The organism is Brevundimonas sp. GW456-12-10-14-LB3 (assembly GCF_059424365.1).
The window spans coordinates 1-55,015 of the sequence record NZ_JBWKZJ010000005.1 but is presented as its reverse complement, the minus strand read 5'-3'; the positions used below and the strand labels follow the sequence as shown (position 1 = coordinate 55,015).

Here is a 55,015-nt window from a genome sequence, read left to right as displayed (position 1 = left end):
CTGTACGACACGTTGAAGAAGACCGGCTTCGCGACCGGCGCCTATGAGCCGAACGGCGACGACGATCTGACCTTGGTCGACTGCATGATCACCAACGCCGTCCGCTGCGCCCCGCCCGGCAACAAGCCCCTTCCGGTCGAAGAGACGACCTGTCGTCCTTTCCTGATCGACCGACTGGCGCTTCTGCCCAATCTCAAGGTCATCATCACCCTGGGCGACGTATCCCGCCGCAACATCCTCAAGGCGTTCGGCCGCCCCGCCTCGGCCATGCCGGCGGGGCATGGGGCCGAGGGCGAGGCCGGGGGCTATGTGATCCTGAACTCCTATCACTGCTCCCGATTAAACACGAACACGGGTCGCCTGACCCCGGACATGTTCGAAGCGGTGTTCAATCGCGCCCGGTCGATCATAGAAGCGTGAACGTGCTGTCGCGGAGGTGTCGCACCAATCCGGCAGGATCCAATTGAGGCGGAACTGAGGCCCCGCCGCTGCGTTCTCGCACGGAGGGAGGCTGAACCATGAAACGCACGACCGATCGACTCTTCACCCCAGCCGAGCGCAGGCTGGCCTTGATCGCAGCCGTGGTCGTGGTCGCCTTCACGGTGCTGACGCTGTTGACCGGGGGTCTGGTCGCCCCCTCCGCCGGCGGCCAGATGAGCCGAGGAGTCTCCGACCTGCCCGGCGTGACGGACGCCCGCCCTCTCAGCTAGGAGAGGGCGACGGGGCTCAGCCCTTGTCCCGCATCAGCCGCGCCTTGTCGCGTTGCCAGTCCCGTTCGGCCGAGGCCTCGCGCTTGTCGTGCAGCTTCTTGCCCTTGGCCAGGGCGATCTCCAGCTTCGCCTTGCCCGCCTCGTTCAGATAGAGCCTCAGCGGGATGATGGTCTGACCGTCGCGTTGCACCGCCCCCATCAGCTTGTCGATCTGCTTGCGATGCAGCAACAATTTGCGCGGCCGGCGGGGCTCGTGATTGAAGCGGTTGGCCTGTTTGTAGGGCGGAATGTCGGCGTTGATCAGGACGATCTCTCGCCCCTCAACCGCCGCATAGCTTTCGGCGATATTGGCCCGACCGTCGCGCAGAGCCTTGATCTCGGTGCCCAGCAGCTGAATCCCCGCCTCTATATTGTCCTCCAGGAAATAGTCGAAGCGCGCGCGGCGGTTCTCGGCGATGACCTTGGACTTGGGCTGCGGCTTGGGCGCCATCAGATCACGCCCGCCTCGACCATGGCCTTGTCGATGGCCGGCTTGACCGCGTCGGAGGTCGGCGACAGCGGCAAGCGCGCCTCTTCACGGCACAGGCCCAGCCGGGCCAGGGCGTATTTGGTCGGGGCGGGAGAATTATCGAGGAACAGCGCCTTACACAGACCGATCAGACGGTCCTGCCAATCCCGCGCTGCGGCATAGTCGCCAGCCGCCGCCGCATTGTGCAAAGCGACCATGGCTTCGGGCGCCACATTCGACGCCACCGAAATAAGTCCCACCCCGCCATGGGCGTGATAGCCCAAATAGCTGGAGTCATCGCCGGAGATCAGGTCGAACGGCTCTTGGATCTCGGCCCGCATCCAACTGACCCGGCTCATGTCGCCGGTGGCGTCCTTGATGCCGACGATGTTCGGATGAGCCGCCAATCGCGCCACCGTCTCATTCGCCAGGTCCGCGCCGGTTCGCGCGGGCACGTTGTAAAGCAGGATGGGCAGTTGGACGGCGTCCGCTATGGCCTCGAAATGCGCCGCCATCCCGGCTTGGGACGGGCGGATGTAATAGGGCGTCACGACCAGGGCGCCGTCCGCCCCCACCGTCTTGGCGTGACGGGTCAGGTCGATGGCTTCCTTGGTGTAGGGCGAACCGGTTCCGGCGATGACGCGAACGCGGCCGGCGACCAGCCGCACGCACAGTTCGATCACATGCTTGTGCTCGTCCAGATCCATACTGGCGCCCTCGCCTGTCGTGCCGACGGGCACCAGACCGCTGACGCCTGCGGCGATCTGACGCTCGATCAGCGTGGCGAATGCGGCTTCGTCCACGTTTCCGTCATGAAGTGGTGTGATCAGGGCGGTGATCACGCCCTTGAACAAGGGGGCGGTCATGGGACTAGCTAGCCTAATTGGGGAGGGGCGATGGACGGACGTCCAGGACCTCTGTCTTGAGAGCGCGAGACGTTAGGTCGCCAGCGGCTTCGCCGCAACCGGGATGAATGAGAACAGGAAAGATCATGATTGCGACGAGTCTGGCGGCGGTGCTCGCCTTGATTGCGCCGAGCCCTCAAGACGCGGCGCCGGCGCAGGCCGTCCCCTATGGTTCCGTCACTCAAACCGGCGTCGCCTATGGCCAAACCCGCGTCCTGAATGATCAGGACACGGCGCTGTTTCGTCAAGGACTGGCCGCCGCGCGGGCGCGCGACGTGCTGGGCGCCCAGTCGGCCCTCTCACAGATCGGCGATCCCGCAGCGCGCAAACTGGTCCAATGGGCCCTGATCGACACCTCGGGCGAACAGCTGTCCTACGCCGACCTCGCCCGCGCCCAGACGGAGCTGGCCGGCTGGCCGAGGGCCGAATCACGCCGCGAAGCGACAGAGAAGGTGCTGGCCCGATCCGGCGTCGGCCCGGACGCCGCCCTGGCCCTGTTCGCTCAGGAACCGCCCCGCACGGTCGAGGGCGCCATCGCCTATGCGACCGCCCTGGAACAGAGGGGGCGACGCGATGAGGCCCGCGCCCTGATCCGCGAATGGTGGCGCACGCGATCCTTCGACGAGGCGCCGCAATCGCGCATTCTGGCCGCCTGGGGCGGATGGTTGACCCCGGCCGATCATGAGACCCGCCTCAATCTGCTGCTGATGGGCCCTCACGGCCCGGCCACCCGCGCGATGATGGGCCTCGTCTCGCCGGAACGGGCGGCCGTCGCCAACGCCGTCATGAGCCTGCGCACCGCCTATAGCCCCGACGCCGTCGTCGCTTCCCTGACGCCGACCCAGGCCGTCGATCCCGTCGTGGTCCTGGAACGGGTCCGCATTCTGCGATCCCAAAACCGTCAATCCGAAGCCTTCCCGCTTCTGGCCTATCTGCCGCCGGCGCCGGGTCACACGGCGGGCGACAACACCCTGTGGACCGAGCGCCGCAACTATTATCTGGACGCCCTGCAGCAGGGAAACTGGCGCGCGGCCTATGACGCCATGAACGGCCATGGCTTCACCTCCGGAGACCGGATGGTGGACGCCGAGTTCTTCGCCGGATGGGTCGCCCTGACCAAGCTGAACCAGCCCGAAGTCGCCGCCCGTCATTTCGAGGCCCTGCGCACGGCCTCCTCCACTCCGATCACCCAGGGCCGCGCCTATTACTGGCTGGGTCGGGCCGCCGAGGCGCGGGGCGAACGTGACGCCGCCCAGGCCTATTACCGCAACGGGGCCCAGCACTGGCAGACCTTCTATGGCCAGCTCGCCGCCGAAAAGGCCGGGATGACCACCCTGACCCTGCCCGGCGATCCGGCGCCCACCCCTGCGGACATCGCCCGATTTGAAGCCGACGAGCGGGTTCGCGCCACTCGGATTCTCGGCGAGACCGGGGAGACCAGCCTGCTGCGGGTCTTCGCCTATCAACTCGACAACGACCTCCCCACGATCGAGGATCTGGCCCTGCTGATGGATCTGAGCCGCAGCTACGGCGACGGTTTCGCAGCCATGATGGTCGGCCGTGCGGCCAGCCAGAGGGGCTTTGTCCTGCCGGAGCGGATGTATCCGGTCCGCATACCACCCCAGGTCGCCGGCGCGGCGCCGCTGGAGTTCACCCAGGCGATCACGCGTCAGGAATCCAGTTTCGACCCTCGGGCCCGCTCCGGCGCCGATGCGCGCGGAATGATGCAGTTCCTGCCCTCCACCGGCTCCGGCGTGGCCCGTCGCCTGGGCATGAGCTTCTCGGCCGAACAGCTGTGGGACCCGGACTACAACATGACCCTGGGCAGCTATCACCTGGGCGAGCTGATGGCGGCCAACAACGGCTCCATGCTGCTGGCCACGGTCGGCTACAACGCCGGCCCAGCGCGGCCGAGCCAGTGGATCGCCCGCTGCGGCGACCCGCGCGGCGACGCCAACGCCGCCATCGACTTCATCGAATGCGCCCCCTTCACCGAGACGCGCAACTATATGATGCGGGTGATGGAGAATATGGCGGTCTACAAGGCCCGGCTGAACGGCGGCTCGGCGCCCCTGACGCCTTCGGCCGACATTGCGCGCGGCGCGGCTGCGGGTCCCCGTCCCTACGTCGCCTACTGAGCCCGGCGGGCCGCCAGCAGCGGCCCGTCCGGTGTTTCGACCCAGCGCCCGTCCAAGCCGAAGACGCTTCTGAGCACACCCGGCTCCAGCGCCTCCATCGGCGGGGCGGCGGCGGCGACCTGTCCCTGATGCATGACCACCACCTGGTCGGCGAAGGCCGCCGCCAAGGTCAGGTCGTGCAGGCTGACCAGCACGGCGGCGCCGCCGTCCGCGCGGACGCGCAGCCGCTCCAGCACCAGCCGCTGCGCGTCCGGATCGAGCCCCGCGATCGGTTCATCCGCCAGCAGCATGGGGGCGTCGGTCGTCAAAGCGCGCGCCAGCAGCACCCGCGCCCGCTCGCCGCCGGACATTTCGGCTACGCCGCGATCGACCAGATGGGCGCCGCCCACTTCAGCCAGAGCCCGCTTGGCCCGCGCCAAGGCTTCGGGACCGGCCAGGAAGGGCGCGCCCAGGGCCGCCACCTCCACCGCCGGCAGATTCCAGGCGATCCGCCGCTCCTGGGGCAGATAGGCGACGCGCCGGGCCCGTTCTCGAGGAGACAGGGTCGTGACGTCGTCGCCGTCCAGGCGGGCGACGCCGCCGTCCAGCGCCAGCAGTCCGACGAACGCCTTGATCAGGCTGGACTTGCCCGCCCCGTTGGGACCGACCAGGGCGACCAACCGGCCGCGCTCGACCTGTACGTGCGCACCGTCCAGCACCTTGCGCCCGCCCAGGGTCGCCTGGGCGTCCCACATCGTCAGCGGCGCGATCACAGCCGCCACTCCCGCGCCGCCCGCCAGGCGATCAGGGCGAACAGGGGCGCCCCGATCAAGGCCGTGAACACCCCCAGTTTCAGCTCCTGATCCGTCGGCGTCAGCCGCGCCGCTAAGTCCGCGACCACCAGGATCAGTCCGCCCGCCAGGGCCGAGGGCGCCAGGATTCGCCCCGCGTCCCCGCGCACCGCCGCCCGCACCAGATGGGGCGCCGCCAGACCGACGAAGCCGATCACGCCCGCGACCGCCACCGCCGCCCCCGTCGCCAGCGCCGCCGCGATCAGGGCGAAGCCTCTCAACCGCCCCATGGAGAGCCCCGAGATTGCGGCCGTTTCATCGCCTAGGGTGAGCATCCGCAGTCCCCGCGCCGACAGGCCCGCGAAAACGGCGGCCATAGCCAGGGCCGGCGCCACCCAGGCGACATCCACCCAGCTCCGGTTCTGTACCGATCCCAAGAGCCAGGCCATGACCTCGGCCTGGGCGATGGGAGACGGCGACAGGTTGAAGATCAGGGCCGTCGCCGCCCCCGCGAAACTCGACAAAGCCACCCCGAAAAGGATCAGGGCCTCCGGCGCCCGCATCAGTCCGGCTGCCGCGACCAGCACCCCACCGGCCACAGCAGCGCCGGCCAGGGCCGACATCTCCACCAGGCCCGCAACGCCCGCGCCGCCCAGGACGATCGCCAGGGCCGCGCCCAGGGCCGCCGTCGCCGAAACCCCCAGAACGCCAGGATCGGCCAGGGGATTGCGGAGCAGCCCCTGCATCACCGCCCCCGCCAGCCCCAGAGCCGTCCCCACGACCAGGGCGCAGACGGCGCGGGGCGCCCGCACCTGCCACAAGACGTCCCAGGGACCTGAAGACGGATCGCCGAAGGCCGCCGCATACTGGGCGCGGTCGAACCCCGTCTCCCCGAACAGTACGGCGGTCGCCACGGCCGCCGTACAGAGCAGGCCCAGCATCACGCACAGACGAACCGTCCGACTCATGGCCGCGCCTTCATCATCTCCACCCCGTCGGCGGCGAACCAGGCGGGACAGGTCAGGACGGCCGCCGGCAGCTTCGCCGCCGTTCGTCGCTTGGCGGCGCGGCGCACCACCGGATGGCGGCCTGCTCCCCGCCAGTCGGCCCGCAACTGGTCGAAAAGGCCCAGCACGAACCGGAGGGGCGGCTGAAGCGCGATCTGCTCGACACTGACGGCCCCGAAGCCCGGCGCGGTCGTCAGATTGCGAAAGCCGGCCGCTCGCATCATCGCATCCATCAGCGTGCCGGGACCGGACGTATAGCCGCCCGAGGTCAGATAAAGGGCGCCGGGCGTCGGGCTTCCGGCGGACGGCGCAGCGTGATCCAGCTTGGCCTGCATGGTCCGCTCCAGTCGAGCCCCCCGCTCGACCTGCCCGAGACCCTGCGCTGCGGCGCGAATATTGGCGCGCACCCCGTCGAAGTCCGTCGCGTCCGCGATCGTGACCACCTTGGTCCCGCGCTGCTCCAGGGCCGCCAGCAGCCGGGGTTCGCCGCCCCAGTAGCGTACGACCACATCCGGTTTGAACCCCACCGCCGCCTCCAGGGTCGGACGCAGCCGCCGGTGTCCGGCCGCTTCGCGCCTCAGCCAGGCGTCAGGGTCGTCGGCGCGCGGCGACAGGGCCAGTTCGGCGTCCGGCGCCAGGGCCAGGACATATTGATCGGCGCACTGATCCAGGGCCATGACCCGCAAGGGCCGAGCCTGGGCGGGGACCGGCGTCAGCCCCACAAGGAGCAGACAGAGAAGGAGCGACCGGGGGCGTGGGGTCACGGCTTAAGCAGGCCGTCGAACACGGCGTCCAGGGTCGTCTTGACCAACCGGTCCCGCTCCACCCACGGAAAATAGGGTTTGGTGATCATCAGCGACACGACGCCGTGCGCAGCCGCCCAAATCGACTGAGCGATCGCCCTGGCGTCGCCCTCCATCCGCCCTGCGGCCACGGTCTCCTCAACCAAGTCTCCAAAGGCGGAAAAGACGACGGCGCCCAGTTCCTGAGACAAGGTCTGAGCGCCCTCTCGAGCCTCCACGGGACGGGTCAGATAGATCAGGCGATAGGCGTTGGGCTGATCGAACCCGAACTGGGCGTAGGCCTCGATCATGGCCCTCAGTCGCACCTCCGGCGGCGCGGAGCCCGTCGACAGGGAGGCCGCAGCCGCCGTCAGGACGCTGAAGGCGTTGCGGCAGATTTCCTGCAGGATCGCGCCCTTATCGGGGAAATGCATATAGAGGGCGGTCGAGGACAGGCCGACCTCATCCGCGATCTTGCGAATGGTCGCTCCTTCATAGCCGTGCTCGACGAAAATCCGCTCGGCGGCGGCCAGGATTTCGCCGCGCCGTGAATGGCCTTCCCCCTTGGGCTTGCGGTGGGAACGAGACGATTGCGACGCGAGGGGCAAAGGCGACTCCAGGTCAGGGGCGATCTGAATAGCGACAATCGATCATCGGCGCCAATCGGCGCAGAAAAATCCAGTTGCAACAAACAAGTATTTCCAGTTGTATTCGGCTCGGGCCGGGGCTGGAACGATGATGATCAAGACGAATGCGCTCAGCGGCGCAGGGCGTCGAACGCCGACGACCTGGCAGGCGGCGGTTGTCGGCGGGCTGGCGACATGTGTGGCGCTCGCCCTTGTCCTCTGGCCGCGGGCGACGCTGGAGGCCCTGATCTTGGGGCTTCAGGCTTGTTTCGTCGCCACGGCCATTTGGCGGGCCGTCCTGGCGGCAGCCAGTCTTTCTCCGCCGCCCCCGCCGCCCAAGCCGGGCCGCTGGCCGCGCTATACCGTCCTGGCGGCCTTGTATGACGAGGCGGCGGTGGTGGAGCAGTTGGTGCAGAACCTGTCTCGGCTGGACTACCCCCGCCGACAGTTGCAGGGGTTCCTCATCCTGGAAGCGCACGATCAGTCAACCATTGCGGCGGCGACGGCCGCAGCCAGGCCTGACTGGCTGCAGATCCTGATTGTGCCGCCTGGCGCGCCCCAGACCAAGCCGCGCGCCCTCAACCACGCCCTTCCCTTCATCAAGGGCGAACTGGTCACCGTCTATGACGCCGAAGATGCGCCGGACCCGGGGCAACTGCGTGAAGCGGCGGCGCACTTCGCCCAGAGCCCTGATCTCGCCTGCGTTCAGGCGCCGTTGCGCGTTCGCAGAGGCGCCGGCCTGAAGGGGTTTCTCGATCGACAGTTCGCCCTGGAGTACGCCGCCCTTTTCGAGGTCAATCTTCAGGGCATGGCGAAGCTGAACCTGCCCTTCCCCCTCGGCGGCACCAGCAATCATCTTCGGACGGCCATCCTCCGGGATCTGGGCGGTTGGGACGCCTATAATGTGACGGAAGACGCCGACCTGGGCTTTCGGCTCTGGTCGGCGGGGTGGCGTCTGGGGGTCATCCACCGACCGACCTGGGAAACGCCGCCCGGCCCTTTCGAGCGCTGGCTGCCCCAGAGAACGCGATGGTTGAAGGGCTATATGCAGACCTGGGGCGTCCATACGCGCTCGCCCGCCGCCCTGGGCGAGCGCGGACTGCTGTCGCTTGTCATGACCTTGGGGGCCGCCGTCATATCCGCCGCCTGCCACGCTCCCGCCTTGGCCTGGATCGGCTCGGCCCTTCTCCTGGGTCTTCACGCGGGCGCGGCGCCATCCTTGCCGGTCGGATCGCTCGCCGTCCTGGCTCTGGGCGTCGTCGCCGCATGGATGAGTTGCGCCGTCGGGGCGCGGCGCGCCGGTCTGGACTATCGTCTCAGCGACATGCTGCTGGCGCCGGCCTACTGGTCCCTGCTCAGCGTCGCGTTTGTACAGGCTCTGTGGCGACTGATCGTATCGCCCTATGTCTGGGACAAGACGATTCATGAGCCGGACCATGACGCCGAATGCGACGCCTCGACCCATGTCGATGCTGGACGGAAGGCCGCCTGACCGCCTATCAGCCGCAGGATGGCGCCCCTGCTCTCCCCAACCCCCGAAACCCTGGTGACCCGCGGCTGGTCCGACTACGCCCTGTTGGACTCCGGCGACGGTCGGAAGCTGGAACGCTACGGTCCCTACACGGTGGTCCGGCCCGAGCCCCAGTGCTTCTGGTCCCCGCGCGACCCGGCCGCCTTCGACCAGGCCACGGCCGCCTTCGATCCGCAGCAGGAGGAGGAAGACTCCGGTCGCTGGCGCTTCGACCGGCACGGCCCCGTCGACGCCTTTCCCCTGAAATGGCGCGAGGTGAAGTTCACCGGCCGTTTCACGCCTTTCCGCCACCTGGCCTTCTTCCCGGAACAGGCCGCCAACTGGGACTGGCTGGACGGCCGCGTGCGCGCCTTCACGCGCGACGCCGGCCGAGCGCCGAAGATCCTGAACCTGTTCGGCTACACCGGCGTCGCCAGCCTGGCCTGCGCCGCCGCCGGCGCCGAGGTGACCCACGTCGACGCCTCGAAGAAATCAGTCAACTACGCCCGAGGAAACGCCGAACAGTCCGGTCTTTCGGACCGCCCGATCCGCTGGATCGTCGAGGACGCCCGAAAATACGTGGCCCGCGAGGTCCGGCGCGGCTCCAAATACGACGGAATCATCCTGGACCCGCCCAAGTACGGACGCGGCCCGACCGGCGAGGTCTGGCGCCTGTTCGAGGACATGCCGGCCCTGCTGAAGGATTGCGCCGCCCTGTTGTCCCACGAGGCCGATTTCCTGTTGCTGAACGCCTACGCCGCCCGCATCTCCGGCCTGTCCCTGGCCCATCTGATGGCCGAGGCCCTGCCGGATCGTAGCGGTCGCATCGACTGGGGCGAACTGGCCCTGTCCGAAGACGGCCCGAACGCCCGCGCCATCGGCCTGTCCTTCTTCGCCCGGTGGAGCCGATGACGGACCGCGTGATCACATCCCTGACCAATGACACGGTCAAGGCCGTCCGCGCCCTGCATATGCGCAAGGAGCGGGACAGCACCGGGACCTTCCTGGCCGAGGGGCTGAAATTCATCGGCGAGGCCCTGGACCTGGGCCGGGCGCCGCGCCTGCTGCTGGTCGGCGAGGACGCCCGCCCGCACCCCCTGCTGGACCGGGCAAAGGCCGAGACGCGCAAGGCCGGCGGCGAGATCGTCGTCGTCACCCACGCCATCCTCGAAAAGATCAGCCGCCGCGACAATCCGCAGACCGTCCTGGGCGTGTTCGATCAGGTCTATACCCCTCTGGACAGGCTGGACCCCGCCTCGGCCCCCTGCTGGGTGGCCCTGGAGCAGGTGCGTGATCCCGGCAATCTGGGCACCATCATCCGCACCGCCGACGCGGCCGGCTGCGGCGGCGTCATCCTGATCGGCGACTGCGTCGATCCCTATTCGGTCGAGGCGGTGCGCGCGACCATGGGTTCGGTCTTCGCCGTCTCCATCACCAAAGCCGACCCCGAGTCCTTCCTGGCCTGGCGCCAGACCTGGCCCGGCAGCGTCGTCGGCACCCGGCTGGACGCCAAGGTCAGCCACCGCTCGGCGGTGATGCAGAAGCCGTCGCTGATCCTGATGGGCAACGAACAGGCCGGGTTGACCGACCAGCTGGCCGCCGCCTGCGACGTCAACGTCAAGATCCCGATGCGCGGCCGGGCCGACAGCCTGAACCTGGCCATCGCGACCGGGATCATGGTCTATGCGGCGACGGACGAAGCCTAGAGTTCGGTATCAGAGTTCCGTCTCCGGGCTGACCCGCCCCATGCCCCACAGGGCCAGTATGGTCACCACCGCCGACAGGGCCAGATAGCCGCCTACCGCCGCCAGCCCATAGGTCTTGGCCAGCCAGGTCGCCAGATAGGGCGCCAGCGACGCCCCCACGATTCCGGCCAGATTGAAGGCCATGGACGCCCCCGTATAGCGCACGGCCGTTGGGAAGGGCCGCGCCATGGCCGCGCCGATAGGGCCATAGGTGCAACCCATCAGGGCAAAGCCCAGGGCGAAAAAGATTAGCAGCCCCGTCAGCCCCGCGCCGAACAGGGGGGCGAACAGGCCCCCGAACAGGGCGATGCCGACCGACGAGGCGATCAGCACCTTCACTTGGCCGAACCGGTCGGCCAGCAGGGCCGTCACCGGAATGAAGGCGGCGAAGAACAGCACCCCGATCAGCTGGACCGGCAGGACCTCGCCGCGCTCAAGCCCCATCCCCGTCGTCGCCCAGCCCAGGGCGAAGACGGTCATCAGATAAAAGAGGGAGAAGGTCGTCACCCCGCTGAACGTCCCCAGGAACAGGGCCATCTTGTGATGGGCGAACAGGGTCACGGCCGGCGCCTTGACCCGCTCCTTGCGATCCATCGCCGTCTGGAACTCCGGGGTCTCGGTGATCTTCAACCGCACCCACAGACCGACGAAGACCAGGACGGCGCTGGCCAGAAAGGGCAGGCGCCAGCCCCAGGCCTCGAACTGGGCCTCGCCCATCGTCGAGGTCAGGACGATGAAGGCGCCCGTCGACAGGATGAAGCCGATCGGCGCCCCCAGTTGCGGGAACATGCCGAACCAGGCCTTCTTGCCCGGCGGCGCGTTTTCGGTGGCCAGCAGCACGGCCCCGCCCCATTCGCCGCCCAGGCCGAGCCCCTGTCCGAACCGGCACAGGGCCAGCAGCAGGGGAGCGACAATACCGACCGTCGCATGGGTCGGCAGCAGGCCGATGGCCACGGTCGAAAGGCCCATGGTCATAAGGGCCGCCACCAGGGTCGCCTTGCGTCCCACCCGGTCCCCGAAATGCCCGAAAGCCAGGGCGCCGACCGGTCTTGCGAAAAAGGCGATGGAGAAGGTGGCGAAGGACGACAGCATGGCCGTCGTCGGGTCTCCGCCCGGGAAGAACAGCTGCGGAAACACCAGCACCGCCGCCGTGGCGTAGATGTAGAAGTCGTAGAATTCGATCGTGGTGCCGATCAGGCTGGCGAAAAGAACCCGCGCCTTGCCGGCTGTGGGCGATATGATCCTGGCGTTCGACACGATTTCGTCCCCGGTTGGCGCACCGCAGGTGCGCCTGACCATATCGCGTCATCTTCCCCCGCTGAAAAGCCTCAACCTGCGGGCGACGGCCGTCCCATGGTCCAGTTCGCCTGCATCCGCACGACCGGGTTGGGCGCGCACCAGATTTCTCCGGTCTCGGTAATGGCCGTCACCCAGATCAGATTGTGCTCCTGACCATAGTCGATGACGGCGAAGGCGAACCCCTTGCCGCGATCCTGCACTGTGACAGGCAGCGGGGGGTCGAGTTGGGTGAAGGCCATGGGCGTCCTCTGCGAGATTGGCTCAACGCAGCGCTTGCCGCCCGGTTGCAGCGTCCCCGGACTAATGTGACGCTTCACGTCCCACGCGGCTTGGCCCGATTGGTCGCCTGGGCTTCGGCCGGGTTCTCGGGCCAGGGATGGCGCGGATAGCGGCCGCGCATCTCCGCGCGCACCGCAGCCCAGGAGCCCGCCCAGAATCCCGGCAGGTCCTGGGTGACCTGCACCGGCCGCCGCGCCGGCGACAGCAGGGCCAGGGTCAGGGGAATGCGGCCGCCGCCGACCGTCGGATGGGTCGTCACGCCGAACAGCTCCTGAACGCGGATCTCCACGCGCGGTCCTCCTTCGGCGCCATAGTCGATGCCCGCCGACCCCAGCGGCGTCGTCAGTCGCGGCGGCGCCAGTTCGTCCAGCCTGCGTTGCAGATCCCAGGGGATCAGCCCCCGCAAGGCGTCCGCCAGCCTGCCGTCGTCGATCGCCGCCAGCGAATTAGCGCCCTCCAGCACCGGCCACAGCCAAGCCTCGCGCGCCGCCATGAGACCTTCGTCCGACACATCGGGCCAGGCCGGGTCCAGCCCGTGCAGAAAGGCCAGACGCGCCCGCAGGGCCGAAGCCTGCTCGCCCCAGCGCAGGGCGCCGATCCCCTCGGCCTCGACCTCGGCCTTCAGTACGGCCGACAGCTGGCTCGCGTCAGGCGTCCCGATCACCTTCTCGTCCAGCACGATCGCCCCGATGCGACGAATCCGTTTGATCACCGCCCGGCCTGAGCGCTCGCGCGCCAGCCGTTCCTCGATTTCGATCAGCCGCGCCAGATCGGTCTCGACCGTCGCCGAATCCAACGCCGCCGCCAGCCGCACCCGGTCCCGCGCCTCGCCGCCCCCCAGCTCGGCCACCGCCAGCCAGGTCTCGCGCGCCAGGGCATCGGTCGCCTCGACCATGGCCCCGCGTCCGCCGGCCAGCAACATCTCGCCGGCCTTGCCCCGCATCCGCGCGATCCGTTCGGGGAAGGCCTCGGCCAGCAGCAGTCCCTCATCGACCGATCCGCCCGCGCCGCCGCCCGCCGCCCGAGCCCAGCGCTCAGCCAGTTTCAACGCATCCCGCGCCCGCGGCGACCGGTCCCGCTCCAGGCCGACCAGCCGTTCGTGCAGATCCACGTTCGATCCGCCCAATCCCGGCTCGCTCAGCACCGCCGCGATCCGCGCGCCCGTCATGGCGTCGTGCCCGTCCGAGGCCACGGCGACCATATGGGCCAGGCGCGGCGACAGGGGGATGCGTGTCAGCCGCCGCCCGTGATCGGTCAACCCGCCCTCCGCATCCAGCGCCCCCAGCCGCGTCAGCACCTTGCGCGCCTCGCCCAGGGCTCCGGCCGGCGGCGGGTCCAGCAGGGCCAACCCCTCGACCGACCGCGCGCCCCATCGCGCCAGATCCAACGCCAGGCCGGTCAGGTCCGCTTCCTGGATTTCCGGCCGCTGATGCGGGACCAGGCCGCGCGTCTGTTCCTCGTCCCACAGCCGATAGCAGACGCCCGGTTCGGTCCGTCCCGCCCGTCCCCGGCGCTGTTCCGCCGACGACCGGCTGACCCGAACCGTGGCCAGCCGGGTCAGGCCGCTGGACGGCTCGAACCGAGGCACGCGCGACAGGCCGCCGTCCACCACCACCCGCACCCCGTCGATCGTCAGGCTCGTCTCCGCAACCGAGGTCGCCAGCACCAGCTTGCGCCGCCCCGGCGCCGCCGGTTCGATGGCGCGGTCCTGCTCCGCCCGATCCAGTCCGCCATACAGGGGAACCACGTCGACGTTCGGCAGCCTCAGCCGTTCGTTGATCTGCCGCACGACCCGATGAATCTCGCCCTGCCCCGGCAGGAAGGCCAGAACCGACCCCGTCTCCTCGCCCAGGGCCGTCAGACAGGCCCGCGTCATCGCCTCCTCGAACCGCTCGGTCGGATTGCGGCCCAGATAGCGGGTGTCGACCGGATAGGCCCGCCCCTCCGCCTCGATCACCGGCGCGCCGTCCAGCAACCGCGACACCCCCGCCACGTCCAGGGTGGCCGACATCACCAGCAGCCGCAGATCCTCCCGCAGCGCCCCTTGCGTTTCCCGCGCCAGGGCCAGACCCAGGTCGGCGTCCAGGCTGCGCTCGTGAAACTCGTCGAACAGGACCACTCCCACCCCCTCCAGGCCGGGGTCGTCCAGGATCATCCGTGTGAAGACCCCCTCGGTGATCACCTCGATCCGCGTCTTCGGCCCGATCCGGCTCTGCAGCCGGGTGCGGTAGCCGACCGTCCCGCCCGCCTCCTGGCCCAGGGTGGCGGCCATCCGGTCGGCGGCGGCCCGTGCGGCGATACGGCGCGGCTCCAGCACCAGCACCCGTCCGTCGCCCAGCCAGGCCTGGTCCAGCAGGGCCAAGGGGACGACCGTGGTCTTCCCCGCCCCCGGCGGGGCGGCCAAAACCGCCGTATTTCCGTTTGCAAGGGCGGATTTCAGCGGGTCGAGAACGGCGTGGATCGGCAACATGATCCGCCTCTAGCCCGATGCGCCCCCGATGCGCCACGATCACGAAAGCGTCGTGAGCGCTTCACCCCGCCGTCATGCGCGTTGCGCGGCCCGCATTCCGCCGCTAGCGTCCCCGCCGACGCGGCCAGAGGGCCGCCGTAAACGTGGGGGTATTCTATGTGGCGTGTTAAGTCGCTCGACGCGATTCTGGCCACGGCCGAGAAGAAGTCGCTTCATCGGTCGCTCGGACCTGTTCAACTGACCTTGCTCGGCATCGGCGCCATCATCGGCACCGGCATCTTCGTTCTGACGGCTGCGGCCTCTCAGAAGGCCGGCCCCGGCATGATGGTCAGCTTCGTCATCGCCGGCGCGGTCTGCGCGGTGGCGGCGCTCTGCTATTCGGAACTGGCGGCCATGGCCCCGGTCTCCGGCTCGGCCTACACCTATACCTACGCCGTCCTGGGCGAGCTGCTCGCCTGGTGCGTCGGCTGGGCCCTGATCCTCGAATACGCTGTTGCGGCCTCGGCCGTGTCGGTGGGCTGGTCCGGCTATGTGCTGGGCCTGATAGAGAACGGGATAGGCTTCGACTTCCCGGACCTCCTATCCGCCGGACCGACCTGGAGCATGAACGGTTTCATCCCGACGCCGGACTTCTCGGCCGGGATCGTCAACATTCCCGCCATCATCGTGGCCCTGGCCGTGACGGGCCTGCTGATCCTGGGCACCACCGAGTCGGCCCGCGTCAACGCCATCCTTGTGGCGATCAAGGTCGCGGCCCTGACGGTCTTCATTGTCCTGACCCTGCCGGTCATCGACACCGCCAACCTGTCGCCCTTCGCGCCCAACGGCCTGTTCGGCGCCTATTCGGGCATGGGCATCGTCGGCGCCGCCGCCTCGATCTTCTTCGCCTATGTCGGCTTCGACGCCGTCTCCACCGCTGCTGAAGAGACCAAGAACCCGCAGCGCAACGTGCCGATCGGCCTGATCGGCTCCCTGGCCTTCTGCACCGTCTTCTATCTGCTGGTCGCCCTGGGCGCGGCCGGCGCCATCGGCGCCCAGCCGGTCCTCGGCGCCGCCGGTCAAGCCGTCCAGCCGGGCTCGCCTGCCTTCGTCGCCGCCTGCGCCCTGCCGGCCAACGCCGAGGCCCTGGTCTGCTCGAACGAGGCCCTGGCCCACGTCCTGCGCGTCATCGGCCATCCGCAGGTCGGCAACGCCCTGGGCACCGCCGCCCTCTTGGCCCTGCCTTCGGTCATCCTGATGATGATCTACGGCCAGACCCGCATCTTCTTCGTCATGGCGCGCGACGGCCTGCTGCCGGAAGGCCTGACCAAGATGCACAAGCGGTTCAAGACCCCCTATGTCGTGACCCTGTTCACCGGCGTCGCCGTCGCCATCGCCGCCGCCCTCTTCCCAGTGGGTCAGCTGGCCGACATCTCGAACTCGGGCACCCTGTTCGCCTTCTTCATGGTGTCGATCGCGGTCCTGATCCTGCGCAAGACCGACCCGAACCGGAAACGTCCGTTCAAGACGCCCCTGGTCTGGATCATCGCGCCGCTTTCGGCTGCCGGCTGCGCCTTCCTGTTCTGGAACCTGCCGCATGACGCCAAGATGGTCCTGCCCATCTGGGGCGCCGTGGGTCTGGTGATCTATTTCGCCTACGGCTTCCGTAAGAGCCACGTCGCCCGCGGCCTGGTCGAGGTCCCGGAACTGTCCCCCGACGCCCCGGTCGGCCCGGTCCCGCCGATGCCGGGCGCCCCGGCCCCCGGCTCCAAGGAAGAACGCGACTGATGCAAAGAAGGCCGGGGTCGACGCCCCGGCCTTTTTCTTCGCCGCAAGGGAAACAGTGGCGCGCCAACGGCGCCTCAACTAACGCCACGCGCGATGGGCCCACAAAATGGCCTCAAGCAGCGCGAAGCGCGATAAGCCTGCCCTACAAAGACAAAAAGGCCCGGGATCGATCCCGGGCCTTTTTGCTTGGTGCGGATGAGAGGACTCGAACCTCCACGCCTCGCGGCGCTGGAACCTAAATCCAGTGCGTCTACCAGTTCCGCCACATCCGCATGGGCAGGCAGTGGGCTCTAGAGGGCTGGATCGCCCCTGACAAGGGGCGCTGTAACCCCAACACCGTTCGGCCACCAGTTCATTGCGAATCGCGCCGCCCTGGGGATTGCGCGCCAGAAAGCCGCCTCCGCGCTGAATCGTCCGCGTCTTGAGGCTAGGCCGGTCGGGAAGGTTCCGGCGTCGAGCGGCCTTGGCGCGCTTCGATTCCACGCCAAGAGCCGGTCAGCGACGACGGCCTGACGCCAAGGGAGGCCCAAGGCAGGCCTTTGCTTATGGGAGAGGCGGTGGCTGGGGAACTAGGACTCGAACCTAGAATGACGGTACCAAAAACCGGAGTGTTACCATTACACCATTCCCCAGCAGGTCCGGCGTCCGCAGCACTCTCGTGCGGCGGAGGCGGTCAGATAGGCCAAACCGTTTTCGGATGCAACACCCCCGCTCAGGACAATTTTCGCCGACTGCGAAGAAGGTCGAAATGGACGCTTGCGGCCTCCGAAACCCATGGCTATAAGCCGCGTCCTCACTTCGGGGCGACGCCTTGCGGCCAGCCCCCACGGTCGGAGTGTGGCTCAGCCTGGTAGAGCACTGCGTTCGGGACGCAGGGGTCGGAGGTTCGAATCCTCTCACTCCGACCATTCTCTCTCATACCTCTAGTGATCGTCACCCTCGGGCTCGACCCGAGGGCCGGCCCGTCCGCCGCATGGCGTCGATAAGGACGCACAGGATGACGAGTCATCTCCCGCGCATCAGTCGTCGTTCGCCGCCGTCTCCCGCGCCCGCCGCGCCGCCTCGTTCAGACGCGCCCCCACCGACTCGATCGGCCGCCGCCCCAGGGCCGCGCGCCGCGCCATGAGGTCGGGCGAGCCGGCGTCATAGTCCGCCATCAGATCCCGCACGAATCCTCCGCCCTGGACCTCGGCCAGGACCTGATCCATGGCGGCGCGCGATTCGGCGCCGATCACGCGCGGACCGGTGCGATAGGCCCCGTACTCCGCCGTATTGGAGATCTTGGCGAAGGCGCCGGCTATGCCGCGCTCGTACATCAGGTCGGTGACCAGCTTGGCCTCGTAGAAACATTCGAACCAGGCCACCTCGGCCGGATAGCCGGCCTCGACCAGTTTCATGAAGGCCGAATCGATCAGTTCGGCGATCCCGCCGCACAGCACCACCTGTTCGCCGAACAGATCGCTCTCGCACTCGTCCCGCATCGTCGTCTCGAGGATGCCCTTGCGTCCGCAGCCCAGGGCCGCAGCATAGGACAGGCCGAGCGCATGGGCCCCGCCCGTCGCGTCCTGATGCACCCCGAACAGGCAGAAGACCCCCTCCCCGGCCTCGTACAGGTCGCGAATGCGCGGCCCGATCCCCTTGGGCGAGGCCAGGATCACGTCCAGGTCGGCGCGGGGCTCCACCAGGCCGAACCGCACCGACAGGCCGTGGGCGAAGACCAGGGCCGCGCCGGGCCGCACAGTCGGCGCCAGCTCGTCGCGCCACAGGTCGCGGTGCGCCTCGTCCGAGGTCATGACGGCGACCACGTCCGCCCCCGCCGCCGCCTCGCCCGCCGTCATCACCGTAAATCCGTCGGCTTCGGCGACGGCCCGCGTCTTCGAACCGGGCTTCAGGCCGACCACGATGTCGGTCACGCCCGAATCGCGCAGGTTCAGCGCATGGGTGCGTCCCTGGCTGCCGTAGCCGATCATGGCCACGCGCTTGCCGCGAATAATCGAAAGGTCGCAGTCGCGGTCATGGAAGACGGGCAGAGGATTGGCTAGGATCTGGCTCATGGCCCCCTTCATAACCGCATCCGACGTCGTCGCCTTCTGGAAAGAGGCCGGTCCCGAAAACTGGTTCGCCAAGGACGAGGCGTTCGACGCCCAGTTTCGGTCGCGCGGCCAGGATCTGCACCTGTCCGCCGCCCGGCGCGAGCGCGACGACTGGATCGAGGCTCCCGAGACCGCCCTGGCCCTGCTGATCCTGCTGGATCAGTATCCGAGGAACAGTTTCCGCGGCACGGCCCACCAGTTCGCCACCGATTCCCTGGCCCTGATGTTCGCCGAACAGGCCGTGGCGCGCGGCCATCATCTGCGGGTCGAACCCGAGCTGAAGAACTTCCTCCTGCTGCCCTTCCAACATTCCGAGCGGCTGGAGGATCAGGACCGCTACCTGGCCCTGGTCGCCGGCGACGCCGAGCTGGAGAAATGGGGTCGCCTGCACCGCGACATCATCGTCCGCTTCGGCCGTTTTCCCCATCGCAACCCCGCCCTGGGGCGCGCGACGACGCCGGAAGAACAGGCCTTCCTCGATGAGGGCGGCTTCGGCGGCTGATCTGCCGCCTTCCGGCCTCGCCCGTTCAAATCTTTGCAGAAGCGGCCTATGTGAGCGGCGCCATCACGGAGCCGTCCCTTGCTGATCCTTCTTTCGCCCGCCAAACGGCTCGACTTCTCGCCGGCCGATCCCGCCCTGCCCGGCACGGAGCGTCGCTTTCTGGAAGACACCGCCAGCCTGGCGGCGACGGCGCGGCGCCAGACCAAGGCCGACCTGCGTCGCCTGATGGGGATTTCGGATGATCTGGCGACCTTGAATCTGGAACGGTTCAGGGCGTTCGATCCGGAATCGACGGATGGCGTTCAGGCCGCCTTCGCCTTCGCCGGCGACGTCTATGAGGGGCTGAAGGCGCGTGAGCTGGACGCCGCCGCCCTGGCCTTCGCCCAGGACCATCTGCGGATCCTGTCCGGCTTCTACGGGCTGCTGCGTCCGCTCGACCGGATCCAGCCCTATCGACTGGAAATGGGCACGCGGCTGAAGACCCGCCGCGGCTCCAGCCTTTATGATTTCTGGGGCGATCGGATCTCCAAACAGCTGAACGCCGACGCCGAAGACCTCAGAGCCCAGGGATCGCCCGACCCGGTCGTCGTCAACCTGGCCAGCCAGGAATATTTCGGCGCCGTCGACGCCAAGGCTCTGAAACTGCCTGTCGTCACGCCCCAGTTCCGCGAGGAGAAGAACGGCGAAACGCGGATCGTCTCCTTCTTCGCCAAGAAGGCGCGCGGCGCCATGAGCCGCTTCGCCATCGACGAACGGCTGGAACGAGTCGAGGATCTGAAGGCTTTCGACCGGGACGGCTACGGTTTCGACAAGGCGGCCTCGACCGAGACCGAATGGATATTCATCAGGTCGGGAAATTCTTGATCTTCGCCGGGCGACCCCGCTAGTCTCTCGCGAAAGAACCCGAAAGGCGCATCCATGTCCACCTCGCCCCAGTCCTCTGACTTCCGCGACATCGGCGATCTGAAGGGTCAGGCGGCGGTGATCTCGGGCTCGACCTCAGGCATCGGCCTGGCCCTGGCGCGTGCGGTGGCCACGCGGGGCGGCGACGTGGTCCTGAACGGGCTGGGCGATCCGGCCGAGATCGAGCGCACCCGCGCCGAGCTTGAAGCGTCTTCCGGCGTGCGGGTGCGCTATCACCCCGCCGACATGACGCGCGGCGAGGAGGTGGCCGACATGGTCGCCTTCGCCGAGCGCGAGTTCGGCCGCCTGGACATTCTGGTCAACAACGCCGGCGTCCAGCATGTGGAGTCGGTCGAGAAGTTTCCCACCGACAAATGGGAACAGATCATCGCCATCAACCTGTCCTCGGCCTTCTACGCTACCCGCGCCGCCATCCCGATCATGAAGGCCCAGGGGCGTGGTCGGATCGTCAACATGGCCTCGGCCCACGGCCTGGTCGCCAGCCCCTTCAAATCGGCCTATGTCGCGGCCAAACACGGCGTCATCGGCTTCACCAAGACGGTGGCGCTGGAGCTGGCGCAGGACAACATCACCTGCAACGCCATCTGCCCCGGCTTCGTCCATACGCCGATCGTGGAAAAGCAGATCGAAGACCAGGCCCGCACCCGCGGCATCAGTCCTGAAAAGGTCATGAGCGACGTGATCCTGGCCGCCCAGCCGACCAAACAGTTCGTCACGACGGATCAGTTGGCGGGGCTGTTCCTCTATCTGGTCAGCGACCTGGGCGCCTCGGCCAACGGCGCCAGTTTCTCGATCGACGGCGGCTGGACCGCTCAATAAGATCATCCCAGCGGGGGCCGACCTATGGCGATCTTCAAACGCAAGACCGCCGAGCCGACGGACCTGGCCGCCGCCTCGACAGGACGGCGGCCCTTCTGTCTGGCGCTTCAGGGCGGCGGGGCGCACGGCGCCTTCCAATGGGGGGTGCTGGATCGACTGCTGGAAGACGATCGGCTGGACATCCGCGCCGTTTCGGGCGTGTCCGCCGGCGCCATGAACGGGGCCGCCCTGGTTTCCGGCCTGGCGAGCGGCGACGCCCGCGCCGCCCTGGACCGGCTGTGGCGCGAGATCAACCAGTCGGGGGGCCGCAACGTCTTCGGCGACAGCGCCCTGTGGAATCCGGCCCAGGCGCCCGACTGGCTGAAGGACACGCCGCTCTGGCGCGCCGGAGAAACCCTGGCTCTGTCAATGAGCCCGTATGAATTCAATCCCTTGAACCACAATCCTCTGAAGCGAGTTCTGAAGACGGCCGTGGATTTTCAGGCGGTCCAGGGCTCCGACGTCAAATTGTTCGTCGCCGCCACGGCCGTGCGCCAGGCCAGGGCCCGCATCTTCGCGTCCAGCGAGATCACCGCCGACGTCCTGATGGCCTCGGCCTGTTTGCCGCACCTGTTTCAGGCCGTTGAGATCGAGGGGGAGCCTTACTGGGACGGCGGTTATCTGACCAATCCGCCGCTCTGGCCCCTGACAGGGGACGATACGCCGGACGACGTGCTGCTGGTGACGCTGAACCCGATGGTGCGCGACGAGACGCCCCGCGCGGCGGGCGACATCGTTGATCGGTTGAATGAGATCCTCTTCAACGCGCCGCTGCTGGCCGAACTCCGCGCCATCGCCATGGCCGGAGAAATGATCAGCCAGGGACAGTTGAAACACGGCTCAGGCCCCTATCGACAATTGCGACTGCACGCCATCGAGGCCGACGGTTGGCTGTCGGACCTGTCCTTGAGGTCGAAGTTCAACACGGAATGGAGTTTCCTGACCGACCTGAAAGCCCGTGGCCGGGCGGCTGCGGACGACTGGCTGGAGACCTGTCTCGCCAGCGTCGGACGCCGCTCCAGCGTCGATCTTCAGGCGCGGTTCGGTTAGCCGACGAAGCCCGCCGCTCGCCGAAGCCTGTCGTTGATCGCCTCGCCCAGTCCGGAGGAAGGAATGGGCGCCACGGCTATGCCCGCCGGCTTGGCTCGGTCTGCTTCTCTGAACAACTTGAACAGATTAGCGGCGGCTTCTCGCAGATCGCCGGAAGGACTGAGACTCCAGCGGGGGTCGCCGACGCCCGGCCCGAACCCCAGCAGGATTTCGCCCGGACGCGGCTGGGTCGCCTCGATCCGCACAGGGGCGTCAGGCGCATAGTGGACGGCCAGCCGGCCCGGCGAGCGTCGCCCGTCGCCACCCTCGTCCAGGGGGCCGACCACGGCCTCGATCTCTGCTCGGGTGACGGCGCCGGGTCTCAGCAGGGCGACCCGTCCATCCAGGACCGAAACGACGGCGCTTTCCAGACCGACGGCGCAAGGACCGCCGTCCACGGCGGCCGAGACGGCGAAGCCGGTCTCCTCCACGGCGTCGGCGAAGGTCGTCGGACTGGGCCGGCCCGAGCGGTTGGCCGACGGCGCCACGACGGGGCCGCCGAACATCGACAGCACAGCCCGCGCCTGGGCGTGGCCGGGAACGCGCACGGCGACGCTGTCCAACCCCGCGCGCGCCAGATCGCAGACGCGGGTCCGATCCCGCACCGGGACCACCAGCGTCATCGGCCCCGGCCAGAAGGCCTGGGCCAGGGCGCGGGCGGCGGCGTCGAACAGACCGATCGCCTCAGCGGCGGCGGCGTCAGAGACGTGCGCGATCAAGGGGTTGAACCGAGGTCTTCCCTTGGCTTCGAAAATGGCGGCCACCGCTCGCGGATCGGCGGCGTCGGCGCCCAGGCCATAGACCGTCTCGGTCGGCAGCAGGATCAGTTCGCCGCGTCGCAGGGCGGCGGCGGCCTGATCCGGCGGGTCGCCCGCGTCCCTCACGGCCGCCGCGGGATCAGGGGGATCATCCGATGCAGCACATTGTCGCGGTTGATGAACTGATGCTTCAGCGCCGCGGCGACATGCAGGGCGATCAGGACATAGAGCCCCTTCATCACCGTCTCATGCACGTCCATGAACCGACCGGCGGCCTCGCGCCCGCCGCCCACTGGCAAGAGGGGCCAGTCGAACAGGCCGAACCAGGCGAAGTCGCGTCCCGCCGCCGAAGTGGCCAGCCAGCCCGACAGAGGCATGGCGATCAGGACGACGTAAAACAGGACATGGGTGGCGCGCGCCGCCACCCGCTCCCAGCGCGGCATCTGCGCGGGCAAGGGAATGGCCGGATGCGCCAGTCGCCAGCCGATGCGAGCCAGGGTCAGGATCAGGATCGACACGCCCAGCGACTTGTGCAGCATGACGAACTGCCCGGACAGCGGCCCCTCCGTGCTCTCATGGGCGGTGATCAGCAGCACCTGGACCAGGATCGCCGCAGCGATGATCCAGTGCAAAGCCAGTGACACCGACGAATAGCGATTGCGCGGCTCGGCCATGACGACTTCCCTTCCCTCGCGGCAGGGCGTCACTGTGCCCCGACTGCCCCGCCTGCGCCAAGTCTCTCTTGCGACGGGGGGCTTCGGCGAGGCACTTAAGCCGGAAAGGACATTGAGGAAACCCATGAGCTACCGCGCCCCCGTTCGTGATCTGGCCTTCACCCTGGAGGCCGTGGCCGGCATGGCGGACGTCGCCGCCACCGGCGCCTTTCCGGATTACGATTCCGACGTCGCCTCAGCCGTTCTGGAGGCGGCCGGGCAGTTTTCTCAGGAGGTGCTGGCCCCGCTGAACCGCATCGGGGACCAGAAGGGCTCGCTCTACGCCAACGGCGCCGTCACGGCCGCTCCCGGCTTCGCCGACGCCTATCGCCAGTTCGCCGCCGGCGGATGGACCGGTCTGTCGGCGCCGGTCGAGGCGGGCGGCCAGGCCCTGCCCAAGGCGCTGGAGCTGGCGGCCTATGAGACCGTCCACGCCGCCAACATGGCCTTCGGCCTGTGTCCAATGCTGTCTCTCGCCGCCATCGAGGCCTTGGAGCAGGTCGGCACGGAAGAGCAGAAGGCGACATATCTGACCAAGCTCGTCAGCGGCGAATGGACCGGCGCCATGGTGCTGACCGAGCCGGGCGCCGGGTCGGACCTGGGCTCGCTGATCACGACGGCGACGCCGAACGGCGACGGAACCTACGCCATCCACGGTCAGAAGATCTTCATCACCTGGGGCGATCACGACGCGACGGACAACATCATCCATCTGGTCCTGGCGCGCCTGCCCGACGCGCCCAAGGGACCCAAGGGGATCAGCCTGTTCCTGGCGCCGAAATTCCTCGTCAAGGACGACGGAAGCCTGGGCGAACGCAACGCCTTCCGTCCCGTCGGGGTCGAGCACAAGCTGGGCATCCACGCCTCGCCCACCTGCGTCATGGCCTATGAGGGCGCACGCGCCGAACTGGTCGGACGTCCGAACGAGGGCCTGGCCCATATGTTCGTCATGATGAACGCCGCCCGCCTGGCCGTGGGGGTCGAAGGCGTCGGCATCGCCGAACGCGCCTATCAGCACGCCCTGGCCTATGCGCTGGACCGCCGCCAGGGTCGGTCGGTCTGGACCGGAGAAGCCAACGCCCCGATCTTCGATCATCCGGACGTGCGCCGGATGCTGGGGGTGATGAAGGCCAAGACCGCAGCCGCTCGCGCCCTGTGCCTTTCGACCGGGGTCGCCGCCGATCTGGCCCGTCATGCCGAAACGGAAGAGGCGCGCCGCCGCTGGAAGGCCCGCGAGGACCTGTTCACCCCCATCGCCAAGGCCTGGTCCACCGACGTCGGATGCGAAGTCGCCTCCCTGGGCGTCCAGGTCCATGGCGGCATGGGCTTCATCGAGGAGACGGGCGCGGCTCAATACTATCGCGACGCCCGAATCGCCCCGATCTACGAGGGCACCAACGGCATCCAAGCCATGGATCTGGTCGGGCGCAAACTGTCGATGGACGGGGGCGAGGCGGCCAAGGCCCTGATCGCCGACATGAAGACGACGCTGGCCGACCTCTCTGGCCTCTATGCCGGCAAGCCGGTCGAACGGTTCGCCACGGCCGTCGAGGCGGTGGAGGACGCCACCCTCTGGCTGTTGGACCGCAAGGCCGACCCGGATGCGGCGGCCGACGTCCTGGCCGCGGCGGACGCCTATCTGAAGCTCTTGGGCGATGTGATCGGCGGCTGGATGCTGGCCAAGGGGGCGCTGGCCGCCAAGGCGCGGCTGGACGCCGCCGACGGCGATCCCGTCTGGCTGCAGGGCAAGCTGGACCTCTATGAACTCTACGCCGCCAATGTTCTGGGCCATGTCTCCAGCCGTCTGGCGGCCGTGGGCCAGGGCGGCGACCTGCTGAAACGGATGACGGTCGAGGCCCTGGCGGGCTGACGCCCGACGCGATCTTGATTTGACCTTGAGCGGCCCGAACGCCCAAGGTCGCATCCGTACGCCCGGGAGCCGACCATGAACCGACGCCAAATCCTCCTGTCCACCGCTGCGACGGCCTTGGCCGCCTCGGCCTCCCCCGCCCTCGCCCGCCAGTCTTCCGGAGCCTCGATGCCCCAACCCCCTGTCGCCAAGAAAATCCCCGTCGTCATCGAACAGCTGGGTCGGACCCGCACCGACGACTACCAGTGGATGAAGGACGACAATTGGCAGGCGGTGCTGCGCGATCCGACCCTGATCAAGGCTGAAGTCAAAGAGCATCTGACGGCCGAAAACGCCTATCGCGAAGCCATGATGGCCTCGACCCTGCCCTTGCAGGAGACGATGTTCCAGGAGATGCGCGGCCGCATCAAGGAGGACGACAGTTCCGTCCCCGCGCCTGACGGCGACTGGACCTACTATGTCGAGTACCGCACGGGCGACCAGCATCCCCGCTACATGCGCGTGGAACGCCAGGGGACCTGGATGGTCGACGGCCGACCGGTGACGAAGACCTTCGTCACGGCCCCGACGCCCCAACTGCTGCTGGACGCCAATGAATTGGCCGAAGGCAAGGCCTATTCGGAAGTCTCGGCCGCCTCCCACAGCCCCGACCACAGCCTGTTCGCCTATGCCGAGGACGCGCAAGGGTCCGAGGTGCACAAGATCTACGTCAAGGATCTGGCGACCGGCGAAGTCCTGCCCGAGGTCATCGAGAGCGCCACCGGCGACTTCACCTTCTCGCCTGACAGCCGGTGGATTTTCTGGACCAATCGCGACGACAACGGACGGCCGGACAAGATCTTCCGCCGTCCGGCGCGCGGCGGCGAAACCACCCTGGTCTATGAGGAGGAAGACGACGGCATGTTCATCGGCGTCGGCCGCACCGCCGACGACCGGTTCATCGTCATCGGCATCCAGAACCAGGAGACGTCCGAGGCCCGCTATATTCCCGCCGACGACCCGACCGCTGCGCCGGTCGTTCTGGAGCCGCGCCAGGTCGCCGTCCGCTATGACGTCGATCACTGGGACGACCGCTGGGTGATCCGCACCAACGCCGACGACGCCATCGACTTCAAGATCGTTCAGGCGCCGACCGAAACGCCCGGCAGGGCGCATTGGACGGATCTCGTCCCCCATACGCCGGGTCGTTTCATCGAGGGGATGGACCTGACCCGCCATCATCTGGCGCGCCAGGAACGGGCCGACGCCAACACCCGCATCATCATCCGCGATCGCGCCGGGGCCGAACATGCGATCGCCGTCGATGAACCGGCCTTCGCCCTGTCGCTGTCGGGCGCGTCGGAGTTCGACACCACGACGACCCGCTACAGCTACAACTCGCCGTCCACCCCGACCCAGACCTATGACTACGACATGGCGTCGCGGGAACGCACGCTGCGCAAGACCCAGGAAATCCCGTCGGGCCACAATATCGAAGACTATGTGGTCGAACGGCTGAACGCCCCCGCCGCCGACGGTCAACTGGTGCCTGTCACCGTCCTGCGCCGCCGCACCACGCCGATCGACGGCTCGGCCCCGCTGCTGCTGTACGGCTACGGCTCCTACGGCATCCCTATGCCGGCGGGCTTCTCGACCAATCGTCTGTCGCTGGTGGATCGCGGCTGGATCTACGCCATCGCCCACATCCGGGGTGGATCGGACAAGGGCTGGGGCTGGTTTCTCAGCGCCCGCCGGATGACCAAGAAGAACACCTTCACCGATTTCATCGCCGCCGCCGAACATCTGATCGCGCAGAACTACGCCACGGCCGGAAACATCGTGGCCCAGGGCGGATCGGCCGGCGGCATGCTGATGGGCGCCGTCAACAATATGCGGCCGGACCTCTGGGCCGGGATCATCGGCCAGGTGCCCTTCGTCGATGTGATCAACACGATGAGCGACACCTCCCTGCCGCTGACCCCGCCGGAATGGCCCGAATGGGGCAATCCGATCGAGGACCCGGACGCCTACGACTATATGATGAGCTACAGCCCCTATGATCAGGTGAAGCCCCAGGCCTATCCCGCCGTCCTGGCGACGGGCGGCCTGTCCGATCCACGGGTGACCTATTGGGAGCCGGAGAAGTGGGTCGCCAAGCTGCGGCCCGCCACCACCTCGGGCAAGCCGGTCCTGCTGAAGATCAATATGGAGGCCGGCCACGGCGGCGCCGCCGGCCGGTTCGACTATCTGAAGGAGGTCGCCCACGACTACGCCTTCGCAGTCTGGGCGATCGAAAAGGGCTGGGAGACGGCTTAACCCGCCGCACCGGCGGCTTCAGCTCTTGGGCTGAAGCCGCGCCGCCAGGCTGGAGGTGTCCCAGCGATTGCCGCCCATGGCCTGGACCTCGGCGTAGAACTGATCGACCAGGGCCGTCAGGGCCAGGCGCGCCCCGTTCGACCGCGCCTCGTCCAGAACCAGGCCCAGATCCTTTCGCATCCAATCGACGGCGAAGCCGAAGTCGAACCGGCCCTGGGCGGCGGTCTTCCAGCGATTGTCCATCTGCCAGCTCTGGGCCGCCCCCTTGGACACGGCGTCGAAGACGGCGTCCGTATCCAGGCCGGCGACTTGAGCGAAATGGACCGCTTCGGCCAGTCCCTGGACCACGCCGGCGATGGCGATCTGATTGACCATCTTTGTCAGCTGGCCCGAGCCCGCCGGTCCCATATGTTTGATCGCCTTGGAATAGGCCTTCAGCGCCGGTTCCGCCCGAGCCAGAGCCTCGGCGTCGCCGCCGGCCATGACGCTGAGCTGGCCGTTTTCGGCGCCCGCCTGACCGCCTGAGACCGGAGCGTCGATAAAGGCGCGCCCGACCTCGGCCGCCGCCTCGGCCATTTCCCGCGCCAGCCGGGCCGAGGTCGTGGTGTGATCCACGATGACCGCCCCTTCGGCCAGGTGCGGCAGGGCCTCGGTCACGACCGCACGCACGTCATCGTCATTGCCGACGCACAGGATGAAAAGCTCTGCTCCCTGCGCCGCCTCCGACACGGTCGCGGCCGCCCGCGCGCCCACGGCCTCGGCCCAGGCCTGCGCCTTGGCCTGGGTGCGGTTGAAGCCGACGACCTCATGGCCGGCGTTCACCAGGTGACGCGCCATCGGGGCGCCCATGACCCCCAGGCCGGCGAAAGCGATCTTCATGGCAGGCTCCCGTGCTTCATCCTGGACTAGGCTGGGTCGGACAAGGGTTCAACCCAGGCTGCGGGTCAACGGGCGGTTAACCTTGCCGCGCCACACTGCCGCGAACTTGCCGGGGTGCGTCCATGTCCGTGAGCGATCGTCCGATCCTCATCAAAAAGGTGAAAAAGGTCTCGGGCGGAGGCCACCACGGCGGCGCCTGGAAGGTGGCCTATGCGGACTTCGTGACGGCCATGATGGCCTTCTTCCTGCTGATGTGGCTGATCAATACGACCGACCCGGAGCAGAAGAAGGGCATCGCCGAATATTTTGCGCCCGCCAGCGTGTCCGAAACCACCTCCGGCTCGGGCGGTCTTCTGGGCGGCACGGCGCTGGGCGACGACGGACCCAAGAGCTCCGGCTCGCAGTCGGTCATCGAACAGCTGGCCCCTGAGGCCCCGCCGGAGACGACCAACACCGGCCCCAGCTCAAACCTCGCCTCCGCCAGCGACGCCGCCCTGCAGGCCGAAATCCAGAAGCGCGAGGCGGCCGAGTTCGCCAGTGCGGCGGAATCGCTGCGCCAGGCCATGCAATCCATGCCGGAACTGGCCGAACTGTCCAAACAGCTGATCGTGGATCAGACGCCCGAGGGCCTGCGCATCCAGTTGGTGGACCAGGAAGGCCGGTCCATGTTCGACAACAACTCGGCCCGACCCAATGCGCGGGCCCAGATCCTGCTGCGCGCCGTCGCCAAGGTGATCAACCAGCTGCCCAACCGCATCTCCATCACCGGCCACACCAGCGCCACGCCGGGCTCGAACCGCGCCAGCGGCCCGGCCGACTGGAGCCTGTCCTCCGAACGCGCCAACGGCTCGCGGCTCGTGTTGCAAAGCGCGGGCGTGGACCCCGATCGGGTCTATTCGGTCGCCGGCAAGGCGGGCTCTGACCCCCTCTATCCCGACGATCCCAGCCTGCCGGGCAACCGCCGCATCGCCATCGTCCTGCTGCGCGAGGCCCCGGTCCTGCCTATGGACACCTCGCTGTGATCCTGAGCGGCTGTGGCGCCTTGGCGCTTGCGGCCGAGCGCCCAATCGCGCCAAATCGCGGCATGAGCGTCAGACCGTCCTATTTTGGGCCAGATCGGGTGCGGACCTAGAGTCGTGACCCAACATGTGCCGACACGCCAGCTCCGGTTCTTCATGACCTCGGTCGCCCCGTGTCCCTATCTGCCGGGCAAGACGGAACGGAAGGTGTTCGCAAACCTCCCCTTTTCGGACGGCGCCCACGTCAATGACGAACTGACCCTGGCGGGTTTCCGCCGCAGCCAGAACATCGCCTATCGCCCGGCCTGCGAGGCCTGCGACGCCTGCGTCTCGGTCCGCCTGCCTGTGCCGGACTTCGCCTTCAGCCGCTCCCAGCGCAAGGTTCTGGCGCGCAACGCCGACCTGACGCGCGCCCTGGTCGAGGCCGAGGCCACGACCGAACAGTTCCAGCTGCTGCGCCGCTATCTGACCCGCCGCCACCCTTTGGGCGGCATGAGCGATATGGGCTGGCTCGACTATGTCGCCATGGTCGAGGACACGGCCGTGCGCACCCATCTGATCGAATACCGCCTGCCGTCCGACGACGGCGGCCCCGGCGACCTGGTCGCCGTGACCCTGACGGACCTGCTCAGAGACGGCCTGTCCATGGTCTACAGCTTCTACGACCCGCGTCTTGACCGCCGCAGCCTGGGCCGGTTCGCCATACTCGATCATGTACGTCAGGCGGCCCAGGTGGGCCTGCCCTTCGTCTATCTGGGCTACTGGGTCCGGGGCTCGGAGAAGATGGACTACAAGGCGGACTTCCGCCCCCTCGAGGTGCTGGGCAAGCTCGGCTGGAGCCGTTTGGAAGCCTGACTCGCACCCCGAAGCAGCGCCGTCCTATCTGAACTTCCGCAATCCCCTCGGCCCCTGGCGACCGGCGCCGGCGCGCTTGCCCAGCCAGTCCTTCCAGTCGGGCCAGTTGCGCCGCCGTCCGCCGCCGTCGGCCCATTCCGGCCCCTGTTCGGCGTTGAAGACCGTCACATCGGCCAGGCCGCCCTGTTTGAAGCTCTGCAGCTTCACACCCTTGCCGCGCCCCATTTCGGGCAGTTCCGCCAGGGGGAAGATCAGGGTCTTGATGTTCTCGCCGATCGTCGCGACGTAATCCCCCACAGGACTGGTCGGCACGCGCAGCATGGCCAGCATCTCGCCGTTCAGCACCTGTTTGCCGCCCCGCTTCTGCGCCAGGGTGTCGTCCTCCGGCGCGATGAAGCCGTAGCCCGCCTTTGAGGCGATCAGCAGTTTGCCGCCCGGCTGGTGCGCCAGGACGTTGATGATCTCGGCCTTCTCGTCCAGGTCGATCATCAGCCGCAGCGGCTCGCCATGCCCACGACCGGACGCCAGCCTGTCGGCCCCGATGGTGAAGATCCGCCCGTCCGACGCCCCCACCAGCAGCTTGTCGGTCGTATAGGCCGGGACCAGATAGGCCAGCTTGTCGCCTTCCTTGAACTTCAGCTCCGACGGGTCCTCGACCTTACCCTTGGCGGCGCGGATCCAGCCGCGCTCCGACAGGATGACGGTGATGGCCTCGCGCGGGATGAAGGCCTCGGGAGCCACGAAGGCCGAAGCGTCGACCGCCTCGCCCATCGTCGTGCGCCGCGGCGAGATCAGCGCCTTGCGCACCGCCTCAAGCTCTTTGGAAACAGCCTTCCACTGCTTGCCTTCCGACGACGTAAGCGCCTTCAGATTGGCAAGTTCTTCCGACAGCTCCTTGAATTCTTTCTCGATCGTCATCTCTTCCAGACGCGCCAGCTGGCGCAGCCGGGTGTCGAGGATGAAGTCGGCCTGGACCTCGGTCAGGCCGAAGCGAGCGATCAGGACGGCCTTGGGCTGTTCCTCCTCGCGGACGATCCGGATCACCTCGTCCAGGTTCAGGAAGACGATGCGCAGGCCTTCCAGCAGGTGCAGCCGCTTCTCGACCCGGGCGATCCGCCACTGCGACCGGCGGTTCAGCACCTCGCGCCGGTGATCCAGGAAGGCCTTGAGACAGGCTTTCAGCCCCATCACGCGCGGCGTGCCGTCGGCGTCCAGCACGTTCATATTGATCGGGAAGCGGACTTCCAGATCCGACAGCTTGAACAGGCTCTCCATCAGCATCTCGGGCTCGATGGTCCGGTTCTTGGGCTCCAGGATCAGTCGGATGTCCTCGGCCGACTCGTCGCGCACGTCGCCCAGCAGGGGGGCCTTCTTCTGTTCGATCAGGTCGGCCAGCGCCTCGATCAGGCGCGACTTCTGCACCTGGTACGGCATTTCGGTGACGACGATCCGCCAGACGCCGCGGCCCAGGTCCTCGGTCTCCCAGCGCGCGCGCAGCCGCACCCCGCCCCGGCCCGTCTCATAGGCGTCCAGAATGGCTGCGCGGCCTTCGACAGCCACGCCGCCGGTGGGGAAGTCGGGTCCGGGGACCAACTGCACCAGCTCGTCAGTGGTCGCCTCCGGACGGTCCAGCAAAAGCTGACAGGCGTCGATCAGTTCGCCGACATTGTGCGGCGGGATCGAGGTCGCCATGCCCACGGCGATGCCCGAAGACCCGTTGGCCAGAAGATTGGGGAAACCGGCCGGCAGGACGACCGGCTCCTCGTCCTGATCGTCATAGGTGCGGCGGAAATCGACCGCGTCCTGATCTATGCCTTCCAGCAGCAGGACGGCGGCGGGGGTCAGCTTGCACTCGGTATAGCGCATGGCCGCGGCGCTATCGCCGTCGATATTGCCGAAATTCCCCTGGCCGTCGACCAGGGGATAGCGCTGGGCGAAGTCCTGGGCCAGGCGGACCAGGGCCTCATAGATGGAGGCGTCGCCGTGCGGGTGGTATCCACCCATGACCTCCCCGACGACCTTGGCGCATTTGCGCGCCGCCGCCTGCGGGTTCAGCCGCATCTGGTGCATGGCGTACAGGATGCGCCGGTGCACGGGTTTGAACCCGTCGCGCACGTCCGGCAGGGCGCGATTGGTGATGGTCGACAGGGCGTAGGCCAGATAGCGACGGCTGAGCGCCGTCTCCATCGGCTCGTCAATGATACGGCCGCCTTCCGGCGGCGGAGCGTGGATCGTCATGGGCCAGCGAATCGGGGATCGGAAGCGCGAAGTCTAGCCCGTTCGAGACCGGCAGGTCGTCTATCTGTGGGAGATAATGTCGTCGGCGGGGTAACCGAAGGCCGCCCGGCTTCGTATGTGGAGAACTCCACCCGCATCGGGCGCCCGCATGATCCTGCTCCTCTTGTCCTATCTCGCCGGCGTCCTGACGATCGTCAGCCCCTGCATCCTGCCCGTCCTACCGTTCGTCTTCGCTCGGGCGGATCGACCGTTCGTCCGCAACGGCCTGCCCCTCCTGGTCGGCATGGCCTTGACCTTTGCGGGTGTGGCCAGTCTGGCGGCGCTCGGCGGCGGCTGGGCGGTCCGGGCCAATGAGGTCGGAAGATGGATCGCCCTTGCGGTCATGGCGGCGCTGGGCCTCAGCCTGCTGATCCCTGCCGTCGGGGACCGGTTGATGCGGCCCTTCGTGGCGGCCGGGTCGTGGCTCACCGATCGCGCCGAGCGCGGTTCCGCCGACCAGGGCGACATCCGCTCATCTCTGCTGCTGGGCGTGGCGACGGGGCTGCTGTGGGCGCCCTGCGCAGGGCCGATCCTGGGGCTGATCCTGACCGGCGCGGCCTTGCAGGGCGCCGGCGTCGGCTCGACCGTCCTGTTGCTGGCCTATGCGGCCGGCGCCGCCACCTCCCTGGCCCTGGCCCTGCTGGTGGGCGGGCGGGTGTTCAAGGCCATGAAGGGCGCCCTGGGCGTCGGCGAATGGGTGCGGCGCGGCCTGGGGGTTCTGGTTCTGGTCGGGGTCGCCGCCATCGCTCTGGGCATGGACACCGGCCTGCTGACCCGGATTTCGGCCGCCGGCACGGGACGGCTCGAACAGGCCCTGCTGACGACGGTCGGCCGCGGCGTCCCGACCAACACCGCCCCCGCCGACCTGAACAACCTGCCGGTCGAGGGCGTCATGCCGCCCCTGACCGGCGCCACGACCTGGATCAACTCGCCGCCCCTGACCCGCGAGCAACTGCGCGGCAAGGTGGTGGTGGTCGACTTCTGGACCTATTCCTGCATCAACTGCCTGCGCGCCCTGCCCTATGTCCGCGCCTGGGCCGAAAAATATAAGGATCAGGGACTGGTTGTGATCGGCGTCCACACGCCCGAGTTCGCCTTCGAAAAGTCCGAGGCCAATGTGCGCGAGGCCGTCGCCCGTCTCGGGGTCGCCTATCCGGTGGCCATTGACAACGACTTCGCCGTCTGGCGCGCCTTCAAGAACCAGTACTGGCCCGCCCACTATTTCATCGACGCCCAGGGCCGGATCCGCCACCACCATTTCGGCGAGGGCGACTACGACGGCTCCGAACGGGTCATTCAGCAACTGCTGAAGGAGGCCGGCGCCGCCGACGTCGCTTCCGACCTGGTGCAGGTCCAGGCCCAGGGCACCGAGGCCGCCGCCGACATGGCCCAGCTCGCCTCGCCCGAGACCTATGTCGGCTACGCCAGGGCCGAGAATTTCCGTTCGCCCGGTGGTTTCGCGCGCGACGCCGTCAAGACCTATGGGCCGGCGGCCTTGCGGCTGAACGACTGGAGCCTGACCGGCCCCTGGCGGGTGACGCGGGAACACGCCGCCCTGACGGCGCCGGGCGGACGCCTGACCTTCCGGTTCAAGGCGCGGGATCTGCATCTGGTCATGGGGCCGGGGCAAGGCGACGCCGGGGTGCGCTTCCGGGTCCGGATCGACGGGGCCGCGCCGGGATCGGACGCCGGATCGGACATCGACGCCCAGGGCCAGGGCCGCATCGACCGCCAGCGGCTGTATCAGCTGGTTCGCCAAGCCGGCCCGGTGCGCGAACGCACCTTCGAGATCGAATTCCTGGACCCCGGCGCCCAGGTCTTCGCCTTCACCTTCGGCTAGTTCGGCTCAGCCCGCCGCCGGCACGATGGTGACGCTCTCGCCACAGCCGCAGGCGTCGGTCTGGTTGGGATTGTTGAACACGAATTTCGAGGCCAGCCGGGTTGTCTCATAGTCGATCTCGGTGCCGATCAGGAACAGGACGGCCTTGGGCTCGATCAATATGGTGACCCCCTTGTCCTCGACCACCTCGTCCAGGGGGCCGATCTCATCGGCATAGGCGAAGGTGTATTCCTGGCCTGCGCAGCCGCCGTTCTTGACCCCGATCCGCAGGCCGATGTGGCTGTTGTCGGCCTTGTCCAGGATTTCGCGCACGCGCGCGGCGGCGGCGTCCGTCAGGGTCACGACCTTGGGGCGCGGGCGGCGGGGACGGGATGTGGTTTGAAGTTCGCTCATCAGAACATGTTCAGGGCCAGCTTGGCCTCGTCGCTCATCTTGGAGGCGTCCCACGGCGGGTCGAACACCAGATTGGCCTTGGCGCTGCGAACGCCCTCCACCTTCTCCACCGCCGTCTCGACCCAGCCCGGCATTTCGCCGGCGACGGGACAGCCCGGCGCAGTCAGGGTCATGTCCACCACCACGTCGCGGTCGTCATTGACGTCCACCCGGTAGATCAGCCCCAGCTCATAGATGTCGACCGGGATTTCCGGATCATAGACAGTCTTCAGCGCCCCGATCAGATCCTCAGTCAGCCTGTCCAGCTCGGCTTGAGACAGGGCGCTCTTCTGCGGCTCGGCCCAGGCTTCCTTGAAGGCGTCGCTGTCTTGAATAGGGTCGTCTGTCATGGCGTTATACGAAGAAGTTCCGCGCCTTGATCAGCGCATCCACGAAGGCGTCGGCATCCTCCACGGTGTTATATAGGGCGAAGGAGGCGCGGGTGCTCGACGTCACCCCCATTCTTTTCGCCAGCGGCTCGGCGCAGTGCAGTCCGGCCCGCACCGCCACCCCGTAACGGTCCATGATCTGGGCCACGTCGTGGGCGTGGGCGCCCTCGACGGCGAAGGTCAGGATCGCGCCCTTGCCTTCCACCTGCCCCAGGATCCGCAGCCAGTTCTGCCCCCGCAGGCGATCAACCGCATGCTGGTACAGCGCATGCTCATGCGCCTGAACCGACGTCCGGTCGTATTGCGCCAGCCATTCCAGCGCCACGCCCAGGCCGATGGCCTCCAGGATGGGCGGCGTCCCCGCCTCGAACCGATGGGGCGGCTTGGCGTAGGTCACGCGGTCCGTCTCGACCGTCTCGATCATCTCGCCCCCGCCCTGATAGGGCGGCAGGGCCTCCAGCGCCTCGGCCTTGCCATACAGGGCGCCGATGCCGGTCGGGGCGAACAGTTTGTGACCCGTCAGCACATAGAAGTCGCAGCCGATGGCCTGAACGTCCGGCGTCGCATGGACGGCGCCCTGGCAGCCGTCGATCAGCACCTGAGCGCCCGCCGCATGGGCCAGGCGGCTGATCTCCGCGACCGGATTGATGGTGCCCAGCACGTTCGACATATGGGTGACCGCGACCATTCGCGTCCTCGGTCCCAGCAGTTCGGCATAGGCCGCCATGTCCAGAGAGCCGTCGTCCAGCACCGGAATCCATCTGATCACCGCCCCGCGCCGTTCGCGCAGCAGATGCCAGGGCACGATGTTGGAGTGATGCTCCATCTCCGAGACGATGATCTCGTCGCCGGGTTCGATGCTCAACCCCAGCCCGTTGGCCACCAGATTGATCGCCTCGGTCCCGCCCTTGGTCCAGACGACCTGTTCGGGGCTCTCGGCGTTCAGGAAGCGGGCCACGATCTCCCGCGCCTTCTCGAAGGCCTCGGTCGCCTCGTTCGACAGGGTGTGCAGACCGCGGTGGACGTTGGCGTATCCGCCCTCCATCGTCACGACCAGGGCGTCGATCACCGCGCGCGGCTTCTGGGCCGAAGCGGCGTTGTCCAGATAGACCAGCGGTCTCCCGTTCACCTGCCGCGACAGGATCGGAAACTGCGCCCGGACGGCGTAGGGATCAAACAGGGTCACAACCGAGCCGTCAGCCATTCCCGCGCCACCTCTCTTGCGCCCTCGTGCTCGATCCGGTCGATGACCTCGATCAGGAAGGCCTGGGTCAGCAGGGCGCGCGCTTCCTCGGCCGGAACCCCGCGCTGCTGCATGTAGAACAGGGCGCTCTCGTCCAACGCCCCGACCGTATTGCCGTGGGCGCACTGCACGTCGTCGGCGTAGATGATCAGTTCCGGCTTGGCGTCGATCTCGGCCCGTTCGGAGGCGATCAGGGCGTGGTGCCCCATCCGCGCATCCGTGCCGTCGGCCCCGCGCTCGACCACGATCTTGCCCTGGAAGACGCCCCGCGCCGTGTCGCGCGCCACGCCCTTGATCAGCTGGCTGGTCGCGCCGTCATGCTCCATGTGCCGCACCACGCTGGTCAGGTCGGCGTGGCGCGATCCGTTCAGCAGATAAAGACCGTCGGCCTGGACCTGTGCGCCCTGGGCGAAGTGGGAAATCCGGGTCTCGATCCGTTGCAGCCTGGCTCCGGTGGCGATGACGGTCTGGCGATAGACGCCGCCCGCCTCGACCTTCACATGGGCCTCGGACACGGAAATGGCGTCCTCCGGCTCCTCGACCAGGACGACGCGCGTCACCTCGGCCCCGGCCGCCACATCCAGCTCCAGCGTATTGTGGGCGACATAGGCCGAGCCCGCGCCCTCATGCGTCTCCAGCAGCAGCAGCTTGGCGCCCGCCCGCGCAGCCACCCGCGCGCTCGCCGTATGACCCGTTCCCACGGCGTCGGAGATGTAGCGCAGCCGCAGCGTCTGCTCGCCCGAGGCGATGAAGTCCGTTACGCCCACGGCCCGCCCGTTGGCGAAGACGACAGCCTCGCCGCCGAGGTCATAAAAGGGCCCCGGCGCGCCCACCGCCGCCGTGCCCGAAGGCTCAGGCGCCTCGCGAAGCCAGCGCTTCAGATCGCTGTATTTCCAGGCTTCCGTCCGCCGCGACGGAAAGGTCGAGGCGTCGGTCAGGTCGATGGCGAAGGTCGCGCTCACGCCGCCCCCTCAAGCACCGGCGGGAGATATTTGTCATACCCCTCCGCCTCCAGCTGAAGCGCCAGCTCGGGCCCGCCCGAGGCCACGATCCGCCCCCCCGCCAGCACATGGACCCGGTCCGGTTTGATATAGTCCAAGAGGCGCTGATAGTGGGTGATGACCAGCATGGCGCGATCCGGCGACCGCAGCGCATTCACCCCTTCCGACACGATCCGCAGGGCGTCGATGTCCAGGCCGGAATCGGTCTCGTCCAGAATCAGCAGCGACGGCTCCAGCAGGGCCATCTGCAGGATCTCCATCCGCTTCTTCTCTCCGCCGGAGAAGCCGACGTTCAAAGGACGTTTGAGCATGTCGAAGTCCATTTTCAGGCTTCGGGACGCCTCGCGGACCAGCTTCAGGAAGGCCGGCGCCGCCACCTCCTCCTCGCCCCGCGCGCGCTTCTGCGCATTCAGCGCCGTCCGCACGAAGGTCAGGGCCGGGACGCCGGGAATCTCTATCGGATACTGGAACGACAGGAAGACGCCCTTGGCCGCCCGCTCCGCCGGCTCCAGCGCCAGCAGGTCCTCGCCCGCCCATTCGACCGCGCCTTCAGTCGCCTCATATCCGGGCCGGCCCGACAGGGCGTAACCCAGCGTCGACTTCCCGGCCCCGTTCGGCCCCATGATGGCGTGCACCTCGCCGGCGGGAACGTCGAGCGTCAGCCCCTTGAGGATCGGCTTGTCCCCGACGGAGACGTGGAGGTTGGATATAGTCAGCATCGTCAAACAGTCTCTTCCAACGCCAGGATCGCGCCTTCGGGCATTGTCCAATTCGTGGGGATATGGTCAAAATCGCCACCGCATATCGTCCGGCCGTCCGGCCCGAATGCGATGAATATCCAGCGAGGCGGATCGGGAAAGCCGTGCCAGACGCGCTCCATCAGAATCCAGCTCTCGTCATCGGTCTCGACAGCCGCGACGAGAAAGTCCGCGTACGTTTTCAGCGTCCTGTGAGCTTCAAACGCCTTTTGCTCGGTTGACGTCGGCGTCCGCCATTCAACCGTACGCCTCAGGCGCTCGTTGGCGCGCTTGTCGTTCATCAGGCCTGATGACGGCACCCCCTTCGTGACCTTGTTGGCGAACCCCGCCCGTCGATCCGTCATCCGACCGAGCCTTCCAGACTGATCGCCACCAGCTTCTGCGCTTCCACCGCGAACTCCATCGGCAGTTCCTGCAGAACGTCGCGGACGAAGCCGTTGACCAGCAAGGCCACCGCCTCCTCCTGCGACAGGCCGCGCTGCTGGGCGTAGAACAGCTGGTCGTCCGACAGGCGCGTCGTCGTCGCCTCATGCTCCAGCTGGGCCGAGCCGTTGCGGGCCTCGATATAGGGGATGGTATGCGAGCCGCAGTCCTTGCCGATCAGCAGACTGTCGCACTGGGTGAAGTTTCTCACCCCCGTCGCCTTCGGATGCACCGAGACCAGGCCGCGATAGTTCGAGTCCGACCGACCCGCCGACACCGCCTTGGCGATGATCCGCGACTTGGTGTTCTTGCCCAGGTGGATCATCTTGGTGCCCGTGTCGGCCTGCTGATGTCCGTTGGTGATGGCGATGGAATAGAATTCGCCCGAGCTTTCCTCGCCCTTCAGGATGCAGGACGGATATTTCCACGTCACCGCAGAACCGGTCTCGACCTGGGTCCACGACACCTTGGATCGATCGCCCCGGCAATCGGCGCGCTTGGTGACGAAGTTGTAGATGCCGCCCCGCCCTTCCGCGTCGCCGGGGTACCAGTTCTGGACCGTCGAATACTTCACCTCGGCGTCGTCCAGCGCCACGATCTCGACCACGGCCGCGTGCAGCTGGTTCTCGTCGCGCATCGGCGCCGTGCAGCCCTCAAGATACGAGACGTAGCTGCCCTTGTCGGCGATGATCAGGGTCCGTTCGAACTGGCCCGTCTGGCTCGCATTGATGCGGAAATAGGTCGACAGCTCCATCGGGCATCGCACGCCCGGCGGGATGTAGACGAACGACCCGTCGGAAAAGACCGCGCTGTTCAGGGCCGCGAAATAGTTGTCCGAGACCGGCACCACCGATCCCAGATATTGCCGCACCAGCTCGGGATATTCGCGCAAGGCCTCGGAAATCGGCATGAAGATCACGCCCGCCTTGGCCAACTCCTCCTTGAAGGTGGTGACCACGGACACGCTGTCGAACACGGCGTCCACGGCCACGCGCGGCGCGCCCTGCACCCCCGCCAGAACCTCCTGCTCCTTCAGCGGAATGCCCAGCTTCTTGTAGACTTCCAGGATCTCGGGATCGACCTCGTCCAGCGACTTCGGCCCTTCCTTCTTCTTCGGCGCGGCGTAGTAGAACAGGTCCTGATAATCGACGGGCTCGTAACGAACCGCCGCCCAGGTCGGCTCCTCCATCGCCAGCCAGCGCTCATAGGCGGCTAAGCGCCATTCCAGCATCCATTCCGGCTCGCCCTTCTTCTCGGAGATGAAGCGCACGATGTCGGCGTTCAGACCCCTGGGGGCGAACTCCTGCTCCACATCCGAGGTGAAGCCGTACTTGTACCGTTCCAGTTCGGCGACGGTGTCGATGGTTTCCTTGACGGCGGCCATCAGGCGACCTCTCTCACGCGCGCGGCGGCGCGTGCCTTGTGTTTGGTCCAGGCGTCCACCCAGGCGTCGGCGAACCGCGCCCAGTCGCCCTCGGTCGTGCCCCAGCCGCCGGAGACGCGCACGCCCCCCGTGGCCAGCCTATTCAGTCCCATCGCGCTGATCGTCTTGGACGGCTTGACCTTGCCCGAGGAACAGGCCGAACCGGCGGACACCATGATCCCGACCAGATCGAGGGTGATCAACTGTTGCGGGCTGTCCCAGCCCTCGGCGGCCAGGAACAGGGTGTTGGGCAGGCGATCGGCGCCCTCGCCGATGATGGTCGCCCCGGCCGCCTTGACGCGCGCCTGGGCGGCGTCACGCCAGGCCGCATGCGACGCGACAGTCTCCAGATCGCGCGCGGCGCAAACGGCGGCGACGCCGAATCCGGCGATGCCCGGCCCGTTCTCGGTCCCGGCGCGCAGGCCCCGCTCCTGCCCCGCCCCGTGCAGGATGCGCACGCCCGACACGCCTTCCTTGAAGACCAGGGCGCCGACGCCCTGGGGACCGCCCAGCTTGTGCGCCGACAGGGTCAGGCTGTCCGCATCCAGAGCCCGTATATTGACGGCGATCTTGCCCGCCGACTGGATGGCGTCGACGTGCAGCCAGCCGCCGGCGGCCCGCACCAGGGCCGCCGCCTGCGCGATCGGCTGGATCACGCCGCTTTCATTGTTCGCATGATGGATGGCGACCACCGCCCGACCGGGCCGCGCCAAGGCCTCGGCCAGCCAGGCCAGATCGACCACCCCGTTCGCATCGACCGGCAGAATCTCGACCGGCGCGCCTGCCGCCGCCGCAGCCTCGGCCACGCACGGATGTTCGGTCGCCGACACGATCAGCCGTTCGCACCCGGCCGCCAGGGCGCTGGCGATCGCTTGCGCATTGGCCTCGGTGCCGCCCGAGTTGAACACCACCGCCGTCGGATCGGCGCCGACCAGTTCGGCGACCTGGGCGCGCGCCGTCTCGATCCGCGCCCGCGCCCGACGGCCGGCGGCGTGGACCGCCGACGGATTGCCGTTGTCGGCCAGGGCCTGGGTCATGATCTCCAGAACCTCGGGCCGCACCAGCCCTGAGGCGTTGTAGTCCAGATAGACCGCGCTCACGCCGCCGCCTCCACCGCCACGGGCGGATCGACATGCTGGCGTCGCCGACCGGTGCGATTCATCACCACATCCTCCAGCGAAACCCCGGCCAGATAGCGATGGATCTCGTCGCCCAAGTCCTCCCAGAGATTGTGGGTGATGCAGCGCTCGCCGGCCAGCATGCAGCCCTTGGGTGTTCCGTGCGCCACGCACCGGGTCGCGCGGATCGGCTCGTCCACGGCCAGCACGATTTCCGCCACCACCGTCTCATCCGCCCCCTTGGCCAGGCGATAGCCGCCGCCGGGCCCGCGCACGCTCTTGACCAGGCCGCTCTTGCGCAGCCGGGCGAACAGCTGCTCCAGGTAACTCAGCGAAATCTCCTGCCGCGCGGCGATCTCGGCTAAGGAAACCGCCCGGATTTCGCCGCCCTCGCCGCGTCCGTTCTTCGCCAGATCGGCCATCGCCATCACGGCGTATCGTCCCTTGGTCGACAGACGCATATCGCACCTTCAAAAATTGCGCGCTTTCCGGGGCTCTTGTGTTAGAACCCGCGCCTTCGCAAAGGCGGCGCGCTTGCGGAGGGACTTAGAAAGTCCCACCTCGGCGGTCAAGTATTACGCTCACGCGAAATGACAGTTGAACGGATTCCAGAGCCCCTATGCCTGAAGTCATCCTGCCCGGCGCCTCCGGCCGCATCGAAGGCCGCTATTCTCCGGGCAAGCGCCCGAACGCCCCGATCGCCCTGATCCTGCACCCGCATCCCAAGGCGGGCGGTCATATGAACAACCCGGTCGCCGTCACCCTGCACCAGCTGTTCCAGCAGCGCGGCTTCGCCACCCTGCGCTATAATTCGCGCGGCGTCGGCAAGTCGCAGGGCGAGTTCGATTCCGGCATCGGCGAACTGGCGGACGCGGCCACGGCGCTGGACTGGCTTCAGGCCAACAACCCCGGCGCCAGCCAGACCTGGGTCGCGGGCTATCAGTTCGGCGCCTATATCGGCATGCAGCTTCTGATGCGTCGGCCCGAGACGGACGGCTTCATCTCGGTCTCGCCGCCGTCCAACATGTACGACTTCAGCTTCCTGGCGCCCTGCCCCGCCTCGGGTCTGTTCCTGCACGGCACGGCCGACACCATCGTCCCCCCGGTCGAGGTGGAGCGGGTGGTCAACAAGCTGCGCACCCAGAAGGGCATCGTCATCGACTATGAGCTGGAAGAGGGCGCCAGCCACTTCTGGCAGGATCATATGGCCGCCGTGGATCGCCGCGTCGGCGCCTATCTGGACAAGCGGCTGGAAGAAAAGCCGGCCTGAACCTCAGGCCGGCCGCTCGGTTCACACGGGCTTGGCGTCCTCCGATCGGGTCCGCCACAGCGAATAGCCGACGCCTGCGGCCAATATGGCCGCCGTCACGCTCAGCGAGACGGCGGGCGGGATCTTGTCCAGTCCCATCAGGGGCGCGGCGATCACCTTGCCGCCGATGAAGATCAGCAGCACGGCCAGGGCCTGTTTCAGATAGGCGAAGCGGTGGATGACCGCCGCCAGGGCGAAATACAGCGCCCGCAGGCCCAGAATGGCGAAGATGTTGGACGTATAGACGATATAGGGGTCGGTGGTGATGGCGAAGATGGCCGGCACCGAATCCACCGCGAACACCACGTCCGCCAGTTCGATCATCACCAGGGCGAGAAACAGCGGCGTGACGTGCAGCGCCGTCCGGCCCGTCTTGTTCGACTGACGCACGAAGAAGGCGTGTCCGTGCAAGGTCTCCGTCACCGGCAGACGGCGACGCAGCCAGGCCAGCAGCCGATTGTCGGCGATGTCCTGCTCATTCTCGTGACGGGCGGCGAACATCTTGATCCCGGTAAAGACCAGGAAGGCCGCGAAAAGATACAGCACCCACTCATAGCGGCTGACCAGGGCCGCCCCGCCCGCGATCATCAGGGCCCGCAGGACGATCACCCCGACGATGCCCCAGAACAGCACCCGGTGCTGGTAGATGCGCGGTATGGAAAAGGCCCCGAAGATCATGGCGATGACGAAGACATTGTCCATCGCCAGGCTCTTTTCGATCGCAAAGCCGGTCAGATACTCCAGCCCCTTTTCCGACCCCAGCTCCCACCAGACGAAGCCGCCGAACGCCAGGGCGATCGCAATGTACATCGAAGACAGCAGCAGGCTCTCGCGAACCCCGATTTCATGATCCTTGCGGTTCAGAACGCCCAGGTCGAGCGCCAGCAGCAGGCCCACGATTCCAATGAAGCCGACCCACATCCATGCGGGCTTGCCCAGCCATTCGGCCAGCAGAAAATCCACGTCTACCTCCATCAATGTCGAGAGGCGGCCGACATCGCGATCGAAGGATCGCCAGAGGGGCCCGGATCGCCGCCTCTTATGGCTAAGATAGAGCCGAATGCGCGTCAACGGGCGCGACAAACGGTCTCGCCGGGTCCACATAGGGGCCAGTGGAACCCTGCCGATAAGGCCTCGCTAGACCCCCATGACGCAAACCGCTTCCCCCTCCCCTGCCGCCGCATCGCGGCGCGGCCACGACATCGTCATCATCGGCGGCGGCGCGGGCGGGCTTGAGCTCGCCGCACGCCTCGGCCGTCGGTTCGGTCCGCGCGAGGGCCGTCGGCGCGTCCTGCTGATCGACCGCTCCATCTTCCACCTGTGGAAGCCCAGCCTGCACGAGGTGGCGGCGGGGTCGCTGGACAGCCATCAGGAGGGCCTGTCCTATCCCGTCCTGGCGCGCCGCAACCATTTCAGCTTCGCCTTCGGCGACCTGACCGGCCTCGATCCGGCGAACAAGACCCTGACCCTGGGCGAAATCCGCGATCAGGACGGCGCCGTGCTGGTCGCCCCGCGCACCCTGGCCTTCAACACCCTGGTGCTGGCGATCGGCAGCGGATCGAACCTGTTCAACACGCCGGGCGCGGCCGAACACGCCCATCTTCTGGAAGACGTCGCCGACGCCGAGGCTTTCAACAAACGTTTGACCAGCGCCTTCCTGGCTGCGGCCTATTCGGATGATCGCAGGCTGAGCATCGCCATCGTCGGGGCCGGCGCGACGGGGGTGGAGCTCTCCACCGAACTGATCGAAGGCCATGACGAACTGTCTGCGGGCCTGACGCCGGACCAGAGGTTCGACATCGACGTCACCATTGTGGAGGCGGCGCCCCGCATCCTGGGCGGTCTTCCGGAACGGGTTTCGACCAAGGCGGCCCAGGCCCTGGAGGCCAAGGGGGTGCGGCTGCTGACCGACGCCAAGGTCCAGGCCGTCCATGCGGACCGGCTGGAGACGTCCAGAGGCGCGGTTCCCGCCGACCTGATCGTCTGGGCCGCCGGGGTCAAGGCCGCCGAGACCAACCGCGACCTCGGTCTGACGACGGGATGTCTCAATCAGTTCGTCGTAGACGACCGGCTGCGGACCTCCGCCCCAGACATCTACGCCCTGGGCGACTGCGCCGAAGCGCCAGGCCCCGACGGGCGCCCGGTCCCCGCCCGCGCCCAGGCCGCCGCCCAACAGGCCGCCTATCTGGCCCAGGCCCTGGCGGACCCGGCTCGCGATCCCGGCCCCTATGTCTATCGCGACCGGGGGTCGCTGGTGTCGCTGGGCGGGGACCGGGGCGTGGGATCGCTGATGGGCAATCTGAGCGGGCCGAACTTCCTGATCGAGGGGCTGATCGCCAAATGGGCCTATATGGCCCTGCACCTGGACCACCACCGGGCCATTCTGGGCGTCCGTCGCACCGTCATCCTGGCCTTGTCGCGACTGCTGCACCGCCGCGTCTCGGGTCGGCTCAAGCTGCACTGAGCCGCCGTGATCAGTGCGGCGGCTCCTCCGCGCCGCGTGGCGGGGCGTGGGCGCGCACGCACCAGATGACGCTGACGATCATCATCAGTATGGCCAGTATCTCCACCAGGGCCGGCCCCCGCCCCTCCCAGACATAGCCGTAGACGAAGGCGAACACCGTCTCGAACACGATCATCTGGCCCAGCATGGCCAGGGGCAGGCGGCGGCTGGCCTGGTTCCACAGGGCGTTGCCGATGATGGAGGCCAACAGGGCCACGCCCAGGCAGACCCCCGCCAGATGCAGCCACTGCCCCCCGCTCCAGTCCTGGGCGGTCCAAACCGCCGGGACCGCCAGGATCAATGCCAGGCCGCCGGTCACGACGCCGGTCAGCAGGGACCAGTCATGGGGCGAGACCTCGGGCAGCCGCGCCATCCAGCGGCTATTGCCCACCGCATAGGCCGACCAGGACGCCAGGGCGCCCAGGGCGCAGACCAAGCCGATCAGGGCCTGAGCCCCCGTCGGTCCCTCCGCCCCCGCCTCCGCCTGAGCCAGGGCCCGCCAGCCGATCAGGGCCACCGCCAGGGCGGCCAGGACGATGGGCGGCGCCGCGCGCGACAGGGAGGGTCCGCTGCGGTCCCTCAGCCCCCACAGGGCCACCACCACCGGCACCATGCCGACGATCAGGGCCGAGGCCGCCACCCCGGCCAGATGCACCGCGACCACCAGAAAGGCGAAATAGATCAGATTGCCCGCCAGGCTCAGCCAGACCAGGGCGCGCCATGTCCGCGCCTCGATCAAGGGCGCCAGCCGCCGCCAGCGCGGGGCGATCAGGACGGCGGCGATCAGCCCATAGGCCAGATACCGCCCGGCGGTCAGCAGCAGGGGCGAGGCCTCGGGCGCAAACTTGGGCGCCAGGAAGACCAGCCCCCACATCGCGCCTGCGCCCAGGCCGGAGGCGACGCCCCACAGCCGGCCCGAGGATGCCGCCGTCATATCGCGCTCCGCCTTAAACCTGGCCTGCGCTTACACGGTTCGCCTTACAGCGAAAACCGCCCTGGACGTCAGGCCGCCTCGACCGCCTCTTCGGCCGGGACGGTGCGGATCATATAGTCGAAGGCGGCCAGCCCTGCCTTGGAGCCCTCACCCATCGCCACCACGATCTGCTTATAGGGCACAGTCGTCACGTCGCCCGCCCCGAAGACGCCTGGCTGAGACGTCTCGCCCCGGTGATCCACCTCGATCTCGCCGCGCGTCGTCAGGGCGACGGCGCCGTGCAGCCATTCGGTGTTCGGCACCAGGCCGATCTGGACGAAGACGCCTTCCAGATCGACGTCGTGATGGGCGTCGGAGTTGCGGTCCTTATAGACCAGGCCCGTCACCTTCTCGCCGTCGCCGCGCACCTCGGTGGTCAGGGCCGAGGTGACGATCCGCACGTTCGGCAGGGTCGCCAGCTTGCGTTGCAGTACCGCATCGGCCCGCAGTTCGCTGTCGTACTCGATCAGGGTCACATGGGCCACGATGCCCGCCAGGTCGATCGCCGCCTCGACGCCGGAGTTGCCGCCGCCGATCACCGCCACCCGCTTGCCCTTGAACAGCGGCCCGTCGCAGTGCGGGCAATAGGCCACGCCCTTGTTCTTGTACTGGTCCTCGCCCGGCACGTTCATCTGGCGCCAGCGGGCGCCGGTCGACAGGATGACGGTGCGCGACTTCAGACTGGCGCCGTTCTCCAGCACCACCTCGTGCAGACCGCCCGGAACCTTGGCCGGGATCAGCTTGGCCGCCTTCTGCAGGTTCATCAGGTCCACCTCATATTCGCGGACATGCTGCTCCAGATGGGCGGCCAGTTTCGGCCCCTCGGTATGGGGCACCGAGATGAAGTTCTCGATCGCCATGGTGTCCAGCACCTGGCCGCCGAACCGTTCGGCCACGATGCCGGTGCGGATGCCCTTGCGCGCCGTATAGATGGCGGCCGCCGCCCCGGCGGGACCGCCGCCGACCACCAGGACGTCGAACGGGTCCTTGGCCTTCAGCCGCTCGGCGGCCCGCGCCTCGGCGCCCGAATCCAGCTTGGCGACGATCTGCTCCAGCTCCATCCGGCCCTGGCCGAACAGTTCGCCGTTCAGGAAGACCGTCGGCACGGCCATGATCTTGCGCTCGTCCACCTCGTCCTTGAACAGGCCGCCTTCGATGGCGACGTGTTTGATGCGCGGGTTCAGCACGCTCATCAGGTTCAGGGCCTGCACCACGTCGGGGCAGTTCTGGCACGACAGCGAGAAATAGGTCTCGAACACATAGTCGCCCTCCAGATCCTTGACCTGCTGGATCACCTCCTGCGCCGCCTTGGACGGATGGCCGCCGACGTGCAGCAGGGCCAGCACCAGCGAGGTGAACTCGTGGCCCAGAGGAATCCCCGCGAACCGCACCCCGATGTCGGTGCCCTTCCTGCGGATCAGGAAGCTGGGCTGGCGTTCGTCGTCATAGTCGCGGCCCATCTCGACCTTGCCGTGCGAGACCGAGACGATCTCCTCCAGCAGGGTCTTCAGCTCCTGCGACTTGGGCCCGGCGCCCAGAGAGGCGACCAGTTCGACCGGATGGACGATGTTCTTGAGGTAGCTCTCGAGCTGAGATTTCAGATTGGCGTCCAGCATGGGGCAGTCCTCGAATTCCAGGGTGACGCGCCGCCTTCGAGCCGATCCCGGCGAGGCTTGCGCGATAGGGTCCGGCCCCCACGAAACAGGGCGGCGGCCGGGTGGGTCCGACCCGAAGGCCGGACCCGATAGGCGTTCCGTCTTAGATCTTGCCGACGAGGTCGAGCGACGGCGCCAGGGTGGCTTCGCCTTCTTCCCACTTGGCCGGGCAGACTTCACCCGGATGCGCGCGCACATATTGCGCGGCCTTGACCTTGCGCAGCAGTTCGGCGGCGTTGCGGCCGATGCCTTCCGAGGTGGTCTCGGTGAACTGGATCACGCCGTCCGGATCGACCAGGAAGGTCGCACGATCGGCCAGGCCCACGCCCGGACGCATGGCGTCGAAGTTGTTGGTCACCTGACCCGAGGGATCGCCCAGCATGGTGTAGGTGATCTTGCCGATGGCCGGCGAGGAGTCGTGCCAGGCCTTGTGCGAGAAATGGGTGTCGGTCGACACCGAATAGATTTCAACGCCCAGCTTCTGGAACTCGGCGTAGTTGTCGGCCAGGTCTTCCAGCTCGGTCGGGCAGACGAAGGTGAAGTCGGCCGGATAGAAGAAGAAGATCGCCCACTTGCCCGCCACATCGGCCTCGGTGACGGTCAGGAACTTGCCGTCCTTATAGGCCTCGGCCGTGAAGGGTTTGATGGTCGTGTTGATGAGGGCCATGCAGGGCTTCCATTCCGTTGGGAGGTTGGGGAGGCCCGCTTCCTACCGCATCGCAGCAGATAAGCCCAATCACTTATTTGCAGATGCGTGATAGATTTTGGTTATAGAAAGACCGCACCCCACCCCGTCGTCCTCGGGCTCGACCCGAGGATCCAGAACCCCGGTGTTTGGGCAGCGATCTCAGGACGCAGACAACAGGCAGCCCACCCTGTTTTGCGAGAAAGGGGACGTTTCGACTTGGTGAACAGCGGATCCGGTCCCGACAGCGTCCGTGAGGACTTGATTTTCGCGCTGGACGTGCGTGCTATCGCTTCGGGATTGGAGTGGACAATGGCAGATGGCATCGCCTTAGACGCGTACGTGAAAGAAACCCTGCTGAGCATCGTGAAAGCGGTGATCGCGGCTCAAGACGACGCCACATGTGGCGGCTTCATTGGTCGGGCAGCGTATGGCGGTGCTCACGCGCCAAAGGACGAATCGGAAAACGTCGTGACAAACGTCTCCTTCGACCTCGCAACAACGGTCGAAGACAGGGGCACGGCCGGTGGCGCCGCTGGCGTGAAGGTGATCCCCTTCGTCAAGGCGGACATCCAAGGCCAAATCCAATCCGCTCATTCCACCGTCAGTAGGATCGCCTTCACCGTGCCGGTGGCTATTCCGCGCCCAAAAGCCCAACGGGATGAGGATGCTCGTCGCGAAGCCAATGAGCGCGCCCAATTTGAGCGAGAAACACAGATGATGAACAACCGACACAGCGGGTATTGACGCCAGACAGGTAAATCGCCGCCCGCCTTAGTACAGCAGGAACCCCCGCCGCGCCTCTTCCCACGCCGCCTCATCCGGCCGCGTCGCCGCCTCCAGATCGCCCGGCCCCGCCGCCGCGTCGTCCACCCATTCCCGCAGACCCGGTCCGCCGTTGATCACGTCGATGGGCAGTTTCCCGAACGCATATTCATACGGAAAATCCCGCCACAGGTCGTAGTCGGGATACAGCCGCCGGATCGCCTTGAAGCCCAGGGCCTGCACCCGCCACGGCCTGAAGGCGGCGTGGTCATAGCCGGGGTGATCGACATGGATCTGCACCCCGCTGCACAGTTTGCCGACATGCTTGTGGAAGGTCGGCTCGAACCACATGTCGCGCAGCACGCAACCGCCCAGCCATTCCGGCGCCAGAGCCTGCATCTCGGCGATCACCGCCCGCGCGTCGATGTCCGGCGCCCCGAACAGCTCCAGCGGCCGGGTCGTGCCCCGCCCTTCCGACAGGGTCGCCCCCTCCAGCATCACCGTCCCGGCGTAGCAGCGGGCCATGCTCAGGTTCGGCGCATTGGGGCTGGGATTGACCCAGGACCTTTCCCCCAACGGCCAGCCGAAGCCCGGTCCCGCCTCCGGCGCCCAGCCCTGCATCTCCACGACCCGGTAATCCAAATCCAGCTTGAACCGGTCGATGAACCACAGGCCCAGTTCGCCCAGGGTCATCCCGTGCCGCATCGGCATAGGCCCGGCCCCAACGAAACTCTCCCAGCCGGGCTTCAGCGTCATCCCCTCAACCGGCCGCCCCGCCGGATTGGGCCGGTCCAGCACCCAGACCGACTTGCCGTGTTTCGCCGCCGCCTCCAGCACATACAGAAGCGTGGTCACATAGGTGTAGATGCGGCAGCCCAGGTCCTGCAGGTCGATCAGGACGACGTCGAACGTCTCCATCCATTCGTCCTTGGGGCGCCGCACCTCGCCGTACAGGCTGAAGACGGGGAAGCCGTGCACCGGATCGCGATAATCCGGGCTCTCCATCATATTGTCCTGCAGATCGCCCTTCATCCCGTGCTGGGGGCCGAAGGCGGCGGTCAGTTCGATCTCGGGACAGGCGGCCAGGGCGTCCACCGCATGGCTCAGATCCCTGGTCACCGAGGCCGGATGAGCCAGCAGGGCCACGCGCCGCCCCTTCAGCTGCACCCTAAGGGCGTCGTCGGACAGCAGGCGGTCGAGACCGAAGTTCATGGCAGTTCCAGCGCGAACGAGTCGGGATGATGAAAGTCCGGCTTATCCGATGGATGCGCCAGGGCCCAATAGGCGATCGCCCCGTCCAGCGCCCCCTCCAGCCCCTCGACCACCGCCGTCAGCCCGACCGCGTCCGTCGCATCCTCGGGCAGCTCCACATCGACCGTCAGAACGAACCGCCCTTGGGCCATGCGCGTGACGATGAAGGGCGGCGCGATCTCCAGCCCCCGCATCCCCTCGCGATAGCCGTCGAACCGATAGGCCGCCCAGGCCCCCGACGGCGACAGATTATATTCGACATAGCCGCCGTCCGTCCGCACGAAGGCCTCGAAACAGGTCGTCCGCCACAGCCCGTCCGTTCGCACCCGCGCCGTCGCCTCGGGCCACCGCACCCTCTCGACCGGCCCGGCCAACAGATACTCCAGGCTCAACACCCGCCCCGCCCGCCGCGCCTCGACCTCCAGCGTCAGCCCGGCGGGGGAACAGGTCGGGTGCGGGATCAGGGGCAGACGCATCCCGTCTTCGTAGCGCAGGCTTGACGCCGGTCAACGCTGCGCCTTATCCAGAACCCATGTTCGCCGCCCGCGCCATCACCGGCCTGTATTACCGCCCGCTGTAAGCGAGCGGCCCGCGAACACGCGCCGCCTTCGCTGGCGACGCGCTCTTCGGAAATGGAAGACGACCGCCGGCATCCCTGCTAACGGAGCCTCCGCCATGACCGACCAAGCCTTCAAATCCGACTTCCTCCGCACCCTCCAGGCGCGCGGCTACATCCATCAGATCACCCATCCGACCGAGCTGGACGAGGCGGCCGCCTCGGGCGTGGTGGCCGGCTACATCGGTTTCGACGCCACCGCTCCATCCCTGCACGTGGGCAGCCTGATCCAGATCATGATGCTGCGCCGGCTCCAGCAGGCGGGCGGCAAGCCCATCGTCCTGATGGGCGGCGGCACCACCAAGGTCGGCGATCCAACCGGCAAGGATGCGTCGCGCCCCCAGCTGACCCAAGAGACCATCCAGTCGAACATCGACTCCATCAAGACGGTCTTCGCCAAATTCCTGACCTTCGGCGACGGCCCGACCGATGCGGTCATGGTCAATAACGACGACTGGCTGTCGACCTACGGCTACATCCAGTTCCTGCGCGACTTCGGCACGCACTTCACCGTCAACCGGATGCTGAGCTTCGACTCGGTCAAGCTGCGGCTTGAGCGCGAGCAGCCGATGACCTTCCTCGAGTTCAACTACATGCTGATGCAGTCGGTGGACTTCCTGGAACTGAACCGCAGCCTGAAGGTCACGCTGCAGATGGGCGGGTCGGACCAGTGGGGCAACATCACCTCGGGCGTGGATCTGGTGCGCCGGGTGGACCAGAAGGCCGCCTTCGGCCTGACCACCCCGCTTCTGACCACGGCCTCGGGCGGCAAGATGGGCAAGACCGCCCAGGGCGCCGTCTGGCTGAACGCCGAACAGCTGAGCCCCTATGACTACTGGCAGTTCTGGCGCAACGCCGAGGACGCCGACGTCGGCCGCTTCATGCGCCTGTTCACGGACCTCAGCCTGGAGCAGATCGCCGAATACGAAGCCCTGGAGGGCGCGGCCATCAACGAGGCCAAGAAGGCCCTGGCCGACGCCGCCACCACCCTGCTGCACGGGGCCGAGGCCGCCGCCACCGCCCGCGCCGCCGCCGAAAGCGCCTTCGAAAAGGGTCAGCTGTCCGCCGACCTGCCGACTGTCGAACTGCCGGCTGCCGAGGTCTACGGCGCCATGATCGCCGCCGTCGTGACCAAGGCCGGCCTGACCGCCTCCAACGGCGAGGCGCGCCGCCTGGCCCAGGGCGGGGGCTTGCGCCTGAACGACGTCGCCGTGTCCGACGGCGCCCAGCTGCTGACCGAGGCCGATCTGAAGGACGGCGTGATCAAGCTGGCGGCCGGCAAGAAGAAGATCGTGCTGGTTAGGCCCGTTTAGGGTAGCTTTTCAGCTCCGCTCATCCCCGCGTAGGCGGGGACCCAGATAGGTGTCAAAGCTTGGCCTTCTTCACCTACATCGTGGCCAGTCGCCGAAACGGCACCCTTTACACGGGCTCGACCGACGATCTGATCCAACGGGTGAGGCAGCACAGGGACAAGACCTTCGCTGGATTCACGGCGAAGTACGACGTCCATTTGCTCGTCTGGTACGAGGCGCATGAAAGTAGAGACGCGGCCTTCCACCGGGAGCGGCAGATCAAGAAATGGAACCGGCTTTGGAAACTGCGGATGATTGAGCGGCAGAACCCAGACTGGCTCGACCTTTACGATCACCTTCGTCTTGGCGGCATGAAGGACGCCAAGGACTGGGTCCCCGCCTTCGCGGGGATGAGCGGAGTAAGTGAGACACCCGATGACCGATGAACGCCACCCCGCCCCCGCTCTCGACCTGCCGACCGACAACGGCGGCCGGATCTCCCTCGCCGCCCTGAGGGGCAAGCCCGCCGTCGTCTACTTCTATCCCAAGGACGACACGACCGGCTGCACCCGCGAGGCCCAGGACTTCACCGCCCTGTCCGCCGACTTCGCCGCCTTGGGCTGCCCGGTCATCGGCGTGTCCAGGGACACGGTGAAGAAGCACGACAAGTTCAAGGCCAAATACGCCCTCGCCGTCGTCCTGGCCTCGGACGAGGACGGCGCCGCCTGCGAGGCCTGGGGCGTCTGGGTCCAGAAGAAGCTGTACGGCCGCGAATATATGGGCATAGAGCGCGCCACCTTCCTGATCGACGCCGAGGGTCGGATCGCCCGCGCCTGGCGCAATGTGAAGGTCGCCGACCACGCCGCCGAGGTTCTCGCAGCGGCCCGCGCCTTGGGCTGAGAACGCCGAATCGCCTTCAAGGGGAATCCCGTCCAAGCGGGTTCTCGCATTCCGGGATTCTCAAGGCACTTTTGCGTGAAAATGCCCGAAAAGGCCGGAAATGATAGTTAACAACAGGTGAACCATCTTGCCGCTGTCATAAAGGCGGCGGATAAACCCCACCTCGACGTGGGGGCGTTGCTTTATGGACCTGGAAGAGAAAGCGCCGAAACGCTCCTTCATGGATCGTTTTTTGCCCGTCCGTTACGTCTATCTCCGCAGCCATGACGAGGTTCGGGCCTACGCCCTCACCGCCCGGCGTCAGATCCTGCTCGGCCTGGCGGCATCGGCCTTCTTGGTCTGGTCTCTGGTCGCCTCGGGCGCCTTCCTCTTCGACATCGTGACCCGGCGCCACGCCGACTCCGAGGTCATCCGCGCGCGCGCCGCGTCAGAGCGGCTGAACGCGGACCTTCAGGCGCGGCTGGAAAGCGCGGTCGTCCGCATGTCCGCCACGAACGGCGCCCTGGACCAGACGGCCGCCATGATCGAGCGGCGTCACGCCGCCCTGGCCCAGATCATGACCGGCTTGAACGGCGTGGACGGCGCGGTCCAGGCCCTGGCGCCCAAGCCGCTGCGCGCCGACATGCCGCCGATCCAGCGCATCCTGGCGGTTCGGCTGGATCAGGAACGGCTGCTGGATCGGGCCGAGACCTTCGCCCAGACCCGCGCCGAACGGCTCCGGCTGGCCTTCCGTCTGGCGGGGCTCAATCCCGCCGCCTATGTCGCCGCCGCCGAACCGCTTGGCGGCCCCCTGGTGGAGGCGCGCGATCCCCGGGCCCTGGCCGCTATTCTGGACGTGGACGAACCCTTCGCCGTCCGCATCCGCCACGCGGCGACCAATCTTAACGAAATGCGGACCCTGTCGGAGGCCGCCGAAGAGCTGCCGTTCAAACGACCGACCCAGGCCCGCACCACCTCCGGCTTCGGCGTCCGCTTCGACCCCTTCAACGGCCGTCCCGCCATCCACCAGGGCCAGGACTTCGCCGCCCCCCTGAACACCCCCATCTACGCCACGGCGCCCGGCGTCGTTTCCTTCGCCGGCGTTCGTTCAGGGTATGGCAATACGGTCGAGATAGACCACGGGCGCGGCTTCAAGACACGCTACGCCCATCTGAACGCCCTGGCCGTCCAGCCGGGGCAGTCGGTCGCGCTCGGCCAGAGGATCGGCGCCATGGGCACCACCGGCCGATCGACCGGCGTCCACCTCCATTACGAAGTCTGGCTGAACGGCCGGCCGCAGAACCCCGCACGCTTCCTCAGAGCAGGAGATCAACTTGTTCAACAAAATTAGCAAACCCGCGACCCCGACGCCGTCGTCGCCTCGTCCTGCGGCCCCGGCCATTCCGCCGCTGCCGGACATGCCGGCCGCCCCGCGCCCCGGCGCAGCCCCGGCCGCCACGACGCCAGGCCGCGGCCTGTCCACCCTGTCCTCCGACCTGGCCTTTGAAGGCAATATCACCGGCGCGGGCGATCTGCAGATCGATGGACAGATCAAGGGCGACGTCCGCGTCGGCCGCCTGATCGTCGGCGAGACCGGCGCGGTCGAGGGCAATGTCCAGGCCGACTATATCGAAGTGCGCGGCCGCATCGTCGGCGGCGTTCAGGGCAAGCAGGTCAAGCTGGTCGCCACCGCCTATGTGGAAGGCGACATCACCGCCGAACAGCTGTCGATCGACGTCGGCGCCTTCTTCCAGGGCCGCGTCGCCCAGGGCCAGCGTCAGGCCCCCGCCCCGGCGCCGGTCGCCCCCGTCG

The 55,015-nt window shown here is 67.6% G+C and carries 54 protein-coding genes and 3 tRNA genes (1 of these 57 cut by a window edge); 25 read left to right on the top strand and 32 right to left on the bottom strand.

What is annotated here, in order from left to right; translation table 11 throughout:
* Positions 1-420: the 3' portion of a uracil-DNA glycosylase gene (locus AC07XS_RS03885; RefSeq protein WP_182713609.1), read on the top strand. 219 nt of this gene lie to the left of the window's left edge; 420 of the gene's 639 nt are visible here — the last part of the coding sequence; the start codon falls outside the window, past its left edge; its stop codon occupies positions 418-420.
* A gap of 98 nt (positions 421-518) precedes the next feature.
* A complete protein-coding gene (locus AC07XS_RS03880) occupies positions 519-710 on the top strand; it encodes a hypothetical protein (RefSeq protein ID WP_182713610.1) in 192 nt (63 codons plus the stop codon).
* A 16-nt stretch (positions 711-726) separates the two neighbouring features.
* On the opposite strand, the gene smpB is transcribed toward AC07XS_RS03880, so the two are convergent.
* Positions 727-1,200, bottom strand: coding sequence for an SsrA-binding protein SmpB (smpB, locus tag AC07XS_RS03875; protein ID WP_054765718.1), 474 nt, complete (start codon positions 1,198-1,200; stop codon positions 727-729).
* A complete protein-coding gene (dapA, locus tag AC07XS_RS03870; protein WP_182713611.1) occupies positions 1,200-2,084 on the bottom strand; it encodes a 4-hydroxy-tetrahydrodipicolinate synthase in 885 nt (294 codons plus the stop codon). The genes smpB and dapA overlap by 1 nt, the downstream gene beginning before the upstream one ends.
* Positions 2,085-2,209: 125 nt before the next feature.
* Here dapA and AC07XS_RS03865 point away from each other — a divergent pair, with 125 nt between their 5' ends.
* A complete protein-coding gene (locus AC07XS_RS03865) occupies positions 2,210-4,261 on the top strand; it encodes a lytic transglycosylase domain-containing protein (protein ID WP_321207956.1) in 2,052 nt (683 codons plus the stop codon).
* On the opposite strand, the gene AC07XS_RS03860 is transcribed toward AC07XS_RS03865, so the two are convergent.
* From AC07XS_RS03860 to AC07XS_RS03845, 4 genes are all read right to left on the bottom strand, one after another.
* Positions 4,255-5,010 carry an ABC transporter ATP-binding protein gene (locus AC07XS_RS03860; RefSeq protein WP_494732651.1) on the bottom strand — a complete coding sequence of 252 codons (756 nt, stop codon included), beginning with the start codon at positions 5,008-5,010 and terminating at the stop codon, positions 4,255-4,257. The two genes, AC07XS_RS03865 and AC07XS_RS03860, sit on opposite strands and share 7 nt — an antisense overlap.
* Positions 5,010-5,999 (bottom strand): FecCD family ABC transporter permease, encoded by a 990-nt coding sequence (locus tag AC07XS_RS03855; protein ID WP_182713613.1) that lies wholly within the window; start codon positions 5,997-5,999, stop codon positions 5,010-5,012. Before AC07XS_RS03855 ends, AC07XS_RS03860 begins: the two co-directional genes overlap by 1 nt.
* Positions 5,996-6,715: an ABC transporter substrate-binding protein gene (locus AC07XS_RS03850; protein ID WP_182713652.1), complete on the bottom strand. Its 720-nt coding sequence runs from the start codon at positions 6,713-6,715 to the stop codon at positions 5,996-5,998. Before AC07XS_RS03850 ends, AC07XS_RS03855 begins: the two co-directional genes overlap by 4 nt.
* An 83-nt stretch (positions 6,716-6,798) precedes the next feature.
* Positions 6,799-7,428 (bottom strand): TetR/AcrR family transcriptional regulator, encoded by a 630-nt coding sequence (locus AC07XS_RS03845; protein ID WP_182713614.1) that lies wholly within the window; start codon positions 7,426-7,428, stop codon positions 6,799-6,801.
* Between the two features lie 127 nt (positions 7,429-7,555).
* Between AC07XS_RS03845 and AC07XS_RS03840 the strand changes: the two genes are divergently transcribed.
* From AC07XS_RS03840 to AC07XS_RS03830, 3 genes are read left to right on the top strand one after another with little or no spacing between them, the layout of a single operon-like run.
* Positions 7,556-8,938, top strand: a complete 1,383-nt coding sequence (locus AC07XS_RS03840) for a glycosyltransferase (RefSeq protein ID WP_182713615.1) — start codon at positions 7,556-7,558, stop codon at positions 8,936-8,938.
* An 18-nt stretch (positions 8,939-8,956) separates the two neighbouring features.
* The gene (locus tag AC07XS_RS03835; RefSeq protein ID WP_182713616.1) at positions 8,957-9,868 is read left to right on the top strand and encodes an RsmD family RNA methyltransferase; all 912 of its coding nucleotides are present in this window, start codon (positions 8,957-8,959) and stop codon (positions 9,866-9,868) included.
* A complete protein-coding gene (locus AC07XS_RS03830; RefSeq protein WP_182713617.1) occupies positions 9,865-10,662 on the top strand; it encodes a TrmH family RNA methyltransferase in 798 nt (265 codons plus the stop codon). Before AC07XS_RS03835 ends, AC07XS_RS03830 begins: the two co-directional genes overlap by 4 nt.
* A 9-nt stretch (positions 10,663-10,671) precedes the next feature.
* Here AC07XS_RS03830 and AC07XS_RS03825 read toward each other — a convergent pair whose 3' ends face one another.
* The 3 genes from AC07XS_RS03825 to hrpB all read right to left on the bottom strand — a co-directional run bounded on the left by AC07XS_RS03825 (position 10,672) and on the right by hrpB (position 14,749).
* Positions 10,672-11,958 carry an MFS transporter gene (locus tag AC07XS_RS03825; protein ID WP_321207959.1) on the bottom strand — a complete coding sequence of 429 codons (1,287 nt, stop codon included), beginning with the start codon at positions 11,956-11,958 and terminating at the stop codon, positions 10,672-10,674.
* 71 nt (positions 11,959-12,029) lie between these two features.
* On the bottom strand, positions 12,030-12,239 hold the full coding sequence (locus AC07XS_RS03820; RefSeq protein ID WP_182713618.1) for a hypothetical protein: 210 nt from the start codon (positions 12,237-12,239) through the stop codon (positions 12,030-12,032).
* Between the two features lie 74 nt (positions 12,240-12,313).
* Positions 12,314-14,749 carry an ATP-dependent helicase HrpB gene (gene hrpB, locus AC07XS_RS03815; RefSeq protein ID WP_182713619.1) on the bottom strand — a complete coding sequence of 812 codons (2,436 nt, stop codon included), beginning with the start codon at positions 14,747-14,749 and terminating at the stop codon, positions 12,314-12,316.
* Positions 14,750-14,905: 156 nt separating this feature from the next.
* On the opposite strand from hrpB, the gene AC07XS_RS03810 reads away from it, so the two are divergent.
* On the top strand, positions 14,906-16,516 hold the full coding sequence (locus tag AC07XS_RS03810) for an amino acid permease (protein WP_182713620.1): 1,611 nt from the start codon (positions 14,906-14,908) through the stop codon (positions 16,514-16,516).
* A gap of 187 nt (positions 16,517-16,703) precedes the next feature.
* Here the strand turns inward: AC07XS_RS03810 and AC07XS_RS03805 are convergent.
* Positions 16,704-16,788 (bottom strand) — tRNA-Leu (locus AC07XS_RS03805).
* A 286-nt stretch (positions 16,789-17,074) separates the two neighbouring features.
* A tRNA-Gln gene (locus AC07XS_RS03800) sits at positions 17,075-17,148 on the bottom strand.
* Positions 17,149-17,347: 199 nt separating this feature from the next.
* Here AC07XS_RS03800 and AC07XS_RS03795 point away from each other — a divergent pair.
* Positions 17,348-17,424: transfer RNA gene (locus AC07XS_RS03795), tRNA-Pro, on the top strand.
* Between the two features lie 111 nt (positions 17,425-17,535).
* Here AC07XS_RS03795 and ilvC read toward each other — a convergent pair.
* Positions 17,536-18,570: a ketol-acid reductoisomerase gene (gene ilvC, locus AC07XS_RS03790; RefSeq protein WP_321207960.1), complete on the bottom strand. Its 1,035-nt coding sequence runs from the start codon at positions 18,568-18,570 to the stop codon at positions 17,536-17,538.
* Here ilvC and AC07XS_RS03785 point away from each other — a divergent pair.
* The 4 genes from AC07XS_RS03785 (at position 18,569) to AC07XS_RS03770 (ending at position 21,943) form a co-directional block, all read left to right on the top strand.
* Positions 18,569-19,111, top strand: coding sequence for a DUF924 family protein (locus tag AC07XS_RS03785; protein WP_182713621.1), 543 nt, complete (start codon positions 18,569-18,571; stop codon positions 19,109-19,111). The two genes, ilvC and AC07XS_RS03785, sit on opposite strands and share 2 nt — an antisense overlap.
* Before the next feature lie 78 nt (positions 19,112-19,189).
* A complete protein-coding gene (gene yaaA, locus AC07XS_RS03780; protein WP_182713622.1) occupies positions 19,190-19,975 on the top strand; it encodes a peroxide stress protein YaaA in 786 nt (261 codons plus the stop codon).
* A gap of 54 nt (positions 19,976-20,029) precedes the next feature.
* Positions 20,030-20,854, top strand: a complete 825-nt coding sequence (locus AC07XS_RS03775) for a 3-hydroxybutyrate dehydrogenase (protein WP_182713623.1) — start codon at positions 20,030-20,032, stop codon at positions 20,852-20,854.
* 24 nt (positions 20,855-20,878) lie between these two features.
* Entirely contained in the window at positions 20,879-21,943 is a 1,065-nt protein-coding gene (locus AC07XS_RS03770; RefSeq protein ID WP_182713624.1) for a patatin-like phospholipase family protein, read from the top strand.
* Here the strand turns inward: AC07XS_RS03770 and AC07XS_RS03765 are convergent.
* Positions 21,940-22,866, bottom strand: a complete 927-nt coding sequence (locus AC07XS_RS03765) for an L-threonylcarbamoyladenylate synthase (protein ID WP_321207961.1) — start codon at positions 22,864-22,866, stop codon at positions 21,940-21,942. The two genes, AC07XS_RS03770 and AC07XS_RS03765, sit on opposite strands and share 4 nt — an antisense overlap.
* Positions 22,863-23,414 (bottom strand): cytochrome b, encoded by a 552-nt coding sequence (locus AC07XS_RS03760; protein WP_182713625.1) that lies wholly within the window; start codon positions 23,412-23,414, stop codon positions 22,863-22,865. The genes AC07XS_RS03765 and AC07XS_RS03760 overlap by 4 nt, the downstream gene beginning before the upstream one ends.
* Before the next feature lie 124 nt (positions 23,415-23,538).
* On the opposite strand from AC07XS_RS03760, the gene AC07XS_RS03755 reads away from it, so the two are divergent.
* Together AC07XS_RS03755 and AC07XS_RS03750 are read left to right on the top strand one after the other, a co-directional pair.
* On the top strand, positions 23,539-25,323 hold the full coding sequence (locus tag AC07XS_RS03755) for an acyl-CoA dehydrogenase (protein WP_182713626.1): 1,785 nt from the start codon (positions 23,539-23,541) through the stop codon (positions 25,321-25,323).
* 75 nt (positions 25,324-25,398) lie between these two features.
* Positions 25,399-27,618 (top strand): S9 family peptidase, encoded by a 2,220-nt coding sequence (locus AC07XS_RS03750; protein WP_182713627.1) that lies wholly within the window; start codon positions 25,399-25,401, stop codon positions 27,616-27,618.
* Between the two features lie 18 nt (positions 27,619-27,636).
* On the opposite strand, the gene AC07XS_RS03745 is transcribed toward AC07XS_RS03750, so the two are convergent.
* Positions 27,637-28,497, bottom strand: a complete 861-nt coding sequence (locus AC07XS_RS03745) for an NAD(P)-dependent oxidoreductase (protein ID WP_494732650.1) — start codon at positions 28,495-28,497, stop codon at positions 27,637-27,639.
* Between the two features lie 122 nt (positions 28,498-28,619).
* Between AC07XS_RS03745 and AC07XS_RS03740 the strand changes: the two genes are divergently transcribed.
* Together AC07XS_RS03740 and AC07XS_RS03735 are read left to right on the top strand one after the other, a co-directional pair.
* On the top strand, positions 28,620-29,519 hold the full coding sequence (locus AC07XS_RS03740; RefSeq protein WP_182713629.1) for a flagellar motor protein MotB: 900 nt from the start codon (positions 28,620-28,622) through the stop codon (positions 29,517-29,519).
* A 114-nt stretch (positions 29,520-29,633) separates the two neighbouring features.
* Complete coding sequence (locus tag AC07XS_RS03735) at positions 29,634-30,371, top strand: arginyltransferase (protein WP_182713630.1); 738 nt, start codon at positions 29,634-29,636, stop codon at positions 30,369-30,371.
* Between the two features lie 24 nt (positions 30,372-30,395).
* On the opposite strand, the gene parC is transcribed toward AC07XS_RS03735, so the two are convergent.
* Positions 30,396-32,609, bottom strand: a complete 2,214-nt coding sequence (gene parC / locus AC07XS_RS03730) for a DNA topoisomerase IV subunit A (RefSeq protein ID WP_182713631.1) — start codon at positions 32,607-32,609, stop codon at positions 30,396-30,398.
* A 148-nt stretch (positions 32,610-32,757) separates the two neighbouring features.
* Here parC and AC07XS_RS03725 point away from each other — a divergent pair, with 148 nt between their 5' ends.
* Entirely contained in the window at positions 32,758-34,488 is a 1,731-nt protein-coding gene (locus AC07XS_RS03725; protein ID WP_182713632.1) for a cytochrome c biogenesis protein DipZ, read from the top strand.
* A gap of 6 nt (positions 34,489-34,494) precedes the next feature.
* Here the strand turns inward: AC07XS_RS03725 and AC07XS_RS03720 are convergent, their stop codons facing one another.
* The 9 genes from AC07XS_RS03720 to AC07XS_RS03680 are packed head-to-tail and all read right to left on the bottom strand — an operon-like array spanning position 34,495 to position 41,736.
* Positions 34,495-34,881 (bottom strand): HesB/IscA family protein, encoded by a 387-nt coding sequence (locus AC07XS_RS03720; RefSeq protein WP_182713633.1) that lies wholly within the window; start codon positions 34,879-34,881, stop codon positions 34,495-34,497.
* The gene (locus AC07XS_RS03715; protein ID WP_182713634.1) at positions 34,881-35,270 is read right to left on the bottom strand and encodes an SUF system Fe-S cluster assembly protein; all 390 of its coding nucleotides are present in this window, start codon (positions 35,268-35,270) and stop codon (positions 34,881-34,883) included. The genes AC07XS_RS03720 and AC07XS_RS03715 overlap by 1 nt, the downstream gene beginning before the upstream one ends.
* Positions 35,271-35,274: 4 nt before the next feature.
* The gene (locus AC07XS_RS03710) at positions 35,275-36,513 is read right to left on the bottom strand and encodes a cysteine desulfurase (RefSeq protein WP_182713635.1); all 1,239 of its coding nucleotides are present in this window, start codon (positions 36,511-36,513) and stop codon (positions 35,275-35,277) included.
* On the bottom strand, positions 36,492-37,514 hold the full coding sequence (gene sufD, locus AC07XS_RS03705) for a Fe-S cluster assembly protein SufD (protein ID WP_182713636.1): 1,023 nt from the start codon (positions 37,512-37,514) through the stop codon (positions 36,492-36,494). Before sufD ends, AC07XS_RS03710 begins: the two co-directional genes overlap by 22 nt.
* A complete protein-coding gene (gene sufC / locus AC07XS_RS03700) occupies positions 37,511-38,272 on the bottom strand; it encodes a Fe-S cluster assembly ATPase SufC (RefSeq protein WP_182713656.1) in 762 nt (253 codons plus the stop codon). Before sufC ends, sufD begins: the two co-directional genes overlap by 4 nt.
* A gap of 2 nt (positions 38,273-38,274) precedes the next feature.
* Positions 38,275-38,655: a hypothetical protein gene (locus AC07XS_RS03695; RefSeq protein ID WP_182713637.1), complete on the bottom strand. Its 381-nt coding sequence runs from the start codon at positions 38,653-38,655 to the stop codon at positions 38,275-38,277.
* Positions 38,652-40,118, bottom strand: coding sequence for a Fe-S cluster assembly protein SufB (gene sufB, locus AC07XS_RS03690; protein WP_182713638.1), 1,467 nt, complete (start codon positions 40,116-40,118; stop codon positions 38,652-38,654). Before sufB ends, AC07XS_RS03695 begins: the two co-directional genes overlap by 4 nt.
* Positions 40,118-41,257 carry a cysteine desulfurase family protein gene (locus AC07XS_RS03685; RefSeq protein ID WP_182713639.1) on the bottom strand — a complete coding sequence of 380 codons (1,140 nt, stop codon included), beginning with the start codon at positions 41,255-41,257 and terminating at the stop codon, positions 40,118-40,120. The genes sufB and AC07XS_RS03685 overlap by 1 nt, the downstream gene beginning before the upstream one ends.
* A complete protein-coding gene (locus tag AC07XS_RS03680; RefSeq protein ID WP_182713640.1) occupies positions 41,254-41,736 on the bottom strand; it encodes an Rrf2 family transcriptional regulator in 483 nt (160 codons plus the stop codon). The genes AC07XS_RS03685 and AC07XS_RS03680 overlap by 4 nt, the downstream gene beginning before the upstream one ends.
* A 158-nt stretch (positions 41,737-41,894) precedes the next feature.
* Here AC07XS_RS03680 and AC07XS_RS03675 point away from each other — a divergent pair, with 158 nt between their 5' ends.
* The gene (locus AC07XS_RS03675) at positions 41,895-42,545 is read left to right on the top strand and encodes an alpha/beta hydrolase (protein WP_054765621.1); all 651 of its coding nucleotides are present in this window, start codon (positions 41,895-41,897) and stop codon (positions 42,543-42,545) included.
* Positions 42,546-42,566: 21 nt separating this feature from the next.
* On the opposite strand, the gene AC07XS_RS03670 is transcribed toward AC07XS_RS03675, so the two are convergent.
* Entirely contained in the window at positions 42,567-43,559 is a 993-nt protein-coding gene (locus tag AC07XS_RS03670; RefSeq protein WP_321207962.1) for a TerC family protein, read from the bottom strand.
* A gap of 172 nt (positions 43,560-43,731) precedes the next feature.
* Here AC07XS_RS03670 and AC07XS_RS03665 point away from each other — a divergent pair, with 172 nt between their 5' ends.
* A complete protein-coding gene (locus AC07XS_RS03665) occupies positions 43,732-45,048 on the top strand; it encodes an FAD-dependent oxidoreductase (RefSeq protein ID WP_182713642.1) in 1,317 nt (438 codons plus the stop codon).
* A 10-nt stretch (positions 45,049-45,058) separates the two neighbouring features.
* Here AC07XS_RS03665 and AC07XS_RS03660 read toward each other — a convergent pair whose 3' ends face one another.
* From AC07XS_RS03660 to ahpC, 3 genes are all read right to left on the bottom strand, one after another.
* Positions 45,059-46,021 carry a DMT family transporter gene (locus AC07XS_RS03660; protein ID WP_182713643.1) on the bottom strand — a complete coding sequence of 321 codons (963 nt, stop codon included), beginning with the start codon at positions 46,019-46,021 and terminating at the stop codon, positions 45,059-45,061.
* Between the two features lie 68 nt (positions 46,022-46,089).
* On the bottom strand, positions 46,090-47,676 hold the full coding sequence (gene ahpF / locus AC07XS_RS03655) for an alkyl hydroperoxide reductase subunit F (protein WP_182713644.1): 1,587 nt from the start codon (positions 47,674-47,676) through the stop codon (positions 46,090-46,092).
* 142 nt (positions 47,677-47,818) lie between these two features.
* Positions 47,819-48,382 carry an alkyl hydroperoxide reductase subunit C gene (ahpC, locus tag AC07XS_RS03650; protein ID WP_152950179.1) on the bottom strand — a complete coding sequence of 188 codons (564 nt, stop codon included), beginning with the start codon at positions 48,380-48,382 and terminating at the stop codon, positions 47,819-47,821.
* 330 nt (positions 48,383-48,712) lie between these two features.
* Here ahpC and AC07XS_RS03645 point away from each other — a divergent pair, with 330 nt between their 5' ends.
* Positions 48,713-49,147, top strand: a complete 435-nt coding sequence (locus AC07XS_RS03645; protein WP_182713645.1) for a hypothetical protein — start codon at positions 48,713-48,715, stop codon at positions 49,145-49,147.
* A gap of 27 nt (positions 49,148-49,174) precedes the next feature.
* Here the strand turns inward: AC07XS_RS03645 and AC07XS_RS03640 are convergent, their stop codons facing one another.
* Positions 49,175-50,377, bottom strand: a complete 1,203-nt coding sequence (locus tag AC07XS_RS03640) for a DUF1343 domain-containing protein (RefSeq protein WP_182713646.1) — start codon at positions 50,375-50,377, stop codon at positions 49,175-49,177.
* Positions 50,374-50,892 (bottom strand): DOMON-like domain-containing protein, encoded by a 519-nt coding sequence (locus AC07XS_RS03635; RefSeq protein ID WP_182713647.1) that lies wholly within the window; start codon positions 50,890-50,892, stop codon positions 50,374-50,376. The genes AC07XS_RS03640 and AC07XS_RS03635 overlap by 4 nt, the downstream gene beginning before the upstream one ends.
* Before the next feature lie 199 nt (positions 50,893-51,091).
* Here AC07XS_RS03635 and tyrS point away from each other — a divergent pair, with 199 nt between their 5' ends.
* Genes tyrS through AC07XS_RS03620 form a run of 3 tightly spaced genes read left to right on the top strand, consistent with a single transcriptional unit; the run spans position 51,092 to position 53,224 of the window.
* The gene (tyrS, locus tag AC07XS_RS03630; RefSeq protein WP_182713648.1) at positions 51,092-52,345 is read left to right on the top strand and encodes a tyrosine--tRNA ligase; all 1,254 of its coding nucleotides are present in this window, start codon (positions 51,092-51,094) and stop codon (positions 52,343-52,345) included.
* A gap of 59 nt (positions 52,346-52,404) precedes the next feature.
* A complete protein-coding gene (locus tag AC07XS_RS03625; RefSeq protein ID WP_054765613.1) occupies positions 52,405-52,770 on the top strand; it encodes a GIY-YIG nuclease family protein in 366 nt (121 codons plus the stop codon).
* Complete coding sequence (locus AC07XS_RS03620) at positions 52,760-53,224, top strand: peroxiredoxin (RefSeq protein ID WP_182713649.1); 465 nt, start codon at positions 52,760-52,762, stop codon at positions 53,222-53,224. Before AC07XS_RS03625 ends, AC07XS_RS03620 begins: the two co-directional genes overlap by 11 nt.
* A gap of 60 nt (positions 53,225-53,284) precedes the next feature.
* Here AC07XS_RS03620 and AC07XS_RS03615 read toward each other — a convergent pair whose 3' ends face one another.
* Positions 53,285-53,446 carry a hypothetical protein gene (locus tag AC07XS_RS03615; RefSeq protein WP_182713658.1) on the bottom strand — a complete coding sequence of 54 codons (162 nt, stop codon included), beginning with the start codon at positions 53,444-53,446 and terminating at the stop codon, positions 53,285-53,287.
* Between AC07XS_RS03615 and AC07XS_RS03610 the strand changes: the two genes are divergently transcribed.
* Both AC07XS_RS03610 and AC07XS_RS03605 read left to right on the top strand, forming a co-directional pair.
* On the top strand, positions 53,445-54,554 hold the full coding sequence (locus AC07XS_RS03610) for a peptidoglycan DD-metalloendopeptidase family protein (protein ID WP_231681266.1): 1,110 nt from the start codon (positions 53,445-53,447) through the stop codon (positions 54,552-54,554). The two genes, AC07XS_RS03615 and AC07XS_RS03610, sit on opposite strands and share 2 nt — an antisense overlap.
* Positions 54,538-55,015, top strand: a 478-nt coding sequence (locus AC07XS_RS03605; protein ID WP_321207963.1) for a polymer-forming cytoskeletal protein, incomplete at its 3' end; no start/stop codon positions are given. The genes AC07XS_RS03610 and AC07XS_RS03605, both read left to right, overlap by 17 nt.

Excerpts from the sequence above, each read along its gene's own strand:
- AC07XS_RS03670 (WP_321207962.1), bottom strand. The coding sequence starts at position 43,559 with ATGGAGGTAGACGTGGATTTTCTGCTGGCCGAATGGCTGGGCAAGCCC.
- AC07XS_RS03695 (WP_182713637.1), bottom strand. The coding sequence starts at position 38,655 with ATGACGGATCGACGGGCGGGGTTCGCCAACAAGGTCACGAAGGGGGTG.
- AC07XS_RS03645 (WP_182713645.1), top strand. The coding sequence starts at position 48,713 with ATGGCAGATGGCATCGCCTTAGACGCGTACGTGAAAGAAACCCTGCTG.
- AC07XS_RS03820 (WP_182713618.1), bottom strand. The coding sequence starts at position 12,239 with ATGGCCTTCACCCAACTCGACCCCCCGCTGCCTGTCACAGTGCAGGAT.
- AC07XS_RS03745 (WP_494732650.1), bottom strand. The coding sequence starts at position 28,497 with ATGAAGATCGCTTTCGCCGGCCTGGGGGTCATGGGCGCCCCGATGGCG.
- AC07XS_RS03840 (WP_182713615.1), top strand. The coding sequence starts at position 7,556 with ATGATGATCAAGACGAATGCGCTCAGCGGCGCAGGGCGTCGAACGCCG.
- AC07XS_RS03635 (WP_182713647.1), bottom strand. The coding sequence starts at position 50,892 with ATGCGTCTGCCCCTGATCCCGCACCCGACCTGTTCCCCCGCCGGGCTG.
- tyrS (WP_182713648.1), top strand. The coding sequence starts at position 51,092 with ATGACCGACCAAGCCTTCAAATCCGACTTCCTCCGCACCCTCCAGGCG.
- AC07XS_RS03775 (WP_182713623.1), top strand. The coding sequence starts at position 20,030 with ATGTCCACCTCGCCCCAGTCCTCTGACTTCCGCGACATCGGCGATCTG.
- AC07XS_RS03680 (WP_182713640.1), bottom strand. The coding sequence starts at position 41,736 with ATGCGTCTGTCGACCAAGGGACGATACGCCGTGATGGCGATGGCCGAT.
- AC07XS_RS03850 (WP_182713652.1), bottom strand. The coding sequence starts at position 6,715 with ATGGCCCTGGATCAGTGCGCCGATCAATATGTCCTGGCCCTGGCGCCG.
- AC07XS_RS03720 (WP_182713633.1), bottom strand. The coding sequence starts at position 34,881 with ATGAGCGAACTTCAAACCACATCCCGTCCCCGCCGCCCGCGCCCCAAG.
- smpB (WP_054765718.1), bottom strand. The coding sequence starts at position 1,200 with ATGGCGCCCAAGCCGCAGCCCAAGTCCAAGGTCATCGCCGAGAACCGC.
- sufB (WP_182713638.1), bottom strand. The coding sequence starts at position 40,118 with ATGGCCGCCGTCAAGGAAACCATCGACACCGTCGCCGAACTGGAACGG.
- AC07XS_RS03675 (WP_054765621.1), top strand. The coding sequence starts at position 41,895 with ATGCCTGAAGTCATCCTGCCCGGCGCCTCCGGCCGCATCGAAGGCCGC.
- AC07XS_RS03665 (WP_182713642.1), top strand. The coding sequence starts at position 43,732 with ATGACGCAAACCGCTTCCCCCTCCCCTGCCGCCGCATCGCGGCGCGGC.
- AC07XS_RS03750 (WP_182713627.1), top strand. The coding sequence starts at position 25,399 with ATGAACCGACGCCAAATCCTCCTGTCCACCGCTGCGACGGCCTTGGCC.
- AC07XS_RS03855 (WP_182713613.1), bottom strand. The coding sequence starts at position 5,999 with ATGAGTCGGACGGTTCGTCTGTGCGTGATGCTGGGCCTGCTCTGTACG.
- AC07XS_RS03880 (WP_182713610.1), top strand. The coding sequence starts at position 519 with ATGAAACGCACGACCGATCGACTCTTCACCCCAGCCGAGCGCAGGCTG.
- AC07XS_RS03835 (WP_182713616.1), top strand. The coding sequence starts at position 8,957 with ATGGCGCCCCTGCTCTCCCCAACCCCCGAAACCCTGGTGACCCGCGGC.
- AC07XS_RS03640 (WP_182713646.1), bottom strand. The coding sequence starts at position 50,377 with ATGAACTTCGGTCTCGACCGCCTGCTGTCCGACGACGCCCTTAGGGTG.
- AC07XS_RS03760 (WP_182713625.1), bottom strand. The coding sequence starts at position 23,414 with ATGGCCGAGCCGCGCAATCGCTATTCGTCGGTGTCACTGGCTTTGCAC.
- AC07XS_RS03715 (WP_182713634.1), bottom strand. The coding sequence starts at position 35,270 with ATGACAGACGACCCTATTCAAGACAGCGACGCCTTCAAGGAAGCCTGG.
- AC07XS_RS03740 (WP_182713629.1), top strand. The coding sequence starts at position 28,620 with ATGTCCGTGAGCGATCGTCCGATCCTCATCAAAAAGGTGAAAAAGGTC.
- AC07XS_RS03710 (WP_182713635.1), bottom strand. The coding sequence starts at position 36,513 with ATGGCTGACGGCTCGGTTGTGACCCTGTTTGATCCCTACGCCGTCCGG.
- ahpF (WP_182713644.1), bottom strand. The coding sequence starts at position 47,676 with ATGCTGGACGCCAATCTGAAATCTCAGCTCGAGAGCTACCTCAAGAAC.
- AC07XS_RS03810 (WP_182713620.1), top strand. The coding sequence starts at position 14,906 with ATGTGGCGTGTTAAGTCGCTCGACGCGATTCTGGCCACGGCCGAGAAG.
- AC07XS_RS03610 (WP_231681266.1), top strand. The coding sequence starts at position 53,445 with ATGGATCGTTTTTTGCCCGTCCGTTACGTCTATCTCCGCAGCCATGAC.
- AC07XS_RS03615 (WP_182713658.1), bottom strand. The coding sequence starts at position 53,446 with ATGAAGGAGCGTTTCGGCGCTTTCTCTTCCAGGTCCATAAAGCAACGC.
- AC07XS_RS03660 (WP_182713643.1), bottom strand. The coding sequence starts at position 46,021 with ATGACGGCGGCATCCTCGGGCCGGCTGTGGGGCGTCGCCTCCGGCCTG.
- sufC (WP_182713656.1), bottom strand. The coding sequence starts at position 38,272 with ATGCTGACTATATCCAACCTCCACGTCTCCGTCGGGGACAAGCCGATC.
- dapA (WP_182713611.1), bottom strand. The coding sequence starts at position 2,084 with ATGACCGCCCCCTTGTTCAAGGGCGTGATCACCGCCCTGATCACACCA.
- ahpC (WP_152950179.1), bottom strand. The coding sequence starts at position 48,382 with ATGGCCCTCATCAACACGACCATCAAACCCTTCACGGCCGAGGCCTAT.
- AC07XS_RS03785 (WP_182713621.1), top strand. The coding sequence starts at position 18,569 with ATGGCCCCCTTCATAACCGCATCCGACGTCGTCGCCTTCTGGAAAGAG.
- AC07XS_RS03830 (WP_182713617.1), top strand. The coding sequence starts at position 9,865 with ATGACGGACCGCGTGATCACATCCCTGACCAATGACACGGTCAAGGCC.
- AC07XS_RS03865 (WP_321207956.1), top strand. The coding sequence starts at position 2,210 with ATGATTGCGACGAGTCTGGCGGCGGTGCTCGCCTTGATTGCGCCGAGC.
- AC07XS_RS03755 (WP_182713626.1), top strand. The coding sequence starts at position 23,539 with ATGAGCTACCGCGCCCCCGTTCGTGATCTGGCCTTCACCCTGGAGGCC.
- AC07XS_RS03620 (WP_182713649.1), top strand. The coding sequence starts at position 52,760 with ATGACCGATGAACGCCACCCCGCCCCCGCTCTCGACCTGCCGACCGAC.
- AC07XS_RS03725 (WP_182713632.1), top strand. The coding sequence starts at position 32,758 with ATGATCCTGCTCCTCTTGTCCTATCTCGCCGGCGTCCTGACGATCGTC.
- parC (WP_182713631.1), bottom strand. The coding sequence starts at position 32,609 with ATGACGATCCACGCTCCGCCGCCGGAAGGCGGCCGTATCATTGACGAG.
- hrpB (WP_182713619.1), bottom strand. The coding sequence starts at position 14,749 with ATGTTGCCGATCCACGCCGTTCTCGACCCGCTGAAATCCGCCCTTGCA.
- ilvC (WP_321207960.1), bottom strand. The coding sequence starts at position 18,570 with ATGAGCCAGATCCTAGCCAATCCTCTGCCCGTCTTCCATGACCGCGAC.
- AC07XS_RS03770 (WP_182713624.1), top strand. The coding sequence starts at position 20,879 with ATGGCGATCTTCAAACGCAAGACCGCCGAGCCGACGGACCTGGCCGCC.